44 protein-coding genes and 1 pseudogene (2 of these 45 running past the window's edge) are annotated in these 57,671 nt (G+C 71.6%); 30 read left to right on the plus strand and 15 right to left on the minus strand.

Annotated features, from left to right (window positions below):
• On the minus strand, nucleotides 1-651 hold the 5' portion of the coding sequence (locus ACIRU3_RS22365; protein ID WP_404058765.1) for an adenosine deaminase. Its footprint begins 471 nt before the window's first position; only the first 651 of its 1,122 coding nucleotides appear in the window; the start codon lies at nucleotides 649-651; its stop codon lies beyond the left edge, outside the window.
• Between the two features lie 74 nt (nucleotides 652-725).
• Here ACIRU3_RS22365 and ACIRU3_RS22370 point away from each other — a divergent pair, with 74 nt between their 5' ends.
• Nucleotides 726-1,709: a DUF4190 domain-containing protein gene (locus ACIRU3_RS22370; RefSeq protein WP_404058768.1), complete on the plus strand. Its 984-nt coding sequence runs from the start codon at nucleotides 726-728 to the stop codon at nucleotides 1,707-1,709.
• A 65-nt stretch (nucleotides 1,710-1,774) separates the two neighbouring features.
• Here ACIRU3_RS22370 and ACIRU3_RS22375 read toward each other — a convergent pair whose 3' ends face one another.
• On the minus strand, nucleotides 1,775-2,338 hold the full coding sequence (locus ACIRU3_RS22375; protein ID WP_404058770.1) for an NADAR family protein: 564 nt from the start codon (nucleotides 2,336-2,338) through the stop codon (nucleotides 1,775-1,777).
• A gap of 209 nt (nucleotides 2,339-2,547) precedes the next feature.
• On the opposite strand from ACIRU3_RS22375, the gene ACIRU3_RS22380 reads away from it, so the two are divergent.
• The 8 genes from ACIRU3_RS22380 (at nucleotide 2,548) to ACIRU3_RS22415 (ending at nucleotide 12,256) form a co-directional block, all read left to right on the plus strand.
• The gene (locus ACIRU3_RS22380) at nucleotides 2,548-4,083 is read left to right on the plus strand and encodes a gamma-aminobutyraldehyde dehydrogenase (RefSeq protein ID WP_404058773.1); all 1,536 of its coding nucleotides are present in this window, start codon (nucleotides 2,548-2,550) and stop codon (nucleotides 4,081-4,083) included.
• Nucleotides 4,084-4,135: 52 nt separating this feature from the next.
• A complete protein-coding gene (locus tag ACIRU3_RS22385; RefSeq protein ID WP_404058776.1) occupies nucleotides 4,136-5,383 on the plus strand; it encodes a PotD/PotF family extracellular solute-binding protein in 1,248 nt (415 codons plus the stop codon).
• Between the two features lies 1 nt (nucleotide 5,384).
• Nucleotides 5,385-6,542, plus strand: coding sequence for an ABC transporter ATP-binding protein (locus ACIRU3_RS22390; protein ID WP_404058779.1), 1,158 nt, complete (start codon nucleotides 5,385-5,387; stop codon nucleotides 6,540-6,542).
• A 2-nt stretch (nucleotides 6,543-6,544) separates the two neighbouring features.
• On the plus strand, nucleotides 6,545-7,474 hold the full coding sequence (locus tag ACIRU3_RS22395; RefSeq protein WP_404058781.1) for an ABC transporter permease: 930 nt from the start codon (nucleotides 6,545-6,547) through the stop codon (nucleotides 7,472-7,474).
• Entirely contained in the window at nucleotides 7,475-8,275 is an 801-nt protein-coding gene (locus ACIRU3_RS22400) for an ABC transporter permease (protein WP_404058783.1), read from the plus strand.
• 22 nt (nucleotides 8,276-8,297) lie between these two features.
• Nucleotides 8,298-9,728, plus strand: a complete 1,431-nt coding sequence (locus ACIRU3_RS22405) for an NAD(P)/FAD-dependent oxidoreductase (protein WP_404058786.1) — start codon at nucleotides 8,298-8,300, stop codon at nucleotides 9,726-9,728.
• A gap of 172 nt (nucleotides 9,729-9,900) precedes the next feature.
• Complete coding sequence (locus ACIRU3_RS22410; protein ID WP_404058789.1) at nucleotides 9,901-10,353, plus strand: hypothetical protein; 453 nt, start codon at nucleotides 9,901-9,903, stop codon at nucleotides 10,351-10,353.
• An 85-nt stretch (nucleotides 10,354-10,438) separates the two neighbouring features.
• Nucleotides 10,439-12,256 (plus strand): chitinase, encoded by a 1,818-nt coding sequence (locus tag ACIRU3_RS22415; protein WP_404058792.1) that lies wholly within the window; start codon nucleotides 10,439-10,441, stop codon nucleotides 12,254-12,256.
• Nucleotides 12,257-12,311: 55 nt separating this feature from the next.
• On the opposite strand, the pseudogene ACIRU3_RS22420 reads toward ACIRU3_RS22415, so the two are convergent.
• A pseudogene (locus tag ACIRU3_RS22420) lies at nucleotides 12,312-12,572 on the minus strand (phosphatase PAP2 family protein); the annotation flags it as partial.
• A gap of 677 nt (nucleotides 12,573-13,249) precedes the next feature.
• Nucleotides 13,250-14,584 (minus strand): 4-aminobutyrate--2-oxoglutarate transaminase, encoded by a 1,335-nt coding sequence (gabT, locus tag ACIRU3_RS22425; protein ID WP_404058794.1) that lies wholly within the window; start codon nucleotides 14,582-14,584, stop codon nucleotides 13,250-13,252.
• Nucleotides 14,585-14,872: 288 nt separating this feature from the next.
• Here gabT and ACIRU3_RS22430 point away from each other — a divergent pair, with 288 nt between their 5' ends.
• The 4 genes from ACIRU3_RS22430 to ACIRU3_RS22445 all read left to right on the plus strand — a co-directional run bounded on the left by ACIRU3_RS22430 (nucleotide 14,873) and on the right by ACIRU3_RS22445 (nucleotide 22,040).
• Complete coding sequence (locus ACIRU3_RS22430; RefSeq protein WP_404058796.1) at nucleotides 14,873-17,011, plus strand: ATP-binding protein; 2,139 nt, start codon at nucleotides 14,873-14,875, stop codon at nucleotides 17,009-17,011.
• Nucleotides 17,012-17,174: 163 nt separating this feature from the next.
• Complete coding sequence (locus ACIRU3_RS22435; protein WP_404058798.1) at nucleotides 17,175-18,776, plus strand: PucR family transcriptional regulator; 1,602 nt, start codon at nucleotides 17,175-17,177, stop codon at nucleotides 18,774-18,776.
• A gap of 241 nt (nucleotides 18,777-19,017) precedes the next feature.
• Nucleotides 19,018-20,463 carry an aldehyde dehydrogenase family protein gene (locus ACIRU3_RS22440; protein ID WP_404058801.1) on the plus strand — a complete coding sequence of 482 codons (1,446 nt, stop codon included), beginning with the start codon at nucleotides 19,018-19,020 and terminating at the stop codon, nucleotides 20,461-20,463.
• 203 nt (nucleotides 20,464-20,666) lie between these two features.
• Nucleotides 20,667-22,040 carry a S8 family serine peptidase gene (locus ACIRU3_RS22445; protein ID WP_404058804.1) on the plus strand — a complete coding sequence of 458 codons (1,374 nt, stop codon included), beginning with the start codon at nucleotides 20,667-20,669 and terminating at the stop codon, nucleotides 22,038-22,040.
• Between the two features lie 61 nt (nucleotides 22,041-22,101).
• Here the strand turns inward: ACIRU3_RS22445 and ACIRU3_RS22450 are convergent, their stop codons facing one another.
• Together ACIRU3_RS22450 and ACIRU3_RS22455 are read right to left on the minus strand one after the other, a co-directional pair.
• Nucleotides 22,102-23,373, minus strand: a complete 1,272-nt coding sequence (locus tag ACIRU3_RS22450) for a hypothetical protein (protein WP_404058807.1) — start codon at nucleotides 23,371-23,373, stop codon at nucleotides 22,102-22,104.
• A gap of 184 nt (nucleotides 23,374-23,557) precedes the next feature.
• Nucleotides 23,558-23,824, minus strand: coding sequence for a hypothetical protein (locus ACIRU3_RS22455; protein ID WP_404058809.1), 267 nt, complete (start codon nucleotides 23,822-23,824; stop codon nucleotides 23,558-23,560).
• A gap of 437 nt (nucleotides 23,825-24,261) precedes the next feature.
• Between ACIRU3_RS22455 and ACIRU3_RS22460 the strand changes: the two genes are divergently transcribed.
• On the plus strand, nucleotides 24,262-26,205 hold the full coding sequence (locus ACIRU3_RS22460) for an acyl-CoA dehydrogenase family protein (protein WP_404058812.1): 1,944 nt from the start codon (nucleotides 24,262-24,264) through the stop codon (nucleotides 26,203-26,205).
• 51 nt (nucleotides 26,206-26,256) lie between these two features.
• On the opposite strand, the gene ACIRU3_RS22465 is transcribed toward ACIRU3_RS22460, so the two are convergent.
• Both ACIRU3_RS22465 and ACIRU3_RS22470 read right to left on the minus strand, forming a co-directional pair.
• Nucleotides 26,257-26,733: a hypothetical protein gene (locus ACIRU3_RS22465; RefSeq protein WP_404058813.1), complete on the minus strand. Its 477-nt coding sequence runs from the start codon at nucleotides 26,731-26,733 to the stop codon at nucleotides 26,257-26,259.
• A 148-nt stretch (nucleotides 26,734-26,881) separates the two neighbouring features.
• The gene (locus tag ACIRU3_RS22470) at nucleotides 26,882-27,340 is read right to left on the minus strand and encodes a lamin tail domain-containing protein (RefSeq protein ID WP_404058816.1); all 459 of its coding nucleotides are present in this window, start codon (nucleotides 27,338-27,340) and stop codon (nucleotides 26,882-26,884) included.
• 198 nt (nucleotides 27,341-27,538) lie between these two features.
• Here ACIRU3_RS22470 and dxr point away from each other — a divergent pair, with 198 nt between their 5' ends.
• From dxr to ispG, 3 genes are all read left to right on the plus strand, one after another.
• Nucleotides 27,539-28,804, plus strand: coding sequence for a 1-deoxy-D-xylulose-5-phosphate reductoisomerase (dxr, locus tag ACIRU3_RS22475; RefSeq protein WP_404058820.1), 1,266 nt, complete (start codon nucleotides 27,539-27,541; stop codon nucleotides 28,802-28,804).
• Nucleotides 28,801-30,105, plus strand: a complete 1,305-nt coding sequence (locus tag ACIRU3_RS22480; protein ID WP_404058823.1) for a M50 family metallopeptidase — start codon at nucleotides 28,801-28,803, stop codon at nucleotides 30,103-30,105. The genes dxr and ACIRU3_RS22480 overlap by 4 nt, the downstream gene beginning before the upstream one ends.
• A 169-nt stretch (nucleotides 30,106-30,274) precedes the next feature.
• On the plus strand, nucleotides 30,275-31,432 hold the full coding sequence (gene ispG / locus ACIRU3_RS22485; protein ID WP_404058825.1) for a flavodoxin-dependent (E)-4-hydroxy-3-methylbut-2-enyl-diphosphate synthase: 1,158 nt from the start codon (nucleotides 30,275-30,277) through the stop codon (nucleotides 31,430-31,432).
• Between the two features lie 55 nt (nucleotides 31,433-31,487).
• On the opposite strand, the gene ACIRU3_RS22490 is transcribed toward ispG, so the two are convergent.
• Nucleotides 31,488-32,225, minus strand: a complete 738-nt coding sequence (locus ACIRU3_RS22490; protein WP_404058828.1) for a GNAT family N-acetyltransferase — start codon at nucleotides 32,223-32,225, stop codon at nucleotides 31,488-31,490.
• 167 nt (nucleotides 32,226-32,392) lie between these two features.
• Here ACIRU3_RS22490 and ACIRU3_RS22495 point away from each other — a divergent pair, with 167 nt between their 5' ends.
• The 3 genes from ACIRU3_RS22495 (at nucleotide 32,393) to ACIRU3_RS22505 (ending at nucleotide 35,607) form a co-directional block, all read left to right on the plus strand.
• Complete coding sequence (locus tag ACIRU3_RS22495) at nucleotides 32,393-33,241, plus strand: GNAT family N-acetyltransferase (protein WP_404058831.1); 849 nt, start codon at nucleotides 32,393-32,395, stop codon at nucleotides 33,239-33,241.
• Nucleotides 33,242-33,261: 20 nt separating this feature from the next.
• The gene (locus ACIRU3_RS22500; protein ID WP_404058833.1) at nucleotides 33,262-33,792 is read left to right on the plus strand and encodes a GNAT family N-acetyltransferase; all 531 of its coding nucleotides are present in this window, start codon (nucleotides 33,262-33,264) and stop codon (nucleotides 33,790-33,792) included.
• A 108-nt stretch (nucleotides 33,793-33,900) separates the two neighbouring features.
• On the plus strand, nucleotides 33,901-35,607 hold the full coding sequence (locus tag ACIRU3_RS22505) for a proline--tRNA ligase (RefSeq protein ID WP_404058836.1): 1,707 nt from the start codon (nucleotides 33,901-33,903) through the stop codon (nucleotides 35,605-35,607).
• Nucleotides 35,608-35,734: 127 nt separating this feature from the next.
• On the opposite strand, the gene ACIRU3_RS22510 is transcribed toward ACIRU3_RS22505, so the two are convergent.
• Genes ACIRU3_RS22510 through ACIRU3_RS22520 form a run of 3 tightly spaced genes read right to left on the minus strand, consistent with a single transcriptional unit; the run spans nucleotide 35,735 to nucleotide 37,733 of the window.
• Nucleotides 35,735-36,652 carry an aminoglycoside phosphotransferase family protein gene (locus ACIRU3_RS22510; protein ID WP_404058838.1) on the minus strand — a complete coding sequence of 306 codons (918 nt, stop codon included), beginning with the start codon at nucleotides 36,650-36,652 and terminating at the stop codon, nucleotides 35,735-35,737.
• A gap of 50 nt (nucleotides 36,653-36,702) precedes the next feature.
• Nucleotides 36,703-37,188 (minus strand): ferritin-like domain-containing protein, encoded by a 486-nt coding sequence (locus ACIRU3_RS22515; protein ID WP_404058841.1) that lies wholly within the window; start codon nucleotides 37,186-37,188, stop codon nucleotides 36,703-36,705.
• Nucleotides 37,185-37,733 carry a hypothetical protein gene (locus ACIRU3_RS22520; RefSeq protein ID WP_404058844.1) on the minus strand — a complete coding sequence of 183 codons (549 nt, stop codon included), beginning with the start codon at nucleotides 37,731-37,733 and terminating at the stop codon, nucleotides 37,185-37,187. Before ACIRU3_RS22520 ends, ACIRU3_RS22515 begins: the two co-directional genes overlap by 4 nt.
• A gap of 205 nt (nucleotides 37,734-37,938) precedes the next feature.
• Between ACIRU3_RS22520 and rimP the strand changes: the two genes are divergently transcribed.
• From rimP to ACIRU3_RS22565, 9 genes are all read left to right on the plus strand, one after another.
• A complete protein-coding gene (gene rimP, locus ACIRU3_RS22525; RefSeq protein ID WP_404058846.1) occupies nucleotides 37,939-38,448 on the plus strand; it encodes a ribosome maturation factor RimP in 510 nt (169 codons plus the stop codon).
• A gap of 2 nt (nucleotides 38,449-38,450) precedes the next feature.
• Complete coding sequence (gene nusA / locus ACIRU3_RS22530; RefSeq protein ID WP_404058849.1) at nucleotides 38,451-39,449, plus strand: transcription termination factor NusA; 999 nt, start codon at nucleotides 38,451-38,453, stop codon at nucleotides 39,447-39,449.
• Nucleotides 39,450-39,550: 101 nt separating this feature from the next.
• Nucleotides 39,551-39,832, plus strand: coding sequence for a YlxR family protein (locus ACIRU3_RS22535; protein ID WP_404058851.1), 282 nt, complete (start codon nucleotides 39,551-39,553; stop codon nucleotides 39,830-39,832).
• Between the two features lie 163 nt (nucleotides 39,833-39,995).
• Nucleotides 39,996-43,154 (plus strand): translation initiation factor IF-2, encoded by a 3,159-nt coding sequence (gene infB / locus ACIRU3_RS22540; RefSeq protein WP_404058855.1) that lies wholly within the window; start codon nucleotides 39,996-39,998, stop codon nucleotides 43,152-43,154.
• 202 nt (nucleotides 43,155-43,356) lie between these two features.
• Nucleotides 43,357-43,650 carry a DUF503 domain-containing protein gene (locus ACIRU3_RS22545; RefSeq protein WP_116146515.1) on the plus strand — a complete coding sequence of 98 codons (294 nt, stop codon included), beginning with the start codon at nucleotides 43,357-43,359 and terminating at the stop codon, nucleotides 43,648-43,650.
• Nucleotides 43,651-43,690: 40 nt separating this feature from the next.
• The gene (gene rbfA, locus ACIRU3_RS22550) at nucleotides 43,691-44,170 is read left to right on the plus strand and encodes a 30S ribosome-binding factor RbfA (protein ID WP_404058859.1); all 480 of its coding nucleotides are present in this window, start codon (nucleotides 43,691-43,693) and stop codon (nucleotides 44,168-44,170) included.
• On the plus strand, nucleotides 44,167-45,072 hold the full coding sequence (gene truB, locus ACIRU3_RS22555; protein WP_404058862.1) for a tRNA pseudouridine(55) synthase TruB: 906 nt from the start codon (nucleotides 44,167-44,169) through the stop codon (nucleotides 45,070-45,072). The genes rbfA and truB overlap by 4 nt, the downstream gene beginning before the upstream one ends.
• 266 nt (nucleotides 45,073-45,338) lie before the next feature.
• The gene (locus ACIRU3_RS22560; protein ID WP_404058864.1) at nucleotides 45,339-48,908 is read left to right on the plus strand and encodes a trypsin-like peptidase domain-containing protein; all 3,570 of its coding nucleotides are present in this window, start codon (nucleotides 45,339-45,341) and stop codon (nucleotides 48,906-48,908) included.
• A 131-nt stretch (nucleotides 48,909-49,039) separates the two neighbouring features.
• Nucleotides 49,040-49,987 (plus strand): bifunctional riboflavin kinase/FAD synthetase, encoded by a 948-nt coding sequence (locus tag ACIRU3_RS22565; RefSeq protein WP_404058866.1) that lies wholly within the window; start codon nucleotides 49,040-49,042, stop codon nucleotides 49,985-49,987.
• Nucleotides 49,988-50,139: 152 nt separating this feature from the next.
• Here ACIRU3_RS22565 and ACIRU3_RS22570 read toward each other — a convergent pair whose 3' ends face one another.
• From ACIRU3_RS22570 to eccE, 3 genes are all read right to left on the minus strand, one after another.
• Nucleotides 50,140-53,634 (minus strand): SCO5717 family growth-regulating ATPase, encoded by a 3,495-nt coding sequence (locus ACIRU3_RS22570; protein WP_404058868.1) that lies wholly within the window; start codon nucleotides 53,632-53,634, stop codon nucleotides 50,140-50,142.
• Nucleotides 53,635-53,934: 300 nt separating this feature from the next.
• Nucleotides 53,935-54,699: a hypothetical protein gene (locus ACIRU3_RS22575; RefSeq protein WP_404058871.1), complete on the minus strand. Its 765-nt coding sequence runs from the start codon at nucleotides 54,697-54,699 to the stop codon at nucleotides 53,935-53,937.
• On the minus strand, nucleotides 54,699-56,069 hold the full coding sequence (gene eccE / locus ACIRU3_RS22580) for a type VII secretion protein EccE (protein ID WP_404058874.1): 1,371 nt from the start codon (nucleotides 56,067-56,069) through the stop codon (nucleotides 54,699-54,701). Before eccE ends, ACIRU3_RS22575 begins: the two co-directional genes overlap by 1 nt.
• 206 nt (nucleotides 56,070-56,275) lie before the next feature.
• On the opposite strand from eccE, the gene eccB reads away from it, so the two are divergent.
• Nucleotides 56,276-57,671, plus strand: partial view of a type VII secretion protein EccB gene (eccB, locus tag ACIRU3_RS22585; protein WP_404058876.1) — the 5' portion only. The gene runs 128 nt beyond the window's last position; 1,396 of the gene's 1,524 nt are visible here — the first part of the coding sequence; its start codon is at nucleotides 56,276-56,278; its stop codon lies off the right edge, out of view.

Consider the following 57,671-nt stretch of genomic DNA (forward strand, 5'->3'; position numbering starts at 1 on the left):
GAAGTACGGCTTGAACTGCGGCCGGGGGACGCCGATCTCGGGCCCGCCGAGCCCGAACGACACCAGGCCCTCCGGACGGATCCGGTCGGCGGTGGCGAGGCGGGTGGTCTCCTCGGCGGCCTCCAGACCGGCCTCGCCGGGGATGTCGAAGCACCAGCGCAGTACGGTCCCGAACTCGGACTCGGCCTCCTTGCGCGCGTCCTCGATCGCGGCCATGAAGGCCGATTCGTCGATGCCGCGCCGGGTCGAGGAGAACGGGGTGATGGTCAGCTCGGCGTACCGCACCTGCTGCCGGGCCAGGTCGCGGGCCACCTCGTAGGTCAGCAGCCGGACGTCCTCGGGCGTGCGGATCAGGTCCACGACGGACAGGTACACCTCGATGAAGTGCGCGAAGTCCGTGAACGTGAAGTAGTCGACCAGGGCCTCGGGGTCGGTGGGGACCTTGGAGTCGGGGTGGCGGGCGGCCAGCTCCGAGACGATGCGCGGGGAGGCGGAGCCCACGTGGTGGACGTGCAGCTCGGCCTTGGGCAGTCCGGCGATGAAGGCGTGCAGATCGCGGTCGGTCAAGGGTTCCTCCCCGGGAACGGCGCCCGCGGAGCGAGGTCCGTGTTCCGGGCGCGGGTGATCGGCTGATCGGTGACTCGGGATCATCGTAGGCCCCGGCCTGCGGCGGCCGGACCCTCGCCGTAGCATGACAGGCAATCGATCACAGGGGGGCCTGAGCCATGTCCGACGAGGTGCCACAGCCGACGTCACCGGAGCACAGCGCCGGGGACCGGCCCACCTCACCTCGGGTCTCCCTGGACAAGGGGGCCGGGCAACAGCCTGTCGAGGACCGGCGGGCTGAGCAGCTGGAACAGGGGGAGCGGCAGCCGGTGCAGGACCGGCCGGGGGCGGCGCCGTCCGTGAGCACGGATCCCTGGGCGACTCCGGCGAGCCGGCAGGGCGCCGGCGACACCGTCTTCTCCGGCCCGGCCGGGACCGGGGCACCGCACCCTTCCGTCCACGACCAGCAGACGGTCACCTCCTTCCCCACCCCGGACGCGCCCGCCGACGCGGTGCCACCGGCCTGGGCCAAGCCGGCCGACCCGTTCGCGCCCCCGGCCTCCGCACCGTCCTCCGCCGCCCCGGCGAACCCGTTCGCACCCCCGGCGAACCCGTTCGCACCCCCGGCGAACCCCTTCGCCCCGCCGGGAACCCCGGCGACGCCCTACGCTCCTCCGGTCGCCCCGGGCAACCCGTACGGGCCGCCCTCGGCACCCGGGGCCCCGCCCCAGGGCGTGGCCCCCGTCCCCCCGCCGCCGATATCCCCCGACGGCCCGGGACAGGTGCCGTACGGCTACCCGGCTGCGGGGCCGGCGGCCTACGCCTACCCGGCCCCGCAGCCGGGCTACGGCGGACCCGGCATCCCCGCCTACCCAGCGGCCCACGGCTACGCCTGGCCCGGCCTGCCGCCGCAGCCGAACAATGGCATGGGCACGGCCTCCCTGGTGCTGGGCATCCTGGCGACGGTCGGCTTCTGCGCATGGCCGCTGGCTCTGGTGATGGGCGTCGTGGCCGTGATCCTCGGTGCCCTGGGCCGCGGCAAGGCCCGCCGCGGCGAGGCCACCAATCCGGGCGTGGCCCTGGCGGGAATCATCTGCGGTGCCACGGGCGTCGTGCTGGTCCTGGGACTGTTCGCGTTCCTCATCGCCAACTACAAATACTGACCCGCATCTACAACACCTGATCCGCCGCCCCCACCGGCCGGCAGGTCAGCCCCGGCCGGACCGGCTCACGACCCGGCTCCGGCCAACCTCTCCCGCGCCTCCATCAGGGCGAAGCCCAGCAGGTTCGGCCCCCGCCAGCGCTCGGGGTCCGAGGCCGCCGTGTCGTCCGCGGTCAGGCCGATGCCCCAGATGCGGTCCACGGGGCTCGCCTCCACCAGGACCCGGTTGCCGGTGCCCAGCAGGAACACCCGCAGGCCGTCGTCCGAGGCGAACTTGTGGACGCTGCCCTCGACCACGATCCGGAAGCGCTCCCGCTCCCATATCGCCTGGTCGAAGTCGCGGACCAGCCGCCCCTCCTTCTTGGCCTCGGCGGGATGCTCCGCGGCCAGCACCCGGCGCTCCGCCTCCGCGTCCCCGAACAGCCGCGCCTTGGCGGCCATCATCCAGTGCTCGGCCGTCGCGTATCCGACATCGTCGACCACGAAGGGTGACGGCCACCACTGGCTCAGACAGCTCGCGCCGATCCGGCCGTCCGGCTGCGGCCGGTGTCCCCAGAAGTGGAGGTACTTGATACGGGTGCCTGCCCGGACCTCCCTGATCAGGGCTTCCACCCCGTCGATCTTTCCCATGCACGCGAGTGTGGCACGCACCACTGACACTACGTCCGTCCTTTTCCGCGACGACTCGACACCTGGTCGACAGATTCCGTCGCGTAACCAAAAGGCAACAACGGAATCACTTGTTGGAGTCCTATTGCTCTGTCAGGATCGGCAGTCAATTCGAGCTGGAGCTACGCCACCCGCCCTCGGGACGGGGCGAACGGCACAGGAGAAGCGACATGCAGAACCCGGGCAGCGCCACCCCGGAACGATTCCCCGCGCAGGAGCGCCTCGCGGACGGTGCGCAGTTCATCGCCGGCCGGCTGACGAAGGGCACCTCCGGTCGCACCCATGCCGTGGTCGACCCCGCCACCGGTGCGGAGGTGTACACCTACGAGCTGGCCGGGACGGACGACGTCGAGGCGGCCGTCGCCGCCGCGCGCGAGGCCTTCCCGGGCTGGGCCGCCACCACCCCCGGCGAACGCTCCGACGCCCTGCACCGGTTCGCCGCCGTGCTCGCCGACCGTGCCGAGGAGTTCGCGCGCGCCGAGTCCCTGCAGTGCGGCAAGCCGCTGAAGCTGACCCGTGAGTTCGACGTACCGGGAACCATCGACAACATCGCCTTCTTCGCCGGTGCCGCACGGCATCTGCAGGGGCAGTCGGCCGGTGAGTACTCGGGCGACCACACGTCGTACGTCCGCCGCGAGCCGATCGGCGTCGTCGGGTCCATCGCCCCCTGGAACTACCCGCTGCAGATGGCCGCCTGGAAGATCCTTCCGGCGATCGCCGCGGGCAACACCATCGTGCTCAAGCCCGCCGAACTGACCCCGCTGACCTCGCTTCTGTTCGCCGAGGCCGCCACGGACGCGGGCATCCCGGACGGCGTGATCAACATCGTCACCGGCACCGGGAAGGAAGCCGGTGAGCACCTCGTCGGGCACCCCGACGTCGCCATGACCTCCTTCACCGGGTCCACCGCCGTCGGCAAGCGGGTCGCCGAGATCGCCACCGCCACGGTCAAGCGCCTCCATCTGGAGCTGGGCGGCAAGGCCCCCTTCGTCGTCTTCGACGACGCCGACCTGGAGGCCGCGGCGAACGGCGCGGTCGCGGGCGCGCTCATCAACACCGGGCAGGACTGCACGGCCGCCACGCGCGCGTACGTGCAGCGACCGCTGTACGAGGCGTTCGTGGAGCGGACGGCCGCCCTGATGGAGACCGTGCGGCTCGGCGATCCCTTCGTTCCCGGCACCGACCTCGGACCGCTCATCTCGCACGTCCAGCGCGACCGGGTCGCCGGCTTCGTGGACCGGGCGCGTGCCTACGCGCGCGTGGTGACCGGCGGCGAGGCTCCGCGGGGGGACCTCGAGGACGGCGCCTACTACCGGCCCACCCTGGTCGCCGACGCGGCCCAGGACAGCGAGATCGTCCAGTCCGAGATCTTCGGTCCTGTACTGGTCGTACTGCCGTTCGACGGTGATGATGAAGGCATCCGGCTGGCCAACGACACCCCGTACGGCCTCGCCGCCTCCGCCTGGAGCAGCAATGTCTACCGGGCCAACCGCGCCACCCGCGAGATCAAGGCGGGCTGTGTGTGGATCAACGACCACATTCCGATCATCAGCGAAATGCCGCACGGCGGCTACAAGGCCTCCGGCTTCGGCAAGGACATGTCGGCGTACTCATTCGAGGAGTACACGCAGGTCAAGCACGTAATGTTCGACAACACCGCGGTGGCGAGGAAGGACTGGCACCGCACGATCTTCGGGGACCGCTAGAGACGACCCGGCCCGTGACCGGGCCGATCCCTCCCGAAAGGGCACCACGCGCATGGAGCAGTACGAGCCCGACCGCCTGACCCCGGCCCAAGCGGCCGCCATGCGGCGCAGCCTGCGCAACGGCCGCGCCGCGATGACCCGCCGGTCGCTGCTGCGCGCCTCCGCGGGCGGCGCGCTCACGGTCGGCGGACTCGGGGCGCTGAGCGCCTGCGGGATCCCCGCGGCGGGCAAGACGCAGGGCGGCACGTCCGCCGAGGACCACTCGGTCCAGGAGAGGGCCGTGAACTTCTCCAACTGGACCGAGTACATCGACGTCGACGACAGCGGCAAGCACCACCCGACGCTCGACGCCTTCCACAGGCGGACCGGCATCTCGGTCAAGTACACCGAGGACATCAACGACAACAACGAGTTCTTCGGCAAGATCAAGCCGCAGCTCGGCGCGGGCCAGGACACCGGCCGCGACATCATCGTCCTCACCGACTGGTTGGCGGCCCGGCTGATCCGCCTCGGCTGGGTCCAGAAACTGGACCCGTCCAACCTGCCGCACGCCTACACCAACCTGTCGTCCCAGTTCCGTGACCCGGACTGGGACCCCGGCCGCGCCTACTCCTACCCGTGGCAGGGCATCTCGACGGTCATCGCCTACAACAAGAAGGCGCTGGACGGCATCGAGGTGAAGTCGGTCTCCGACCTGCTCGACAACCCCAGGCTCAAGGGCCGCGTCGGCTTCCTGTCGGAGATGCGCGACAGCATCGGCATGACCCTGCTGGACATGGGCAAGGACCCGGCGAACTTCACCGACGACGACTACGACGCGGTGATCGCACGGCTGCAGAAGGCCGTGGACAAGGGGCAGATCCGCCGCTTCACCGGCAACGACTACACCTCGGACCTCACCAAGGGCGACTTCGCGGCCTGCGTCGCCTGGGCCGGAGACGTGGTCCAGCTCAAGGCGGACAGCCCGGACGTCGACTTCGTCATCCCGGACAGCGGCTACATGACGTCGACCGACAACATGCTGATCCCCAACAAGGCGCGCCACAAGACGAATGCCGAACGGCTGATCGACTTCTACTACGAGCCGGAACAGGCCGCCGCGCTCGCCGCCTACATCAACTACGTCAGTCCGGTCGACGGTGTGAAGCCCTACCTTGCGAAGATCGACAAGGCTGCGGCGGACAATCCGCTGATCGTTCCCGACAAGGCCATGCAGGCAAAGTCCCACGCCTTCCGCTCCTTGAGCCAGAAGGAAGAGACGGCCTACGAAGAGAAGTTCGCGAAGCTCACAGGGGCGTGACATGAAGACGACGACAGACAGCAGCGGCGACGTCCGCCTCACCGGGATCGGCAAGACCTACGGCGCCTTCACCGCCGTACACCCGCTGGACCTGACCGTTCCGCAGGGCTCCTTCTTCGCCCTGCTCGGCGCCTCGGGCTGTGGCAAGACGACCACACTGCGCATGATCGCCGGGCTGGAGGAACCTTCCTGCGGAACGGTGTACCTCGGCGACCAGGACGTCACGCACCTGCCGCCGTACAAACGGCCGGTCAACACGGTCTTCCAGTCCTACGCCCTCTTCCCGCACCTCGACATCTTCGAGAACGTCGCCTTCGGTCTGCGCCGACGCGGCATCAAGAGCGTGAAGAAGCAGGTCGAGGAGATGCTGGAGCTGGTCCAGCTCGGCGAGCAGGCGCGCAAGAAGCCGCACCAGCTCTCCGGTGGCCAGCAGCAGCGTGTCGCGGTGGCCCGGGCGCTGATCAACCACCCGAAGGTGCTCCTGCTCGACGAGCCCCTCGGCGCCCTCGACCTGAAGCTGCGCCGCCAGATGCAGCTGGAGCTCAAGCGCATCCAGACCGAGGTCGGCATCACCTTCATCCATGTCACGCACGACCAGGAGGAGGCCATGACCATGGCCGACACGGTCGCCGTGATGAACGCCGGCCGCGTCGAGCAGCTCGGCGCGCCCACCGACCTGTACGAGAACCCTCAGACCACCTTCGTCGCGAACTTCCTCGGCACCTCGAACCTGATCGAGGCCGAGGTCGACTCCAAGAGCGGTGACGACATCGTGCTGAAGGCGGGCGGCGGCAAGCTGGTGCTGCCCGGGGCACGCTGTTCCGCCCCGACGACGACCGGCGGCAAGGTGCTGGTGGGCATCCGCCCGGAGAAGATCTCCCTCACCCACGCCGACGACGCGGGCGAGATCCCCGAGGGCCGCAACCGCATCACCGGCAAGATCGCCGACTCCAGCTTCATCGGGGTCTCCACGCAGTATGTGATCGACAGCCCGGTCTGCCCCGAGTTCGAGGTCTACGCCCAGAACATCGACCGCGACGCCCGTCTGGTGCCCGGCGCCGACGTGGTTCTGCACTGGAACCCGTCCCACACCTTCGGCCTGGACGCGGCCCAGGACATCGACGCCGGCGTGGAGACCGTCGAGGAAGAGGCCGCATAGACATGTCGACGCTCACCGAGGCGCCCCCGCCTCTCGCTCCCGCCGAGCCGGCGCAGAAGCCCCGGCGCAGGCGCGGCCGGTTCACGCCGTACTGGCTGCTGCTGCCCGGCATCCTCTGGCTGATCATCTTCTTCGCGCTGCCGATGATCTACCAGGCCTCCACGTCCGTGCAGACGGGCTCCCTGGAGGAGGGCTACAAGGTCACCTGGCACATCGCGACCTACTGGGACGCGCTGAGCGAGTACTGGCCGCAGTTCCTGCGCTCGGTCTTCTACGCGGCCGCCGCGACCGTGCTGTGCCTGGTGCTGGGTTACCCGCTGGCCTATCTGATCGCCTTCCGCGCGGGCCGCTGGCGCAACCTGATCATGATCCTGGTGATCGCGCCGTTCTTCACCAGCTTCCTGATCCGGACCCTGGCCTGGAAGACGATCCTCGCCGACAACGGTCCGGTCGTGCACACCCTGAACTCGCTGCACATCCTGGACCTCACCGACGTCCTCGGCTGGACGGCCGGCGACCGCGTCCTCGCCACCCCGCTCGCCGTGGTGTGCGGTCTGACGTACAACTTCCTGCCGTTCATGATCCTGCCGCTGTACACCTCGCTGGAGCGGATCGACGGACGGCTGCACGAGGCGGCCGGCGATCTGTACGCCAAGCCGTGGACCACCTTCCGCAAGGTGACCTTCCCGCTGTCGATGCCGGGCGTGGTCTCCGGCACGCTGCTGACCTTCATCCCCGCGGCCGGTGACTACGTCAACGCCGAACTCCTCGGCTCGACCGACACCCGCATGATCGGAAACGTCATCCAGACGCAGTTCCTGCGCATTCTGGACTATCCGACGGCGGCCGCCCTTTCCTTCATCCTCATGGCCGCGATCCTGTTCATGGTCACGGTCTACATCCGCCGCTCCGGGACGGAGGATCTGGTCTAAATGCCCTTCGTCACCTGGCTCAAGCGCCATCTCGTCGTCATCGCGGGACTGCTGACGCTGTCCTATCTGCTGCTGCCGAACATCATCGTGACGGTGTTCTCCTTCAACAAGCCGAAAGGGCGCTTCAACTACGAGTGGCAGCAGTTCTCCACGGACGCCTGGAAGGATCCGTGCGGCGTCGCCGACATGTGCGGCTCGCTGTCCATCAGCCTCCAGATCGCCGTCTGGGCGACGATCGGTGCCTCGATCCTCGGCACGATGATCGCCTTCGCGCTGGTCCGCTACCGCTTCCGGGCCCGCGGGGCCGTCAGCTCGCTGATCTTCCTGCCGATGGCGATGCCCGAGGTCGTCATGGCGGCCTCGCTGCTCACGCTGTTCCTCAACATGGGCGCTCAGCTGGGCTTCTACACGATCCTGATCGCGCACATCATGTTCTGCCTGAGCTTCGTCGTCACCGCGGTCAAGGCGCGCGTGATGTCGATGGACCCGCGTCTTGAGGAGGCCGCACGGGACCTGTACGCCGGCCCGGCGCAGACCTTCCTGCGGGTCACCCTGCCGATCGCGGCACCCGGAATCGCCGCGGGCGCGCTGTTGTCCTTCGCGCTCTCCTTCGACGATTTCATCATCACCAATTTCAACGCGGGCTCGACCGTCACCTTCCCCATGTTCGTGTGGGGTTCGGCGCAGCGCGGAACGCCCGTTCAGATCAATGTCATCGGTACGGCCATGTTCCTGGTCGCCGTACTGTTCGTCCTGGTCTCGATGCTCGTCACCAACCGCCGCAACAGTCAAAAGGCATAAAGCTCTGTAGGGAGTTGAAATCATGGCCCCAAGCGCCATGAGTCGTGGTAAAGACAACTGGATCGCCTCTCTTTCCGAAGCCCAGCCGGTCCCGTACTGGCTGGAAGACCCCGGCAAGCCCCACCCCGAGCCCGCCCTCACCGGCACCGAGACCTGCGACCTGCTGGTCGTCGGCGGCGGCTACAGCGGACTGTGGACCGCGCTCAACGCGAAGGAGCGCGACCCGCAGCGCGATGTGGTGCTGCTGGAAGGCCGCGAGGTGGGCTGGGCCGCCTCGGGCCGCAACGGCGGCTTCTGTGCCGCCTCCCTCACGCACGGCCTGCCCAACGGCCTCGCCCGCTGGCCGGACGAGATCCACCGGCTCCAGGAGATGGGGATGCGCAACCTCGACGAGATCGAGGCGGCGATCGCCCGTCACGGCATCGACTGCGACTTCGAGCGCACCGGCGAGATCGACGTGGCCACCGAGACCTACCAGGCCCGGGAGCTGCGTGACTGGCACCGGGAGCTGGAGGAGAAGGGCCTCGCGGACGGCATCGAGTTCCTCGACGCCGACGCCGTGCGCGAGCAGGTCGCCTCGCCCACCTTCGAGGCGGGGCTGTGGGACCGCCGGGGTGTGGCCATGCTGCACCCGGCCAAGCTGGCCTGGGGCCTGAAGCAGGCATGCGTCAGGCTCGGCGTGCGCGTGTACGAGCACACGCCAGCCCTCACCCTGAGGCCGTACGGCGCCGGCATGGGCGTCCGCACCCCGTACGGCTCCGTCCGGGCCCGCAGGGTCGCGCTCGGCACGAACATCTTCCCGAGCCTGCTTCGGCGGGTGCGCTCGTACATCGTCCCGGTCTACGACTACGCGCTGATGACCGAGCCGCTGAGCACCGACCAGCTGGCGTCGATCGGCTGGAAGAGCCGCCAGGGCCTCGGGGACTCGGCGAACCAGTTCCACTACTTCCGGCTGTCCGCCGACAACCGGATCCTGTGGGGCGGCTACGACGCGATCTATCCCTACGGCGGCCGGGTACGCGCGGAGTACGACGACCGCCCGGAGACGTACGCCAAGCTCGCGGGGCACTTCTTCACCTGCTTCCCGCAGCTGGAGGGCGTCCGCTTCAGCCACGCCTGGGGCGGCGCGATCGACACCTGCTCCCGCTTCTCGGCGTTCTTCGGCACGGCCCACCAGGGGAAGGTGGCGTACGCGGCGGGCTACACCGGCCTGGGCGTGGGCGCCACGCGCTTCGGCGCGGACGTGATGCTGGACCTGCTGGACGGGGAGCGCACGGAGCGGACCGAGCTGGAGATGGTGCGCAAGAAGCCGTTGCCGTTCCCGCCGGAGCCCTTCGCCTGGACCGGTATCGCCCTGACCAAGTGGTCCCTGGCCCGCGCGGACGCGCACGGCGGCCGGCGCAATCTGTGGCTGCGGACGATGGACCGGCTGGGCCTCGGCTTCGACAGCTGAGCCGGCTGAGCCCGCTTCCCGCGCCGCTGCCCCGCCCGAGGGGTGACTCCCCACCGGGGGGGTGTGATCCAGGTCACTTGATAGGGCGGCCGGAACTCGCGTAATGCCCACGCAAGGCCTCCCTCTCCCTCGTGGACGCGATCGCGTCCACGAGAGGAAGGGAGGCCTTCTCATGGCTGGGGCGAAGACGGCCGTCGAATGGCTGGCGTCCGTGGCACCGGACCCCGAGGCCTGCCGCTGGGCATGGGAGCGCAACCCCCTCGGGGTCGCGCTGCTCCCCGCCGGCAGGGCCTGGGACGTGTTGATCCTGCCGGGCGACCTCGGCTATCCCACGCTCGACGTCCTCACCCGGGTGCTCGACCAACCGGGCCCGGTACTGGCCGACTTCGGTGACAGCCGGGTCGGCTTCTTCGTGCCGCCGGGCACCGCGGCCCGTTGGCTCGGCACCGGTATCCGTACCGCCGGACCCGGCACCTGGATCGTCGTGCCGCACCCCGGGCGGGCGACGCGGGGCGTGCGCTGGCTGGTACCGCCGGACGGCTCCGGCACGCTGACCGACGCGGCGCTGCTGGAACTGGCGATGCACGAGGCGGTGGCGGGGCCGGCCGGGGAGGAGGGCGGGTAGCGCCCGCACACCTTGACAACAGGATTGGTCTGGACCAAGTTGAGTGCGCTCCGCCCCTCCAACTCCCCCGTCGCCGGAGGCCCTTGTGGACCGCACTCGACGCGCCAGACGCCCCAGATCAGTCCTTGCCCTCCTCACGGCCGCACTGCTGGCCCTGCCCGGCATCACCGCGCTCTCGTCGACCGCCCGTGCGGCCGACGCGGACCTTGCCCGCAACGGCGGCTTCGAGTCCGGGCTGGACGGCTGGACGTGCACGGCCGGAACGACAGTCAACTCGCCTGTGCACAGCGGAAGTTCCGCGCTGCAGGCCACCCCGGCCGGCAGCGACAACGCCCAGTGCGCGCAGACGGTGACCGTGCAGCCGAACGCGCAGTACACGCTGTCCGGTTACGTCCGCGGCTCCTACGTCTACCTCGGCGCGAACGGCACCGGCACCACCGACGTCTCCACCTGGACCCAGTCCGCCCCGGACTGGCAGAAGCTGACCACCACCTTCACCACCGGCGCCGCCACGACGAAGGTGACCCTCTACACGCACGGCTGGTACGGCACGGGCGCCTACCACGCCGACGACATCTCCCTGATCGGCCCGGGCACCGGCACCGGACAGCCACCCGCCGCACCCACCGGCCTCAGGACCGGCACGGTCACGTCCTCCTCCGTCGCCCTGTCCTGGTCGGCGGTGACCGGTGCCACGGGCTACGCGCTCTACCGCGACGGGGCCAAGGTCCAGACGGCGAGCGGCACCTCGGCCACCGTCACCGGTCTGAACCCCTCGACGGCGTACGGCTTCCAGGTCACCGCGAGCAACGACGCCGGCGAGTCCGCCCGGTCGGCCGCGGTGACCGCGACGACCACGGCCGGCACCGGCGGAGGCGGCTCCACCGACCTGCCCGCCCACGCCCTGGTCGGCTACCTCCACGCCACCTTCGCCAACGGCTCCGGCTACACCCGCCTGGCCGACGTACCCGACAGCTGGGACGTCATCGACCTCGCCTTCGGCGAGCCCACCTCGGCCACCTCCGGCGACATCCGCTTCGGTCGCTGCCCCGTGACCGAGTGCCCGAACGTCGAGACCGACGCCGACTTCAAGGCGGCGATCAAGGCCAAGCAGGCGGCCGGGAAGAAGGTCCTGATCTCGATCGGCGGCCAGAACGGCCAGGTCCAGCTGACGACCACCGCGGCCCGCGACACCTTCGTCGCCTCCGTCTCGAAGATCATCGACGACTACGGTCTGGACGGCCTGGACATCGACTTCGAGGGCCACTCGCTGTCCCTGAACGCGAACGACACGGACTTCAAGAACCCCACCACACCCGTGATCGTGAACCTCATCTCGGCGCTGAAGACCCTCAAGGCCAGGTACGGCGCGAAGTTCGTGCTGACGATGGCCCCGGAGACCTTCTTCGTGCAGAACGGCTACCAGTTCTACGGCACCGGCAAGTGGGGCGGCCAGGACCCGCGCTGCGGCGCCTACCTCCCGGTGATCTACGCCCTGCGCGACGACCTGACGCTCCTGCACGTCCAGGACTACAACTCGGGCCCGATCATGGGCCTCGACAACCAGTACCACTCCATGGGCGGCGCCGACTTCCACATCGCCATGACCGACATGCTGCTCACCGGCTTCCCGGTCGCGGGCGACGCGAACAACGTCTTCCCGCCGCTGCGTCCGGACCAGGTGGCGATCGGCATGCCGGCATCCACGAACGCGGGCAACGGGTACGTCTCCCCGTCCGAGGTCACCAAGACCCTGGACTGCCTGACGAAGAAGACGAACTGCGGCTCGTATCCGACCCATGGGACCTGGCCCGCTCTGCGCGGTCTGATGACGTGGTCGGTGAACTGGGACCGCTACTCGAACTGGGAGTTCCAGAAGAACTTCGACGCCTACTTCGGCTGAGCACGAGGGACAGGGTGGTCAGCAGCACCGTGCAAAGGCACCAGCTGGCCACCACGTCCAGCGGCCAGTGCCAGCCCCGGCGGACCAGGCCGTAGGACACCCCGAGCACCAGGGCCGCGCAGCAGCCGACCAGGATGCGGCGGGCGGCGGGCGAGCGCAACCAGGGGAGCAGGAGCAGGGTCGCGGAACCGTACGCGATCGCCGCCGTCGCCGTATGGCCGGAAGGGAAGTAGCCGACGGCCGGGGGCACCACGGGGGTTCCCGGCCGGGCGGTCCAGTCCTTCAGCGGTACGACGATCGCCGGGACCAGTGCCATCAGCACGGCCGCCGTGGCGGGCGGCAGCCACCACCGGTCCGTACGGATGGCACGGCCGCGCCGGGCGGCATCGGCCAGGGCGAGGACGAGCACCGGCACGGCGACCTGGATGTCGCCGAGATCGGCGAGGAGTTCGGAGAACCGGTCCGGATGGACGAGTGCCCGGCTCACCCGCGCGTCCAGGCCCAGGAGGGGGCCGTCGGTGACGACCTGCCAGGTGATCAGGGCGAGGAGTACGGCCGGGAGAAGGCCCAGCAGCGGGTACCTGAGGCGTGGATCCGGTGAGGTCGACACGGGCCCAGCTTCGCAGGTCCGGACCGGCGCGAGAGGAAGGAGGTCGGCCGCCCCGGAACAGGGGGGGTGGTTCCGAGGCGGCCGTCCGGATCGGGACGTCGCGCGCCCCGGGGGGTTTGGGGCGGCGACCGTCCGATCGGTGAGGAGATCCCGGAGCCGTCAGGCCCCGGTTGTGTGCGCGAGGGCACGACCAGGTCGAAGCTGGGGAGGCCACGGCCTGAGATCGCCCACAGTCCCCTGTGGGCGGGGTGTATCTCTCATCTGAGTAGAACCTACGGCAGCCCGGGGCGCTTGGGCAGACGGAATCGCGTCCCGTCATCCACCCCGCACACCTTCTTCACACCGCCTGCCGCAGGCGCCCGTCAGAGGTACGAACCATTCGCTCAGATGCGCGCGAAGGCCTGCTCGATGATGTCGAGACCCTCGTTCAGCAGGTCCTCGCCGATCACCAGCGGGGGCAGGAAACGCAGCACGTTGCCGTAGGTGCCGCAGGTGAGGACCAGCAGGCCCTCCTGGTGGCAGGCCTTGGCGAGAGCGCCGGTGGCCTCCGGGTTCGGCTCCTTGCTGGCGCGGTCCTTGACCAGCTCGATGGCGATCATGGCGCCACGGCCGCGGACCTCACCGATGATGTCGAACTTCTCGGCCATGGCGGTGAGGCGGGACTTCATGATCGCCTCGATGTTCTTCGCCTTGGCGTTGAGGTCCAGCTCCTTCATGGTCTCGATGGCACCGAGCGCACCGGCGCAGGCGACCGGGTTGCCGCCGTAGGTGCCGCCGAGGCCGCCCGCGTGCGCGGCGTCCATGATCTCGGCGCGACCGGTGACGGCGGCCAGCGGCAGACCGCCCGCGATGCCCTTGGCGGTGGTGATCAGGTCCGGGACGATGCCCTCGTCCTCGCAGGCGAACCACTGGCCGGTGCGGCAGAAGCCGGACTGGATCTCGTCCGCGACGAAGACGATGCCGTTGTCCTTGGCGAACTGGCTGATCGCCGGCAGGAAGCCCTTGGCCGGCTCGATGAAGCCGCCCTCACCGAGCACCGGCTCGATGATGATCGCGGCCACGTTGTCCGGGCCGACCTGCTTGGTGATCTGGTCGATGGCCATCTTGGCGGCCTCGGGGCCGGCGTTCTCCGCACCGGTCGGCCAGCGGTAGCCGTAGGCGACGGGCACCCGGTAGACCTCGGGCGCGAACGGACCGAAGCCGTGCTTGTACGGCATGTTCTTCGCGGTCAGCGCCATGGTCAGGTTGGTACGGCCGTGGTAGCCGTGGTCGAACACCACGACCGCCTGGCGCTTGGTGTACGCACGCGCGATCTTGACGGCGTTCTCGACGGCTTCGGCGCCGGAGTTGAACAGCGCGGACTTCTTCGCGTGGTCACCCGGGGTCAGCTCCGCGAGGGCCTCGGCGACCTCCACGTAGCCCTCGTACGGGGTGACCATGAAACAGGTGTGGGTGAAGTCGGCCAGCTGGGCGCTCGCGCGGCGTACGACGGCCTCGGCGGAGGCGCCGACGGAGGTCACGGCGATGCCGGAACCGAAGTCGATGAGGCGGTTGCCGTCGACGTCCTCGATGATCCCGCCGCCGGCGCGCGCGGTGAAGACGGGCAGCACCGAGCCCACGCCCTGCGCGACCGCGGCCAGGCGGCGGGACTGCAGCTCCTGCGACTTCGGTCCGGGGATGGCGGTGACGACGCGGCGCTCCTGCGGAAGTGCGGTCATGGGGGCTCCCTGAAGATCTTGCGTACCGGGTGTTCCCGGGCGGTTCCGGACGGTGCGTTTTTGGACGCTTGTCTCTTTCTTCGCAGGCTAGGTCCGGAAATGGAAGGTGGGCATGCTCCATGTGGGCGTTGTCGGGAAGATTGGTTGTCCGTGGTGGACATAGCAGTAGGGGAGGAGTGCGCCCGGTCGGGGCGTTCTCACGGCCGCGTAAACGGTGAACTCCCTTTGCCGGGGCGTTAGATTGGCTCGCTGATGGTGGACGGAACGGCTGGTCAGGGGGCAAGGGCGATGGACAGCGACGGGACGCGGGACGCGCGCGGTACGCATGCGAATCCGGTACCGCGCCCGGCGGTGCCACGGGAGGGGGGCGCCGAGGGGTTCGCCGTACCCCCCATGCCCTCGGCGCCACCCGGGGCACCGCCCAGGCCGGACGGCTCGGCCTTCCTGGCCTGGCTGCGGGCGCCCCGGCCGCAGGCGGCTCCCGGCGTGTGGCGGTTCGGGCACCGGCCCCGGCCCGACCAGGAGCCCGAGCGGATCCCGGCCCGGCAACTGCTGAGCGGCGCGCTGATCGCGTTCCTCGTGGGCTGGCTGGTCTGGTCCCTGCTGTGGAACGGCTATCTCGGGGGCTGGTGGGTGCTGCCCCTGGAGCTGTTCACTCCGGACTCCTGGCGCCAGGGCAACGACCGCGTCGGCAATGCCGTCCTCTGGTACTCGTACTACACACTCATCGCCGTCGGCATCATGCTCGTCGTCGGCCGCCTCGGCCGCTGGAGCGAGGTCTGGCGCCGCTACGGTCCGCCCGCCTGGCGGTCCGCCGTGCCCGTCGCCGAGCCGGCGCCCGCACCCGAGCAGGATCCCGCCGAGTGGCCCCAGCTGCGCCGGGCCGGCGCCCATGAGGCCGCCGAGCGGCTGGCCGGCGAGGCGAGGGCCGGGCTCATGCGCGACGTCGATCACGCGCGGATCAGCCGCGCCTGGCAGGGCGTGCGGTCCGGCACGCACACGCTCGGCACCTTCACGGGCGCCGTGCTGAAGGACGGCTCGGCCGCCTGTCCGCACCCCTCGGGCGAGCGCGACCTGCCCGCCCGGCACGCCCGGCACGACCTGTTCACCGGCCAGGTCCGGATCGGCACCACCGCCGACGACCCCCGCAACCCGTACCACTACCGCGGCGCCGGACTGGCTCTCGGCCCCGAGCTGCTCGGCACCTCGCTGCTCGCCGTCGGCCCGGCCGGCTCCGGCAAGACCGGCGCGGTCGTCCGGCCGCTCGCCGAGTCGCTGTGCCTGCACGCGCTCGCCGGACGGGCCGCCGTCGTGGTCGTCGGCGCGGCGGGCGCGGGGCTCGGTCCGGCCGAGTCCTACGACGTCGTCGTACGGATCGGGCACCCCGACTCCGTCTACGACCTCGACCTGTACGGCGGCACCACCGACCCGGACGAGGCCGCCGCCATACTCGCCGAGGCCCTCGTCGGCGACCTCGCCGACCCGCACCCCGGCGGCGACAGCCGCCGTTCCACCACCGTCCTCGCCCAGCTGCTCGGCCCCTTCCGTGCCGTCCACGACCGCTTCCCCTCCGTCCCCGAGCTGCGCCAGCTCCTCGACGGCACCCCCGGACCGCTGGCCGCACTCCGCAAGACGCTGACGGACACGGGGCAGGATTCGCTGCTCAGGGAACTGGACGCGCGGGAGCGGCAGATGGCCCACCCGGGTGATGTCGGTGCGGTCCTCGCCGACCGGATCGCGCTGCTCGACCGGCCCGCCTTCGCGACCTTCTTCGACACCTCGGGGCAGTCCCGGCCGTTCTCGCTCAAGGCCCTCGACCATCCGGTCCGCGTCCGCGTCGACCTGCCCCAGCGCGGGCACGCCGACGCCTCCCGGATCCTCGCGCGGCTGGTGCTCGCTCAGTTCACGGCCAGTGTGACGGTCCGGGAGGACCGGTCGCTGTTCGCCTGTCTGCTGCTGGACGACGCCTCCGGCGTGGTCACCCCGGAGGCCGTGCGCGGCATCCAGCGACTGCGGTCCGCCCACGCCGGTGCCGTGCTGACGCTGCGCACCCTGGACGACGTACCCAGGCCGCTGCGCGGGCCGCTGCTCGGCACCACCGGATGCCGGATGGCGCTGGCCGGGCTCACCCCCTGGGACGGGCAGGACTTCGCCGAGGTGTGGGGCAAGGAGTGGACCGAGACCCGGGACGTCACCGACCGGCAGATCATCGCCGAGACCCCGGCCGGCAAGGCCGTGCACATGCTGCGCCGGGTCATCACCGGCCAGGCGCCCACCGCCCGTGCCGTCACCGTCCGCCAGGTGGAGCGCGAACGCTGGTCCGCCTCCGAACTGGCGCACGGGGTGCCGTCCGGACATGCGGTGCTCTCGCTGACCAGTGTGGAAGGGGAGCACGCGCCGCCGCTGCTGGTGGATCTGCGGGACTGAGGTGCAGATATAGGGGCACCGGGCGACCGTACGGTGAGGCAGAATCGGCATAGGCCGTTCATACGCGGCGGCCAAAAGATCACAACGATCACGGGGATGTCCATGATCATCACGATCGCCGTGTTCGCCGACCCTTCTCGGTTCTCCCAGATCTGAAGGCCCGATGCCCCCGACTCTCGCCTCGCTCGTCCACCATTCCGCACTGAAGCTGACCGTGCGGGCGGGCGAGGACCGTCTCGACGTGCCCGTCCGCTGGGCGCACGTCAGCGAGCTGGCCGACCCCGTGCCCTACATGGAGGGTGGCGAGCTGCTGCTGATCACCGCGCTCAAGCTGGACGCGGAGGATCCGGAGGTCATGCGGCGGTATGTGAAGCGGCTGGTCGGGGCAGGAGTCGTCGGGCTCGGGTTCGCCGTCGGGGTCAACTACGAGGACATCCCCGACGCCCTCGTCGACGCCGCCGAGGCGGAGGGGCTGCCGCTGCTGGAGGTGCCCCGCCGCACCCCCTTCCTCGCCATCAGCAAGGCCGTCTCCGCCGCGATCGCCGCCGACCAGTACCGGGCCGTCACCGCGGGCTTCGCCGCCCAGCGCGAGCTGACCAGACAGGCCCTGAACGCCGGCCCCGAGGGACTGCTCTCCGCGCTCGCCGCGCAGGTCGACGGCTGGGCGGCGCTGTACGACGCCTCGGGCGCCGTCGTCGCCACCGCACCCGAGTGGGCCGGCCGCCGGGCCGCCCGGCTCACCGCCGAGGTCGAACGGCTGCGGGAGCGGCCCGCACCGGCCTCCTCCGTGGTCGGCGGACCGGACAACGAGGACCGGGTGGAACTGCACTCCCTGGGGACCGGCCGGCGCCCGCGCGCCGCACTCGCCGTCGGCACGGCCGCCGCCCTCGGCACCGCCGAGCGGTACGCCGTCCACTCCGCGATCGCCCTGCTCACCCTCACCACCGAACGCTCCCGTTCCCTGCAGGCGGCCGAGCAGCGGGTCGGCGCGGCCGTGCTGCGCATGCTGCTCGCCGGGGAGCCGGACCACGCCCGGGCCGTGGCCGGTGACCTGTACGGCGGGTTGCTGGACGCACCCTTCCGGGTGATCGTCGCCGAGTCGGTGTCCGGCCCGGCCGCGCGGGCGCACACCGAGGCGGACGCCGACGCGCTGAGCGGGATCGCGGAGGCCGTGGAGTCGGCGGCGGCCCGTTCCGGGGAGGCCGTGCTGGTCGTACCCGAGGGGGAGCGGCTGGTGGTGCTGGCCGGCGACGGGGGCGCGGCGGTGGCCGCGGCCACCGCGTACGCGGCGGCGCTGGAGGCCGGCCGGGCCCTGCCCGAGCAGGCGGCCGGGGACGAGGAGGAGCTGGTCGTCGGCCTGTCGGCACCGGCCGGGCCGATCGCCGCCGCGACGGCCTACAAACAGGCCGAGCAGGCGCTGTCCGTTGCCCGGCGGCGCGGGCGGGTGCTGGTGGAGCACGAGCAGGTGGCGGCGGGGTCGGTGCTGCCGCTGCTGGCCGACGACGCGGTGAAGGCGTTCGCCGACGGTCTGCTGCGGGCGCTGCACGAGCACGATGCGACGGGGCGGGGGGATCTGGTCGCCTCGCTGCGGGCGTGGCTCTCCCGGCACGGGCAGTGGGACGCGGCCGCCGCCGACCTCGGGGTGCATCGGCACACGCTGCGGTACCGGATGCGCAGGGTGGAGGAGATCCTGGGGCGTTCCCTGGACGACCCGGACGTCCGGATGGAGCTGTGGCTCGCTCTGAAGGCGACCTCGCCGGAGTAGCCCGGGGCTCGCCGGAGTGGCCCTGGGGCTCGCCGGAGCGGTCCTGCGGGCTCTCCGGAGCGGTCCGGTGAGCCGGGAGACAGGCCGTCGCCCGGCACCGCTCAGCCCTCACCACGCCAAAGCGGAGCATCGCCCATCGCCATCAGTACGACTCGGACAAGCGACCCCGGTCCGTCCCAGCCCTACCGTGGGAAACGAAAGAGCACGTACACCCCCAACGCGGAAGGGCCGGGACTCGCACATGACTTCCACCCACGCCTTCTGGCTCGCCGGCCGCCAGGTCACCGGCGAGGACACCTTCGACGTCACCTCCCCGTGGGACGGCCGTCTCGTCGGCAAGGTCAGCGTGCCGACCGACGCCCAGGTCGAGGAGGCCGTGGCCGCCGCGTACGCCGTACGGGACGAGTTCGCCGCCACCCCGGCGCACGTGCGCGCCGCCGCCCTCGATCACGTCAGCAAGCGCCTGGTCGAGCGGACCGAGGAGATCGCCCGGCTGATCTCCGCCGAGAACGGCAAGCCGATCAAGTGGGCACGCGGCGAGGTCGGCCGTGCCGTCTCCGTCTTCCGCTTCGCGGCCGAGGAGGCCCGCCGCTTCAACGGCGGCGAGGCCCAGCGCCTCGACACCGACCTCGGCGGCCAGGGCCGCCTGGCGCTGACCCGCCGCTTCCCGAAGGGCGTCGTCCTCGGTATCGCGCCGTTCAACTTCCCGCTGAACCTGTGCGCCCACAAGATCGCCCCGGCGATCGCGGCCGGTGCGCCGATCATCCTGAAGCCGGCCCCGGCCACCCCCCTCTCCGGCCTGATCATCGGTGACCTGCTGGCCGAGACCGAGCTGCCCGCCGGCTCCTGGTCGATCCTTCCGGTCTCCAACGACCGCATGCCCGCCCTGGTCCAGGACGAGCGTCTGCCGGTGATCTCCTTCACCGGTTCCGAGAAGGTCGGCTACGCGATCATGGACTCGGTGCCGCGCAAGCACTGCACCCTGGAGCTGGGCGGCAACGGCGCGGCCGTCGTCCTCGGCGACTTCGCGAGCGACGCGGACCTGGACTGGGCCGCGACCCGCATCGCGACCTTCTCCAACTACCAGGGCGGCCAGTCCTGCATCTCCGTGCAGCGCGTGATCGCCGACGCCTCCGTCTACGACCGTCTGCTGCCCCGCATCGTCGCAGCCGTCGAGGCCCAGGCCACCGGTGACCCGGGCGACGACAAGACCGACGTCGGCCCGCTGGTCAGCGAGGACGCCGCCAAGCGCGTCGAGTCGTGGGTGAAGGAGGCCGTCGAGGCCGGCGCCACCCTCCTCACGGGCGGTGACCGCGACGGCGCCTCCTACGCGCCGACCGTCCTCACCGAGGTGCCGGCCGACACGACGATCTCCTGCGAGGAGGTCTTCGGCCCGGTCCTGACCGTGCAGAAGGTCGACGGCGAGGCAGCGGCCTTCGCGGCCGTCAACAGCTCCAAGTACGGCCTCCAGGCGGGCGTGTTCACCCGCGACCTCCAGGTCGCCTTCCGCGCCCACCGCGCCCTTGAGGTCGGCGGTGTCGTCATCGGCGACGTCCCGTCCTACCGCGCCGACCAGATGCCGTACGGCGGCGCCAAGCAGTCCGGTGTGGGCCGCGAGGGCGTGAAGTTCGCGATGGACGACTACACATACGAGCGCGTGCTGGTCCTGACCGGCCTCGCGCTCTGACCTGCCACGGACAGGTCGGCAGAACGGCCGCAGCCCACTGTGCGGGGGCTGCGGCCGTTCGTGTTCCCAGCGGTACTGACCGGGTAAAGGATTCGACATCGGCAGTTCAATTGCCTTGTCCTGTGCATGACTTGCCCGGTGGGATGCGCGTAGACCACGTCGTCCGACTCAGGACGTCGCCTCAGGGCCACTCAGGGGAATTCATGTACATAGCCCGTACCGGGCGCGGCGTCGCGGCATCCGCGGCCGCCACCGCCGCCCTCGTCGCCGCCGCGCTGGCGACCACCTCACAGGCCGGCGTCACCACCGCCGCGCCCGCCGCCGTGCCGCACACCAAGGCGGTGCCGGCCATCTCCGGACACACCCTGGTCCACGGTGTGTCCAGCCCCCTCTCCAGCGAGCAGTGCCAGGCCAAGTGGCACATCGCCTGTTACAACCCGCTCCAGTACCGCACCGCGTACAACCTCGGTCCGCTGTACCGGAAGGGCATCACGGGCAAGGGGCGCACCATCGTCATCGTCGACTCGTTCGGCTCCCCGACCGTCCAGCACGACCTCGACGTCTACAGCAAGCAGTTCGGCCTGCCCAGCACCAAGGTCAAGGTGGTCAAGTGGGGTCACGTCCCCGCCTTCGACCCCAAGAACTCCGACATGACCGGCTGGGCCGGCGAGACCGCCCTGGACGTCGAGATGGCCCACGCCATGGCACCCGACGCAAAGATCGTCCTGGTGGAGACGGCGGTCTCCGAGACCGAGGGCACGACCGGTCTGCCGGAGATGATGTCCGCCGAGAAGTACCTGATCGACCACGGGGTCGGCGACGTCATCACCCAGAGCTTCGGCGCCACCGAGAACACCTTCCCGGGTTTCGGCAGGGGCGACTTCTCCAGCATCAAGAACCTGCGGTACGCCTTCCGGGCCGCGAACCGCAAGCACGTGACCGTCCTCGCCTCCTCCGGCGACGGCGGTGCCACCGACCTGGAGACGGACGGCAAGACCTACTACAAGAAGCGCGTCAACTCCTGGCCCTCCTCGGACCCGCTGGTCACCTCCATCGGCGGCACCCGGCTCCACCTGGACGACAAGGGGCAGCGCGTCGGGCCGGACAGCGTCTACAACGACTACGGCGCGGGCGGCGGCGGCCAGTCCCACGTCTTCTCCCGCCCGGCGTTCCAGAACGGCGTGAAGAACGTCGTCGGTGCCCGCCGCGGCACCCCGGACGTGTCGATGGCCGCCGCGGTCAACGGGGGTGCCTGGGTCTACTCCAGCTTCGACCCGACCGCCATCGGCTGGGACGTCTCCGGCGGCACCAGCGAGGCCAGCCCGCTCTTCTCGGGCATCGTCGCCCTCGCCGACCAGGCGGCCGGCCACCGGCTCGGCAACATCAACGAGGCGCTGTACAGACTGTCCAAGCACAGGAACACCGGCGTCGTCGACGTGAACGACGGCACCGACAACAGCTACGAAGGCGTCAAGGGCTACCAGGCCGTCAACGGTTACGACATGGCCACCGGCGTGGGCACGGTGGACGCTCTGCGCTTCGTACCGGCCCTCGTGAAGGCGAGCAGCCGGGGCTGACGCGGCGCTGCCGCGCCGGGGCTCCGTCCCCGACAGCCGTGGTGAAGACGGCCGGTGCCGCTCAGCCGGGGCAGGCGTCCGCTCCGCCCTTGGTGAAGGCCGCCTTGGTGCAGTAGGTGATGGTCGGGTAGTAGGCGGCCATCACCTCGGCCGGGTCCTCACCGGGCTTGACGTCCTGGACGGCGTTGCGGAAGCCCGCGGCCGGCAGCATGTTCCGGAAGAACAGCAGGCTGGTGACGTCGGTGGGTCCCCAGTCGATCCATGTCACGCCCTTGGCCGCGGTCGCGTTGGCGGGGCGGTCCTGCCGGGTGGAGACCACGTAGGTGTAGCGCCCGTCCTTGTCCAGGGCCGTCTGGAAGTCCGCGGCGCAGGAGCTCACAGGGTAGGGAAGTTGCCACTGGTTCTGGCACAGGGACCAGTACCTGACCTGGGACTTGGTGAGCACCGACTGGCCATTGACGGTGTCGGGGAACGTGGGCGCCCTGCCGCGGACCACCGCGATACGGCCGGGCTCGTAAGCGAGCGGCGAGCAAAGGTACTTGTTGAACGGGTTGGGGAACAGCCGGAGCACCTTGTCGGGCAGTGCGAAGCCCGGATCGCCCGGAGTGGACCTGCCGCAGCCCACGAACTTCCCGGGGGGCGCGTTGTCCTTCACGATTTTCCTGAGGTCGTCGGCGAGCGGGCCCGACGGTCCCTGCGCCGAATCGGCCCTCGGGCAGGCCTTCATGGAGCGGGGGCTGCTGCCCTGGCGCTGTACCGACAGCGTGGGCAGCGGGACTCCGCCTGCCGGGTTCGACTCGTTGTCGGGCACATAGACGCGAAGGACAAGGAAACCCGAACCGGATGCGGCGCTGTTCCCGGTGGCGGCGATCGTGTTGCCGCCGGAACCGGCCGCGACTCCGGCCTCCACGGTCACCTGGTAGCGATGGTGCGCCGGATCCGTGCCCGCGTCCGGGACGGCGAACGGGTTCTTGCTGCCGGGGCTCGGAGCGATCTGGAAGTCGGCGAGGGCGTCGACGTCCGCGCCCTGGCCGTCGTACGACGTGAGTGAAGTGAACCGGGCGGAAGGGTACGTCCCCTCCACCACGATGCGGTCGCCCTTGTCCAACCGGTAGGGCGTCAGCCAGTACGTCGCGTTGGTCTCGGGAAACGCGAGGTTCAGTCTGCCGGGCCTGACGACGGCCGGCCACGCGCAGGAGACCTCGGGTGCGGCCACGGTCCCCCCGCCGCGCGCGGGGGCGCCCGCGGCGGCGGAAGGGGTCGCCGGCACGGCCACGACCCCCAGCCAAGCCAGTGCGCAGACGGTCAGTTGTCGCCAAGGAGCACGCAGCATGATGCCCCTCCGTCCATGACTAGCGTGAGTGGCGAAGAGGAGACGTCCTGCGGGGCGAACGGCGCTTCCGGGGGCAGAGCCCCGGACGGGCCACCCATGGGCCCAGCCGGAGGACGTGACCGCCGACACCAGTCTCACTCCGCTCCGACCGCCCTGCAACGCGGCCTCTGTGCGGGCACCTGCTTCACAGCTCTACGGACAGGTGGCGGGGTCCGCGGAGCATGGCGTTGCTCCGGTAGGGCGGCGGGTCCTGCACCAGGGTCGCGGTGCCGAGGAGCGGGAGCAGCGCCGAGTGCGGTCCGGGCCCCGATTCGGGCGAGCGGTGTGCCGTAGCAGGGTGGTCACCGCTGCCGAAGCCGAGACGCTCGTTGTCCCCGCGGGCGGGGTCGAACCGGTCGGGGTCCTGGAACCGCTTGGGGGCGCGGCCGGCCGGTGCCGGCGCGAGCACCACGGAAGTGCCCTTGGGAAAGGACGCACTGCGCACAGTCCTGGCAACGGGCGAGGTCCACCAGGATCTGCATCGCTGGTCACTCCCTCCGGCACACCGGCTCGTCATTCCTTTCCGGTCCTGTGGGAGACCACGCGCGCGTCGGGCCAGGGGCGCCGCGCGGCCCGACCGCCGGGGCTCGTCGCGAAGGAACCCGGCACCGCTGCCTTCCGGTGCCGGGTCGGCCGCCGCCTCGCCTCGTCCGGAGCGGCCGGTTCACCTCGTCCGGAGCGGCTGGTTCGACGGTGGCGCAAGCCGCCCGGCGGCTGCAAGTCGTCCTCGCGTCGACCGATCGGACCGCGAGGGGTGGTGGGGTCGCCCGGTTTCGGGTACCAACGATCCAGTAGCACTGGTCGGTAACGAACGGTCCCCATCACCCTCTTCGTGGCGAGGTGAGCCTGATGTCCGCCCCCACCACCCAACGCACCACTGTCTCCGAGCGCGAGGCCCGCCGGGTGGCGGAGGCCGCCCGGGAACAGGACTGGCGCAAGCCCAGCTTCGCCAAGGAGCTGTTCCTCGGGCGCTTCCGGCTCGACCTCATCCATCCGCACCCGCTCCCGGAGGCCGAGAGCGTGCGCCGCGGCGAGGAGTTCCTCGCCAAGCTGCGCGACTTCTGCGAGACGACGATCGACTCCGCCCGCATCGAGCGTGAGGCACGCATCCCCGACGAGGTCGTCGCGGGCCTGAAGGAACTCGGCGCGCTCGGCATGAAGATCGACCCCAAGTACGACGGTCTCGGCCTCACCCAGCTGTACTACAACAAGGCTCTCGCCCTGGTCGGCTCCGCGAGCCCCGCGGTGGGCGCCCTGCTCTCCGCCCATCAGTCGATCGGCGTACCGCAGCCGCTGAAGCTCTTCGGCACCCAGGAGCAGAAGGACGCGTTCCTGCCCCGCTGCGCCCGCACCGACATCTCGGCCTTCCTGCTCACCGAGCCGGACGTCGGCTCCGACCCGGCCCGCCTCGCCACGACCGCCGTCCCGGACGGCGACGGCGACGAGTACGTCCTCGACGGAGTGAAGCTCTGGACCACCAACGGGGTGGTCGCCGACCTGCTCGTCGTCATGGCGCGTGTGCCGAAGTCCGAGGGGCACAAGGGCGGCATCACCGCCTTCGTGGTGGAGGCCACCGCCGAGGGCGTCACCGTGGAGAACCGCAACGCCTTCATGGGACTGCGCGGCATCGAGAACGGTGTCACCCGCTTCCACCAGGTGCGGGTCCCGGCCGCCAACCGCATCGGTCCCGAGGGCGCGGGCCTGAAGATCGCGCTCACCACGCTCAACACCGGCCGGCTCTCGCTGCCCGCGATGTGCGCCGGTGCCGGCAAGTGGTGTCTGAAGATCGCCCGTGAGTGGGCGGCGGAGCGGGAACAGTGGGGCAAGCCGGTCGCGCTGCACGAGGCCGTCGGCTCCAAGATCAGCTTCATCGCGGCCACCACCTTCGCCCTGGAGGCCGTCCTCGACCTGTCCTCGCAGATGGCCGACGAGGACCGCAACGACATCCGCATCGAGGCCGCCCTCGCCAAGCTCTACGGCTCCGAGATGGCCTGGCTGATGGCCGACGAACTGGTCCAGATCCGCGGCGGCCGGGGCTACGAGACGGCCGAGTCCCTCAAAGCGCGCGGCGAGCGGTCCGTGCCGGCCGAGCAGATCCTGCGCGATCTGCGCATCAACCGCATCTTCGAGGGCTCGACGGAGATCATGCACCTCCTCATCGCCCGCGAGGCCGTCGATGCCCACCTCTCGGTCGCCGGCGACCTCATCGACCCCGACAAGTCCCTGTCGGACAAGGCGAAGGCGGGCGCGAGCGCGGGCGTCTTCTACGCCAAATGGCTGCCGAAGCTGGTCGCCGGACCCGGCCAGCTCCCCTCCTCGTACGGCGAGTTCAAGCGCGACACGGACCTCTCCGGCCATCTGCGCTACGTGGAGCGGCACGCCCGCAAGCTGGCCCGCTCCACCTTCTACGCCATGTCCCGCTGGCAGGGCCGGATGGAGACCAAGCAGGGCTTCCTCGGCCGGATCGTGGACATCGGCGCGGAGCTGTTCGCGATGAGCGCGGCCTGTGTGCGCGCCGAGCGGCTGCGCAGCGAGGGCGAGCACGGCCGCGAGGCCTATCAGCTCGCCGACGCGTTCTGCCGCCAGTCCCGGATCCGCGTCGAGGAACTCTTCAACCGGCTGTGGGCCAACACCGACGACCTCGACCGCAAGGTGGTCAAGGGCGTGCTCGGTGGGGCCTACGAGTGGCTGGAGCAGGGGATCGTCGACCCGTCCGGGGACGGCCCGTGGATCGCCGACGCGACCCCCGGACCGTCCCAGCGGGAGAACGAACGGCGGCCCTACGGCGCCTAGTCCGACGACAGGACCCCGGGCCGCTCCCGCGGACCGCAGGGCAGCTGGGGCTCAGACGCCCCAGGTGCCCTGGTTCGAGGCGCAGTCCCAGCCCGTGCCCTTCAGGGTGAACTTCACCTTGTAGGAGCGGGTGTTGAGCAGGTGCGTGGGCACCTTCACCCCGAGGCTCGCCTTCTTCTTGAGCGTCGTCGTGTACACGGACACCGTCTTCGTCGTGTTCTTGGTGACCTTGCCGCCCTTGGCCTTGGCCGTGCCGAAGCGGATGTTCTTGACGTCGGTGACGGTGAACGTCACCTTCTTGAAGCTCTTGCTGGTGCTCTTGTTCTTGATGCCGAAGTAGAGGCCGCCGTTGGTCACCCAGCCGTGCGAGTCGACGTAGAAGCGGCTCGGATAGACGAGGTCGATCGGGCAGCCGTTGCTCTTCGGCGCCTGCGTCGCGGCCGACGCGGCGGTGCCGAGCCCGAGTTGGGCGGCGGTGACGAGCCCTGCCGTGGCCAGGACGGCGGCGGTCGTGCGTGTGCGGTTCATCGTGGTGACTCCTCCCCGTGGGGCCCTGCTTTCCAGGCCCGACGGGAAGGATGTCATCCCCGGCGGCCGAAGGTGCGCGATTTGCCCGTCCGTTGGGCTGTTGTTCCGGCATCCTGCGGCCGGACCGGGTGACGGGGCGCGCGGCCGCTCAGCAGTACTTGTCGCTCGGATCGCGCGTCGTCCAGGAGCAGGAGTCGACCTTGCTGCCGCTCGCCCTGGTCAGCGTGGCCGTGTCCTTGTCGTTGTTCCAGACGTAGGCACGGCGGTCCTGGTACTTGTCCGACGCGGTGTCCGAGCCGCTGCCGGTACGGATCTTCAGGTACTTCCCGGCGCCGATCTTGACGTTCGGGAAGACGTACTTGTGGTTGGAGGCGTCCTTCAGGACCCAGCCCTTGAGCGAGACGGCCGAGCCGCCGCTGTTCTTGATCTGCACCCACTCGGCGTTGAGGCTCTTGTTGGAGCGGTCGTCCTTGCCCGGGCTGTCGAACCAGACGTGATGGATGTGCACGCCCCCGGCCGCCTCGGCCGGGGTGCTGAGCAGGGTGCCGGCGAGCAGGGCAGCGCCCGCGAGAGCGGGCAGGGCAGTGCGTATACGCACAGTGCGCATGGAGATATCCCCCCAGGATGTCGTCCGCGAACTCGTTCACGGGCCGGCCGTCCACCAGCCCGACTGAAGTGTTATCACAGGATCTTCACTCGGACTTCACAAAGGGAGAATCGCTCCGTCCGGCGACGAAAGCTGTTAACGCGCCCGCCCGGGGGACGCCCTGTCCGCGCCGCCACGGCTTGCGGCCACAATGGGGGGATGACCGACAGTCCCGCCAGTCCCGCACCCCTCGCCGACCCGCACCTCGTGTACGACCCCCTCGCGGGAGACGGCCCGAAGGACGTGGTGATCCTCGGCTCCACCGGGTCCATCGGGACCCAGGCCATCGATCTCGTGCTGCGCAACCCCGGCCGGTTCCGGGTCACCGCCCTCTCCGCGAACGGCGCCCGGCCGGCCCTGCTCGCCGAGCAGGCGCACCGCCTGGGGGTGCGGACCGTCGCGGTCGCCCGCGAGGACGCCGTACCGGCCCTGCGCGAGGCACTGGCCGGGCGGTACGGAGCCGGGGAGCGGCTCCCTGAGATCCTCGCCGGACCGGACGCGGCCACCCATGTCGCCGCCTCCGACTGCCACACCGTGCTGAACGGCATCACCGGGTCCATCGGCCTCGCGCCCACCCTGGCCGCCCTGGAGGCGGGCCGCACCCTCGCGCTCGCCAACAAGGAGTCGCTGATCGTCGGCGGTCCGCTGGTCAAGGCGCTCGCCAAGCCCGGGCAGATCATCCCGGTCGACTCCGAGCACGCCGCGCTCTTCCAGGCACTCGCCGCCGGCACCCGCGCCGACGTGCGCAAGCTGGTCGTCACCGCCTCCGGCGGCCCCTTCCGCGGGCGCAGCAGGGCCGAGCTGGCGAACGTCACCGTCGAGGACGCCCTCGCCCACCCCACCTGGGCGATGGGCCCGGTGATCACGATCAACTCGGCGACCCTGGTGAACAAGGGCCTGGAAGTCATCGAGGCGCACCTGCTCTACGACATTCCCTTCGACCGCATTGAGGTCGTCGTGCATCCGCAGTCGTATGTCCACTCGATGGTCGAGTTCACCGACGGATCCACGATCGCCCAGGCGACGCCCCCCGACATGCGCGGGCCGATCGCCATCGGTCTGGGCTGGCCCGAACGGGTCCCGGACGCGGCGCCCGCCTTCGACTGGAGCAAGGCCTCCACCTGGGAGTTCTTCCCCCTGGACAACGAGGCCTTCCCCTCGGTGAACCTCGCCCGGCACGTGGGGCAGCTCGCGGGCACCGCCCCGGCGGTGTTCAATGCGGCCAACGAGGAGTGCGTCGAGGCCTTCCGTACCGGCGCGCTGCCCTTCAACGGCATCATGGATACCGTCACCAGGGTGGTGGAGGAGCACGGCACCCCGGTGGCGGGAACCTCACTCACCGTGTCGGACGTCCTCGAAGCGGAGACCTGGGCGAGGGCCCGGGCGCGCGAACTGACAGACCGGACCGCGGAGGCGCGTGCATGACGACCTTGATGTTCATCCTCGGCATAGTGGTCTTCGCGGTGGGCCTGCTCGTCTCGATCGCGTGGCACGAGCTGGGGCACCTGTCCACGGCCAAGCTCTTCGGCATCCGCGTCCCGCAGTACATGGTCGGCTTCGGCCCGACCGTCTGGTCGCGCAAGAAGGGCGACACCGAGTACGGCATCAAGGCGATCCCGCTCGGCGGCTACATCCGCATGATCGGCATGTTCCCGCCCGACGACGCCGGCCGGGTCTCCGCCCGCTCCACCTCTCCGTGGCGCGGCATGATCGAGGACGCCCGCTCGGCGGCCTTCGAGGAACTCAAGCCGGGTGACGAGACGCGCATGTTCTACACGCGCAAGCCGTGGAAGCGGGTCATCGTCATGTTCGCGGGCCCGTTCATGAACCTGGTGCTCGCGATCGGTCTGTTCCTCACCGTGCTGATGGGCTTCGGCATCCAGCAGGAGACCACCGCCGTCGAGTCGGTCTCGCCCTGTGTGATCGCGCAGAGCCAGCACCGCGACAGCTGCAAGAAGTCCGACCCGGCATCCCCGGCCGCGGACGCCGGCATGAAGGCGGGCGACAAGATCGTCTCCTTCGGCGGCGTACCGACCCAGGAGTGGAACACGCTCTCGGACCTGATCCGCGAGAGCGCCGGCAAGGACGTCGCGATCGTCGTCGACCGCAAGGGCCAGGAGCTGACCCTGCACGCGAAGATCGCCACCAACCAGGTCGCCAAGAAGGACTCCAGCGGCACCTACGTCCAGGGCGAGTACGTCAAGGCCGGCTTCCTCGGCTTCAGCGCGGCCCACGGCGTCGTCAAGCAGGACTTCGGCCAGTCCGTGACCTGGATGACCGACCGGGTCGGCGACGCCGTCGACTCCCTCGTCGCCCTGCCCGGCAAGATCCCCGCCCTGTGGGACGCGGCCTTCGGCGACGGCCCGCGCGAACCGGACTCCCCGATGGGCATCGTCGGCGCGGCCCGGGTCACCGGCGAGATCGCCACGCTGGACATCCCGGCCTCGCAGCAGCTGGCCATGGCCGTGTTCGTGGTCGCCGGGTTCAACCTCTCCCTGTTCCTGTTCAACATGCTCCCGCTGCTCCCGCTCGACGGCGGGCACATCGCGGGCGCCCTGTGGGAGTCGCTGCGGCGCAACGTGGCACGGGTGCTGCGCCGGCCGGACCCTGGTCCGTTCGACGTGGCCAAGCTGATGCCGGTGGCCTACGTGGTGGCCGGGATCTTCGTCTGCTTCACCGTGCTGGTGCTGATCGCGGACGTGGTCAACCCGGTGAAAATCTCCTAGCCACCGGACGTTCACGGCGGCCCGGGATGCTGTGTTCCGGGCCGCCTTCCATTGAGTGGGTTTGCCGGGTGGGATGTGCCGGGGCCGGGGCCGGTGTCGTAATCTCGAAGCCTGGAGCCCGCCGTTCACGGGGCCGGACCTTGATCCACGACTTGGGGTTGCACAGCAGATGACTGCGATTTCTCTCGGCATGCCGTCCGTTCCGACCAAGCTCGCCGAGCGCCGGAAGAGCCGGCAGATCCAGGTCGGATCCGTGGCGGTCGGCGGAGACGCGCCCGTCTCGGTCCAGTCGATGACCACGACCCGTACGTCCGACATCGGCGCCACCCTCCAGCAGATCGCCGAGCTGACCGCGTCCGGCTGCCAGATCGTCCGGGTCGCCTGCCCCACCCAGGACGACGCCGACGCCCTCGCGACCATCGCCCGCAAGTCGCAGATCCCGGTCATCGCGGACATCCACTTCCAGCCGAAGTACGTCTTCGCCGCCATCGAGGCCGGCTGCGCCGCCGTCCGCGTCAACCCGGGCAACATCAAGCAGTTCGACGACAAGGTCAAGGAGATCGCCAAGGCCGCCAACGAGCACGGCACGCCGATCCGTATCGGTGTCAACGCCGGCTCCCTGGACCGCCGCCTGCTCCAGAAGTACGGCAAGGCGACCCCCGAGGCCCTGGTCGAGAGCGCCCTGTGGGAAGCCAGCCTCTTCGAGGAGCACGACTTCCGCGACATCAAGATCTCGGTCAAGCACAACGACCCGGTCGTGATGATCGAGGCCTACCGCCAGCTCGCCGCCCAGTGCGAATACCCCCTGCACCTCGGTGTCACCGAGGCGGGTCCGGCCTTCCAGGGCACCATCAAGTCCGCGGTCGCCTTCGGCGCCCTGCTCTCCCAGGGCATCGGCGACACCATCCGCGTCTCCCTGTCGGCGCCGCCCGCCGAGGAGGTCAAGGTCGGCCTCCAGATCCTGGAGTCGCTGAACCTCAAGCAGCGCGGCCTGGAGATCGTCTCCTGCCCGTCCTGCGGCCGCGCCCAGGTCGACGTCTACAAGCTCGCCGAGGAAGTCACCGCCGGCCTCACCGGCATGGAGGTCCCGCTCCGCGTCGCGGTCATGGGCTGCGTCGTCAACGGCCCCGGCGAGGCCCGCGAGGCCGACCTGGGTGTGGCCTCCGGCAACGGCAAGGGCCAGATCTTCGTCAAGGGCGAGGTCATCAAGACCGTCCCCGAGTCCAAGATCGTGGAGACCCTCATCGAGGAGGCCATGAAGCTCGCCGAGCAGATGGAGGCCGAGGGCGTCGCCTCCGGCGAGCCCTCCATCTCGGTCGCGGGCTGACGCCGGGCCCCAGGCGTCGCGAGGTCCGGGAACTCCTCCCGGACCTCCCCACCCTTCAGCGGTGGCGCATCCAGATGTTGGGCTCCTGGTAGACGCCCTCGTCCGCGTCCCGGTCGATGCGCAGCGGACTCAGCCCGTCCGGGATCACGTAGTCGCCGGACTCGGGGAAGACCAGCCCGGTCCAGCCCTCCCACTCGGCGACCGTGCCGGTCATCGTCTGCGACGCCGGAGCCGGCGCCAGGATGCTCGCCCCGAGCCGCTCGTGCGTACGGATCCAGGGATCGAGGGCGGACCCGTCCTCGCGCCGCCAGGTCAGGAACGACTCGATCGGCGTCAGCGGATACCGCGCCTTGGTCGTCGGCCGCACCGGCGCGAGCACCCGCTCCAGCCCGGCGTCCCGTGCCGCCTCCCGCAGTGCGGTCAGCGTCCGCCCCGCCAGCCCGCGCCCCTGCAGTGCGGGCGCCACCACCGCCCCGCAGATCACCAGGGTGTCCGGCGCGATGCCCTGCTCCCGGCCCTCGACCGCCCGGACCAGGGCCTGCGTGTACCCCGGGGGCAGCCCCTCGACCGTCCCGTCCCAGCGGATCGGCACCCCCCAGCCCCCGGCGACCGGCACCCCGTCCTCGTCCACCAGGAACAGATCCAGATCGGCGAACCACTCCCTGACCCGGCCCAGGTACTCCGGCACCAGCCGGTCGGCCGTGATGAACGCCGGGAACCCCTCACTGAACAGCTCGGAGAGCTGCTCGCGCGGCCACTCCCGCGCGTCGGAACGCATCGGTGTCAACAGCATCCGCCGTTTGTAACATAGTTCGTAGCAGGTGGTCACCCGGTCCACCGCCGGGGGAGTTTGCGCGGAGTGCACGGGCCCGAAGCCCATGGCAGCGCATGGGGCGGCACCGGACAATTTCGGCAGGTACAGTGCGGAGATCAGCAGAACCCCAGGGTGAGGCCCCGCACGTGTTGACCCAGACCACCTCACGGGTGCTCGATCCGAGCGACCTGGATGCCGCGCTCGCCGTCCTCGACCGCGAGCCGGTCGCGAACGCCTTCGTGACCTCCCGGGTGCAGATCGCCGGACTCGACCCCTGGCGCCTCGGCGGCGAGATGTGGGGCTGGTACGAGGACGGCATGCTCACGTCCCTGTGTTACGCGGGCGCCAACCTCGTCCCGATCTGCGCCACCCCGCGCGCCGTCCGCGCCTTCGCCGACCGCGCCCGCAGGGCCGGCCGCCGCTGCTCCTCCATCGTCGGGCCCGCCGAATCCACCGCCGCGCTGTGGCGCCTGCTGGAATCACAGTGGGGCCCGGCCCGTGAGGTCCGCGCCCGCCAGCCCCTGATGATCACCGACCGCATGCCCGCCGACATCGCCCCGGATCCCTACGTCCGTCGCATCCGCAAGGACGAGATGGAGACGATCATGCCGGCGTGCGTGGCGATGTTCACCGAGGAGGTCGGCGTCTCGCCCATGGCCGGTGACGGCGGCCTGCTCTACCAGGCCCGAGTCGCCGAACTGGTCGGCTCCGGCCGCTCGTTCGCCCGTCTCGACGAACACGGCAAGGTCGTCTTCAAGGCGGAGATCGGCGCGGCGACGTCCCACGCCTGCCAGATCCAGGGCGTGTGGGTGGCGCCGGAGTACCGGGGGAGGGGGCTCGCGGCACCCGGCATGGCAGCGGTGCTGCGCTACGCGCTGGCGGACGTGGCCCCGGTGGTCAGCCTCTACGTCAACGACTTCAACACGGCGGCGAGGCGGACGTACCGCAGGGTCGGCTTCCAAGAGGTGGGCGCCTTCATGAGCGTTCTCTTTTGACTCCCCTGTACGCTCCCGGCATGGACCTCGTGATCGGCCCTTTGGACCTCGCAGCCCACGTAGACGAGGCCTTGGCAGTCCAGGCCCTGGCCTTCGGCCTGGGACCCGACGAGGTAGCCGTACGCCGCCAGATCGTCCAGCGCCACATGCAGTACCCCGGCGCCCGAGCCCTCGGCGCCACCAGCCGGGGGCAGCTGATCGGCTTCGTCTACGGCATGCCCAACTCCCGCACCCACTGGTGGTCCACGGTCGTGGAGCCCTACCTCCGCGCCCGGCACAACGACTTCTGGCTCGACGACTCCTTCGTCATCACCGAGCTGCACGTCCACCCCGGCCACCAGAACCGCGGCATCGGCCGCCGGCTGATCACCACCCTCACCGACGCCGCCGGCGAACCCCGCTCGATCCTCTCCGCGATCGACACCGACAGCCCGGCCCGCGGTCTTTACCACTCCCTCGGCTACGCCGACCTGGCCCGCCAGGTCCACTTCCCCAGCGCCCCCAAGCCGTACGCCGTGATGGGCGCCCCCCTGCCGCTGCGTCGGCGATAACCGATTTCCACCGGAACAGCCAGCCCGGCTAACCTCCTATGCCATCACCATCCCCACTCTCGGCCGCGCTCGAGCGGGGGGACCCCCATCGGCAGGAGTACGAGAACCATGGCGAACGCACCGGTCCAGCGCATGTCCCAGTTGATGGCGAAGACGCTGCGCGACGACCCGGCGGACGCCGAGGTCCTCAGCCACAAGCTCCTCGTCCGCGCCGGCTACGTCCGCCGCACCGCCGCCGGCATCTGGAGCTGGCTGCCCCTCGGCAAGAAGGTCTTCGCCAACGTCGAGCGGATCGTCCGCGAGGAGATGGACGCCATCGGCGCCCAGGAGGTGCTGCTCCCCGCCCTGCTGCCCCGCGAGCCCTACGAGGCGACCGGCCGCTGGGACGAGTACGGCCAGGAACTGTTCCGGCTGAAGGACCGCAGGGGCGGTGACTACCTCCTCGGCCCCACCCACGAGGAGATCTTCACCCTCCTGGTCAAGGACCAGTGCACGTCCTACAAGGACCTGCCCGTGATCCTCTACCAGATCCAGACCAAGTTCCGCGACGAGGCCCGCCCCCGCGCCGGCATCCTGCGCGGCCGTGAGTTCCAGATGAAGGACTCCTACTCCTTCGACCTGGACGACGAGGGCCTCGGCAAGTCCTACGCCCTGCACCGCGAGGCCTACCGGCGCACCTTCGAGCGCCTCGGCCTCGACTACCGCATCGTCGCCGCCACCGCCGGCGCCATGGGCGGCTCCAAGTCAGAGGAGTTCCTCGCCCCGGCCGAGGCCGGCGAGGACACCTTCGCGGACTGCCCGAACTGCGACTTCGCCGCCAACACCGAGGCGATCAACTACGAGCTCAAGCCGGTGGACGGCTCGGCCGTGCCCGCGCTCGAGGAGATCCCCACCCCCGACACCCCGACCATCGAGACCCTGGCCGCCTCCCTCGGCGTCCCGGCCTCCGCCACGCTGAAGAACCTGCTGGTCAAGGTGGACGGCGAGATCGTCGCCGTGGGTGTGCCCGGCGACCGCGAGGTCGACCTGGGCAAGGTCGAGGAGCACTTCGCCCCGGCGGTCGTCGAGATGGTCACCGAGGCGGACTTCGCGGGCCGCCCCGACCTGGTCCGCGGCTATGTCGGCCCGCAGGGCCTGGGCGAGAAGGTCACATACATCGCCGACCCGCGGGTGGCCCCCGGCACCGCCTGGATCACCGGCGCCAACAAGCAGCACACGCACGCCAAGAACGTCGTCGCCGGCCGTGACTTCGAGGTCGACGCGTACGTGGACGTCGTCGTGGTGCAGGAGGGCGACCCCTGCCCGAAGTGCGGCACCGGCCTGAAGCTGGACCGCGCCATCGAGATCGGCCACATCTTCCAGCTGGGCCGCAAGTACGCCGACGCGCTCAAGCTCGACGTCCTCGGCCAGAACGGCAAGCCGGTCCGCGTCACCATGGGCTCCTACGGCATCGGCGTCTCCCGCGCCGTCGCGGCGCTCGCCGAGCAGACCGCCGACGAGCAGGGCCTGTGCTGGCCCAAGGAGGTCGCCCCGGCCGACGTGCACGTCGTCGCCGCCGGCAAGGCCCTGCAGACCGAGCTGGCGCTCGACGTCGCCGAGAAGCTCGCCGCCGCCGGCGTCCGCGTCCTGGTGGACGACCGGGCCGGGGTCTCCCCGGGCGTGAAGTTCACCGACGCCGAGCTGATCGGCGTACCGCAGATCCTGGTGGCCGGCCGCCGCTCCGGCGAGGGCGTGCTGGAACTGAAGGACCGCAAGACCGGCGAGCGCGAGGAACTGTCCGTGGAGGACGCGATCGCCCGCCTCACGGCGCAGTAGGGCCGGAGGCCGCGGACGGCGCGGCAAGGGAGTCCCGCACAGAGTTGTCGGCCGTTCCCCGACCGTAGGACGTGACACAACGTCATGGTCACTACGGAGGGGAGCGGTCAGGGGCACCGGGCAGCGCCTACAGCCACCCCGCGAACTCCAACAGCAGCTCCCCGTCCTTGGGCCGCCCCACTCGCCGCGCCCGTACCCCGGACTCCACCGCCCGGAACAGGGTCCACCCCCGCAGCCGCTCCAGGTCCACATCCAGTGAATCCGCGAGCCGCTTGATCCGGCGCCGCGTGATGGCCGCCCCGGACGGCGCCGCGATCAGGTCCTCGACCCGGTCCCGCACCAGCCGCGCCAGATCGAACGCGCACTCGCCGACCACCGGATCCGGACCCACCGCCAGCCATGGCGTCCGCTCCCCGGCAAGCACCTTGCTCTGCCGGAAGGTGCCGTGCAGCAACCGATGCTCGGGCGGGGCACCCAACAGCTCCTCACGGGCCGCGAGCGCCGCGTCCACCAGCGGTGCCGTCTCGCGATCGGCCTCCGCGCCCGCCCGCATCGCCTCCGCCTGCCGCCCGGTCCGGTCGGCCACCGTCTCGAAGGTGTGGGCGGTGTCGCCGGCGGGTGGCTCCACCCACAGCCGGCGCAGCGTCCCCGCAGCCTCAAGCAGTGCCTTCGCCTCCGGCAACGAGCGCACCGACACATCCGGATGCAGACGCTCCAGCAGCAGCACCCCCTCGGCGGCATCCGCCGGTTCCGCCTCCAGCAGCTGGACGGCACCCAGGCCGGCCCAGTGCTCCAGCGCCGCCCGCTCGCTCTCCGGGCGGGCCCGGGCCGGGGCCAGCTTCAGTACCGCCGGGGTGCCGTCCGCCCGCCGGACCAGCACCACCAGGCTGCTGCGCCCGCCCGGTACCTGGACCCGCTCCACGGTCAACTCACGCCGGGCGACCGTCCGTTCGGCCGCCCCGGGCAGCCGGGCCAGCCAGTCGTCCCCGGCCGGCGCCGTCTCACCGAGCGCTCGCACCAGCCGCTGGGGCGGTTCGAAAGCCATGCGCGAGTTGTTCCCTTCCTCCTGGGCCTGCCGTACGGGTGGCTGCGCGGTCACGTCGTGGGGGACGCCGAAGTACGGGGTCCGGCCGCACCTGCTTCGTCACCGGCCCGCTCGGCGAGCCCAGGGAAGGCTACGCTCTCCCCGCTCCAGCGCACCGCCCGCACCGCCGCCTCGCGCAGTGCCCCGGCAGCCGTGCCCCGCCGCTCGCCGGTCGCCGCCCGCACCAGGTCCGAGTAGACCCCGGCCAGCCGCTCCTCCAACTGCGCGGCCAGCCGCACCGCGGAGGCCGCGTCCGGCACCGGGAAGGGCAGCGCGTACGCGGCGCTCGCGGCCACCGGCTCGCCGCCCCGGTCGCGGACCTCGCGCACCAGCGCGTCCCGGCGGGCCCGGTGTGCGTCGTACGCCGCCCGCGCCTCGGTCCGCCGCCGCTCGTCGAGCCGCCCGCCGACGATGCCGTACCCGTACACCGCCGCATGCTCGGCCGCCAACGCCGCCTGCAGCGCCGTCAGCTCGGCGGCCTTCGCCTCGTCGCTCACTTGGCCCCCTCGGTCAGCAGGTACGCGTGCGCCGCGCCGGCCGCCGCCACCGACGCCATCAGCCGGGCCAGCTCGCCCGGCACGTCCAGCAGGGCTTTCGCCCGCCGGTCCGCGAGGCCCCGCTCGGCCGCGGCGAGATCGGCGAGGGCGGCCTTCTCCGTGGCGGGCACGGCCGGCCGAGACGGTGCCGAGGGGGACTTGGACGCCGCAGCCGAAGGGGACTTGGACGCCGTTGCGGAGGGGGCTTTGGCGCCCGTGGCTCCGCCGAACGCCTCCGTGTGCGCCGCCACCGCGGCCCGCAGCGGCCGCAGCCGCTCGGCCAGCACCGGATGCACGGCGAGCACGGCGTCGTACCGCTCCAGCAGCCCCGCGCCGTCCTCGGCCGCACGCGCGCGGGCCCGTTCGGTCGCCGAAGGCGTGTCGCCGCCTTCTCCGGAATCCGGATCGGCGGAGCAGCCCATCAGCAGGGCGGCCCCGGCGGCCGAGGCGAGCAGGGATCTTCTGCGCGGACCCGAGGGGGTGCGCGGCGGCGGGGGGTACGGCACTGCAGACGTCCTCGGGGCACTCGTACGAAAGGAAGACCGGCGACGGGCGGCACGCCCGCGATCACCGTACCTGCGCTCCCGGCGCACACCACTCACCGGCACCGCGCGTACACAGGTGGACGGCAACACTCCCCGCGACCGGATACCCTTTGACCAGACACGCGACCCATCCCACAACAGCACACGCGGCCGAGGAGTCACCCGGATGAGCACCACCCAGAGCGAGAGGCTGCGAGAGCTGCTGGAACCGCTCGTCACCTCTCAGGGGTTGGATCTCGAAGAGATCGCAGTGGACTCCGTCGGACGCAAGCGGGTGCTGCGCGTGACCGTCGACTCCGACACCGGAGCGGACCTGGACCAGATCGCCGATGTGAGCCGCACGCTCTCGGCGAAGCTCGACGAGACCGACGCGATGGGCGACGACGCCTACGACCTGGAGGTCGGGACCCCCGGCGCGGAGCGTCTCCTCACCGAGCACCGGCACTATGTGCGCGCCACCGACCGGCTCGTGAAGTTCCAGCTGGCCGAGGGCGGCGAGCTGGTCGCGAGAATCCTGACGGTCGACGACGAGGGCGTCGACGTGGAGGTGCCCGGGGTGAAGGGCCGCAAGGCGACCGCCCGCCGGCTCGGCTTCCCGGAGATCGCCAAGGCGCGCGTCCAGGTCGAGTTCAACCGCAAGGACAAGAAGGACATGAAGGAAGAGGAGGAGGCGTAGCCGTGGACATCGACATGAGCGCCCTGCGGGGCTTGGTTCGGGAGAAGGAGATCTCCTTCGACCTGCTGGTCGAGGCGATCGAGTCGGCCCTCCTCATCGCGTACCACCGCACCGAGGGAAGCCGCCGGCACGCGCGCGTGGAGCTCAACCGGGAGACCGGACACGTGACCGTGTGGGCGAAGGAGGACCCGGAGGACCTCGAGGAGGGCCAGGAGCCCCGCGAGTTCGACGACACCCCGTCCGGCTTCGGCCGTATCGCCGCCACCACCGCCAAGCAGGTGATCCTGCAGCGGCTGCGCGACGCCGAGGACGACGCGACGCTCGGCGAGTACGCCGGCCGTGAGGGCGACATCGTCACCGGCGTGGTCCAGCAGGGCCGCGACCCGAAGAACGTGCTCGTGGACATCGGCAAGCTGGAGGCCATCCTGCCGGTGCAGGAGCAGGTGCCCGGCGAGTCGTACCCGCACGGCATGCGGCTGCGGTCGTACGTCGTCCGGGTGGCCAAGGGCGTCCGGGGACCCTCCGTGACCCTCTCCCGCACGCACCCCAACCTGGTGAAGAAGCTCTTCGCCCTGGAGGTGCCGGAGATCGCCGACGGATCGGTCGAGATCGCGGCCATCGCCCGCGAGGCCGGCCACCGCACCAAGATCGCCGTACGGTCCACCCGTTCGGGCCTGAACGCCAAGGGTGCCTGCATCGGCCCCATGGGCGGCCGGGTGCGCAACGTGATGGGCGAGCTGAGCGGCGAGAAGATCGACATCGTCGACTGGTCGGACGACCCGGCCGAGATGGTGGCGAACGCGCTGTCACCCGCCCGGGTGAGCAAGGTGGAGGTCGTGGACATGGCCGCCCGGTCCGCCCGGGTGACCGTGCCGGACTACCAGCTGTCGCTGGCCATCGGCAAGGAAGGGCAGAACGCCCGGCTCGCGGCCCGGCTCACCGGCTGGCGGATCGACATCCGTCCGGACACTGAGCCGGCCGGTGAGCACGCCGGGGAATAGATCTCGGCCGTGCGCCGCTGAGATCACGTCAGCCTGCAGCGAGCAACTGTTCGACTTTTCCCCCAAAGGGGTGAGGTCGGTGCGGGGAGGTAGACTTAGAAGTGTCTGGCCGGACGCGTGCCCGCGCATGCCCTGAGCGCACCTGTGTGGGGTGCAGGCAGCGAGCGGCCAAGGACGATCTGCTGCGGACCGTGGCGGACCAGGAACAGTGCGTTCCCGATCCTCGCGGTACGCTGCCCGGCCGGGGTGCGTATGTACACCCCGACCTGGTCTGTCTCGACCAGGCTGTACGCCGCCGGGCGTTCCCTCGGGCGCTACGCGTCCCCGGGCCGCTCGACATAAAGGCGTTGCGCTGGTACGTCGAGCAGACAGACAGTTGCTGAGCAGGCAACACGGTAAGAAAGCATGTCGTGCGGAACCCCCGTACGGCCTGGTACCTCGCGAGTCGAAAGCAGGTCGAGATTGCGATGAGCACTCGATGAGTACGCGATGAGTACGCCCATGAACTAGCGACGGTCCGGCTTCCCCGGACCTCAGAGGAGCGAAGTGGCTAAGGTCCGGGTCTACGAACTCGCCAAGGAGTTCGGTGTCGAGAGCAAGGTCGTCATGGCCAAGCTCCAGGAACTCGGTGAATTCGTCCGTTCGGCGTCTTCGACGATCGAAGCGCCCGTAGTACGTAAGCTGACCGACGCCTTCCAGGGTGGCTCCGGCAAGTCCGCCGGCAAGCCCGCCCCGCGCAAGGCCGCCCCCAAGCCCGCCGCGCCTTCTCCGGCGCAGGCTGGGGGTACCTCCCACGCCCTCAAGGCGGCGGGGGACCGTCCGGCTGCCCCGAGGCCGGCGGCTCCCAAGCCTCCGACGGCTCAGCAGCCCGCCGCTCCGGCGGCGCCTTCCACGCCGTCGGCGCCCCTGACCCCCCCGTCGGGCCCGCGCCCGGTTCCGGGTCCGAAGCCCGCGCCGCGTCCGGCCCCGGCAGCCCCGGAGTTCACCGCTCCGCCGGCCGCTCCGGCCGCTCCGGCCGCCCAGACCCCCCAGGCTCCGGCCGCGCAGGGTCCGGCCGGTCAGGGTCCGCGTCCCGGTGGCGCCCGTCCCGGTGCGCCGCGTCCCGGTGGTCGTCCGGCCGGTCCCGGTCAGGGCCAGGGTCAGGCCCGTCCGGGCCAGGGTGCTCCGCGCCCCGGTGGCCAGGGTCAGCGTCCCGGTGCCCGTCCGGCCGGTCCGCGTCCGGGTAACAACCCCTTCACCTCCGGTGGCTCCACCGGCATGGCGCGCCCGCAGGCGCCCCGTCCGCAGGGCGGTCCCCGTCCCGGCGGCGGCCATGGCGGTCCCGGTGCTCCCGGCGGCGGTCCGCGTCCGCAGGCGCCCGGCGCCCAGGGCGGCGGTCCGCGTCCGCAGGCTCCGGGCGGTTCGCGTCCGTCGCCGTCCGGCATGCCCCGTCCGCAGGGCGGTCCGCGTCCCGGCCCGGCCGGTCCGCGTCCCAACCCCGGCATGATGCCGCAGCGTCCCGCTGCGGGCCCGCGTCCCGGTGGCGGTGGCCCCGGTGGCCGTGGTCCCGGTGGTGGCGGCGGTCGCCCCGGTGGCGGCGGCGGCGGTCGTCCGGGTGGCGGCGGCTTCGCCGGTCGTCCGGGTGGCGGTGGCGGCGGTGGCTTCGCCGGTCGTCCCGGTGGTCCCGGTGCCGGTGGCGGCGGTGGCTTCGCCGGTCGTCCCGGTGGTCCCGGTGGCGGTGGCGGCGGTGGCCGTCCCGGCTTCGGTGGCCGTCCCGGTGGTCCCGGTGGCCGCGGTGGCACGCAGGGCGCCTTCGGTCGTCCCGGTGGTCCCGCGCGTCGCGGTCGCAAGTCGAAGCGGCAGCGTCGCCAGGAGTACGAGGCCATGCAGGCCCCGAGCGTCGGCGGCGTGATGCTGCCGCGCGGCAACGGCGAGACCATCCGTCTCTCCCGCGGCGCGTCGCTCACCGACTTCGCGGAGAAGATCAACGCCAACCCGGCGTCGCTCGTCGCGGTCATGATGAACCTCGGCGAGATGGTCACGGCCACGCAGTCCGTCTCCGACGAGACGCTGCAGCTCCTCGCGGGCGAGATGAACTACGCGGTTCAGATCGTCAGCCCCGAGGAGGAGGACCGCGAGCTGCTCGAGTCCTTCGACATCGAGTTCGGCGAGGACGAGGGCGACGAGGAGGACCTGGTGGTCCGTCCGCCGGTCGTCACCGTCATGGGTCACGTCGACCACGGTAAGACCCGACTGCTCGACGCCATCCGCAAGACGAACGTCATCGCGGGCGAGGCCGGCGGCATCACCCAGCACATCGGTGCCTACCAGGTCTCGACCGAGGTCAACGACGAAGAGCGCAGGATCACCTTCATCGACACCCCGGGTCACGAGGCGTTCACCGCCATGCGTGCCCGTGGTGCGAAGTCGACCGACATTGCGATCCTGGTCGTCGCGGCCAACGACGGCGTCATGCCGCAGACGGTCGAGGCGCTCAACCACGCCAAGGCGGCCGACGTCCCGATCGTCGTCGCGGTCAACAAGATCGACGTCGAGGGTGCCGACCCGACCAAGGTGCGCGGTCAGCTGACCGAGTACGGTCTGGTGGCCGAGGAGTACGGCGGCGACACGATGTTCGTCGACATCTCCGCCAAGCAGGGGCTGCACATCGACTCGCTGCTGGAGGCCGTGGTCCTCACCGCGGACGCCTCGCTCGACCTGCGGGCCAACCCGGCCCAGGACGCGCAGGGCATCTCGATCGAGTCCCGTCTCGACCGCGGCCGTGGTGCCGTGGCGACGGTCCTCGTCCAGCGAGGCACGCTGCGGGTCGGCGACACGATGGTCGTGGGCGACGCCTACGGCCGAGTGCGCGCCATGCTCGACGACAACGGCAACAACGTCGCCGAGGCCGGCCCGTCGACGCCGGTCCAGGTCCTGGGCCTGACCAACGTCCCGGGTGCGGGCGACAACTTCCTGGTGGTCGACGAGGACCGTACGGCCCGTCAGATCGCCGAGAAGCGCGCCGCCCGTGAGCGCAACGCCGCGTTCGCCAAGCGCACGCGTCGTGTGTCGCTGGAGGACCTGGACAAGGTGCTCAAGGCCGGCGAGGTCCAGCAGCTGAACCTGATCATCAAGGGTGACGCTTCCGGTTCCGTCGAGGCCCTCGAGTCCTCCCTGCTCCAGCTGGACGTCGGCGAAGAGGTCGACATCCGCGTCCTGCACCGCGGTGTCGGTGCGGTCACGGAGTCCGACATCGACCTGGCGATGGGCTCGGACGCCATCGTGATCGGCTTCAACGTCCGCGCGGCCGGCCGCGCGGCGCAGATGGCCGAGCGCGAGGGTGTGGACGTCCGGTACTACTCGGTCATCTACCAGGCGATCGAGGAGATCGAGGCGGCCCTCAAGGGCATGCTCAAGCCGGAGTACGAAGAGGTCGAGCTCGGTACGGCGGAGATCCGCGAGGTCTTCAAGTCGTCCAAGCTGGGCAACATCGCCGGTGTCCTCATCCGCTCGGGCGAGGTCAAGCGCAACACCAAGGCTCGCCTGGTCCGCGACGGCAAGGTCATCGCGGAGAACCTCAACATCGAGGGTCTGCGTCGCTTCAAGGACGACGTCACCGAGATCCGCGAAGGGTTCGAGGGCGGTATCAACCTCGGCAACTTCAACGACATCAAGGTCGACGACGTCATCGCGACGTACGAGATGCGGGAGAAGCCGCGGGTCTGATGCAGGCCACGGTTTGCCGCTGGCCGACGGAACTCCGGTTCCGTCGGCCGGCGCGCCGTTGTTTCGGCTCCCCGAACGGGGGCCCAGAGTGCGGTAAAACCCCGTCGAGCCTCCGGCAGGAACGGGGTACCGTTCTTGATGTCCCCGGCCGCACGGACCCGGGGCCATCGATCCCGTACCGGCGGGTGAACCGGATACACACATGTACGTGGGGACTCTGTCCTTCGACCTCCTCCTCGGCGATGTCCACTCGCTGAAGGAGAAGCGCTCCGTCGTCCGCCCGATCGTCGCCGAGCTCCAGCGGAAGTACGCGGTGAGCGCGGCAGAGGTGGACCACATGGACCTCCATCGGCGGGCGATCATCGGCCTCGCCGTGGTATCCGGCGACGCGGCGCACCTCACCGACGTACTGGACCGGTGCGAACGGCTGGTCGCCGGCCGCCCCGAAGTGGAACTGCTGTCCGTGCGACGGCGTTTCCACGGCGACGACGACTGACCACAGAACGCAAGAAGAAGAAAGAACGGGAGACGGACCAGTGGCCGACAACGCGCGGGCGAAAAGGCTGGCGGACCTCATCCGGGAGGTGGTGGCCCAGAAGCTGCAGCGCGGGATCAAGGACCCGCGGCTCGGCTCGCACGTCACCATCACGGACACCCGGGTCACGGGTGACCTGCGGGAGGCGACCGTCTTCTACACGGTCTACGGGGACGACGAGGAGAGGGAGGCCGCGGCCGCCGGTCTGGAGAGCGCCAAGGGCATCCTGCGCTCCGAGGTCGGCCGCGCGGCGGGCGTGAAGTTCACGCCGACCCTCACCTTCGTCGCGGACGCCCTGCCCGACACCGCCCGGACCATCGAGGACCTCCTCGACAAGGCACGGCAGTCCGACGCGAAGGTCCGTGAGGCCTCCGCGGGTGCGGCGTACGCGGGCGGCGCGGACCCGTACCGCAAGCCGTCCGAGGACGAGGTGGCCGAGGCGGCCGAGGCGGCCGAGACGGACGGCGACGCCGCCGAATGACCCAGAAGCACACCACGCCCGACGGCCTTGTCATCGTCGACAAGCCGTCGGGCTTCACTTCGCACGACGTGGTCGCCAAGATGCGCGGCATCGCGCGCACGCGCCGCGTCGGCCACGCCGGCACCCTCGACCCGATGGCGACCGGCGTCCTCGTCCTCGGTGTGGAGCGCGCCACCAAGCTCCTCGGGCACCTCGCCCTCACCGAGAAGGAGTACCTGGGCACCATCCGGCTCGGCCAGAACAGCGTCACCGACGACGCCGAGGGAGACATCACCTCCTCCACCGACGCGTCCAAGGTGACCCGCGATGCCATCGACGCCGGCATCGCCAAGCTGACCGGGCGCATCATGCAGGTGCCGTCCAAGGTCAGCGCCATCAAGATCGACGGAGTGCGGTCGTACAAGCGGGCCCGCGAGGGCGAGGACTTCGAGATCCCGGCCCGGCCGGTGACCGTCTCCTCCTTCGCGGTGTACGACGTCCGGGACGCCGTCGCCGAGGACGGCACCGCCGTGCTCGACCTGGTGGTCTCGGTGGTCTGCTCCTCCGGCACCTACATCCGTGCCCTCGCCCGCGACCTTGGCGCCGACCTGGGCGTCGGCGGCCACCTCACCGCGCTGCGCCGCACCCGCGTCGGGCCGTACAAGATCGACTCGGCCAGGACGCTGGACCAGCTCCAGGCGGAGCTGACCGTGCTGCCCGTCGCCGAGGCCGCCGCAGCCGCGTTCCCCCGCTGGGACGTGGACGCCAGGCGCGCCCGGCTGCTGCTCAACGGTGTCCGGCTGGACATGCCCGAGGAGTACGCGGGCACCGGTCCCGTCGCCGTGTTCGACCCCGAGGGCCGCTTCCTCGCGCTGGTCGAGGAGCACAAGGGCAAAGCGAAGAGCCTGGCCGTCTTCGGCTGACCGGGCCCGGACCGCTCCACGGGCGCCTGCCCGTGGAGCGGCGGCCACGGGGTACTGCCCTCGCCGCCGCTCCACGGTCCCCCCTCGGTTCCCCCACCCCTAGGGTGTATCCAGCCGCCCCCGCCTATTCACCCGACCGGGCAGGCGCTCGGAGTGAAGCGGGGGAGCGGATGGGGGCGCTTTCGCCCCGCGAGCTGTTCCGCTGATCACCACGCGCCTACCGTCGACCGTGAGAGCACGTGTGTACGGGCGGGGAGGGTACGGCCATGGCGGGACGGAGCGGTGACGCGAACCGTACCGGCGTCTTCTGCCGGGCCCGGGACGAGACCCGTACGGGGAGCACGAACGGTACGGGCGGCACGAGCGGTACGCAGGACACGAGCGGCGCGTCGGACACGAACCGTACCGGCGACCCGACTCGCTCGGACGTCCTCGTCCGGATCCGCGACCTGGCCGGCCGCCCCCGCGGAGTCGGTTTCCTGGCCGACCACGAGGGCACCTTGCTCACCAGCCACGAGGCCGTCGACGGACTCGCCCGGCTGGTCCTGCAGGCTGCTGCCGGGGACCGTACCTGTGTGGTCGGCGCCGACGCCGTCACCCCGCTGCCCGCGCTCGACCTGGCCCTGGTCCGCACCGACGGTCTGGGCGTGGACCCCCTTCCGCTGACCGTCCGGGACCGTGTCGAGGCCGGCGCCTACGTCCGGATCGCCGCGGGCTGCTGGCGCGAGGCGCGGGTACTTGCCGCGACCCAGGTGACGTACACCGCCACCGACGGTTTCCACCTCCTGGAGGACGCCCTGGAGCTGGCCATCGGCACGGCGGGCCGGGACGCCCTCCGGCTCGGCGGTGGCGCCTGCGGGGGACCGGTGCTCGACGCACGGACCGGTGCGGTGCTCGGCGTACTCGGCAGCGCCCTGCAGGCCGACGGGCGCGACGCCGGCTTCGCGGTGCCGCTGCGGCAGGCCGAGGGTCCGCTGGCCGAGCTGCTCGCCCGCAACGCGGCCACTGTGCCCGCGTACGGCGCCGACCTCAACCTGGCCGGCGTCCTGGAGCTGACCGCCACCTCGGTGGGCCAGGACGGTCCGCCGGGCACCCTCGCCGGACACCTCGGCGTCGCCGGTCCCGGCGTTGTGCAGCCAGCCGAACGCGCCGACGTCGTGCGGGAGTTGAGCGCCTTCACCGACGGCGGCGACGACCGCGCCGTGCTCGGGCTCGTCGGTGCCCCGGGCAGCGGTCGCACGACGGAACTCGCGGCCCTCGCCGCCCGCCGGAGCCGGGCCGAGCGGTCCGCGCCCACGCTGTGGCTGCGCGGCGCCGATCTGAAGGGCACCGACGACTGCGTGGCCGACGCCGCCCGCCGCGCCCTCAGGCGTGCCGCCCGGATCGTCGCCGCCTCCCGCTCCGTGCACCCCGCGGACCTCGGCGACCTCACGGCCGAGCGCGTGGCCCGCCTTGCCGGGCAGGCCGGCCGCCCGCTGCTGCTCCTGCTCGACGGCCCCGAGGAGATGCCGCCCGTCCTCGCCGACCGGCTGCCCGAGTGGGCCAGGGGGACGGCCGAATGGCTGCGGGCGACCGGGGCGCGGCTGGTGGTGGCCTGCCGGGAGGAGTACTGGGAACGCGCCGGGGCCGAGTTCCCCGCGGACCTGCTCCGTGCGTCGGCCTGTGTGCGGCTCGCCGACCTCACCGACGACGAGGCACGCCGGGCCCGCACCCGCTACGGCATCCCCGACGGTGCCCTCACCGACCGCGACGCCCGGCACCCGCTCACCCTGCGCCTCCTCTCCGAGGTCCGCGCCGTCCTCCCGGACGCCCCGCCCGCCGGGCCCGTCGACCGGCACGAGGTCTTCGCCGCCCATCTCGACCTGATGTGCCTGCGCATCGCGGTCCGCCTGGCCGCCGAGAACGGGCTGCGCGGTACGGCCGTACGGCGACTCGCGGTCCGGGTGGCCGGGCAGGTGCACGAGGCTGCCCGGCGCAGCCTCGGCCCCGGGCAGGGCGAGCTGGACCAGGCTTCCTTCGAGGTGGTGTTCCCCTGGGGGACCGCCCCCGCCCGGCTCGACGGCGGCTCCGGCTGGGCCTCCGCCGTCCTCGCCGAGGGCCTGCTGGTCCCGGCCGGAGGCGGCTACCGCTTCGCCGACGAGGAGCTGGCCGACTGGATCCAGGGCATGCACCTCGACCTCGACGAGGCCCTGCACGCCCTGGTCCACCGCCCCCTCACCGACCAGGGAGCCGACCCGCTCCCCGTCCCGCACCACCGCGTCGGCCCGGTCGTCCAGGCCCTCCTCCTCCTCGGCCGTCAGCAAGGCTCCCATCAACTCGCCCTCCATTTGAGAGAGTTGACGGAAGCCCTGGATCTGGACCCCACCTCCTGGTGGGCCGCCCGACTGCTCGCCCGCACCCTCCTCCAGGTCCCGGACGCGACGCCGTACACCGAAGTGCTCGGCCTCCTCGCCGAACGGATCGTCGCCTGGCGCCTCGGCAGGCGGCCCGTACCGCCCGAGTTCGGCCCCGCCTTCTGGACCGCGCTGCCCCTCCCGGCCACCGAACGCTTCGCACTGCTCAGGGAGCTGGTCCTGGCGGACGGTGCGCCTTCGGAGCCGGGCGGCGAGGGGGAGAGGGCGGCCGGCGGCGGGCGCTGTCTGGACGCCGTGGCCCGGTTGCTCGCCGCCGATCCAGGTGCCGTACAGCCACACCTCACCCGCTGGTTCGACGACGAGCGGCCGCTGCCCGCGACCCCGCACGCCACCGTGGCGACCGCCGCCCAGGCGCTGCTGCACACGCACCGGCACGGCGCCCTGGACGACCTCACCGAGGCGCTCGTACAGAGCGCGCACCCCAGGGCCGACGAGCTGCTCACCGTCCTCGCCGAGGACGAGCCCTCGGCGGTCTGCCGGGCCGTCGACCGCTGGGCGCACGACGAGCGCCCCGCCCGCCGGGTGGCGGCGGTGGCCTCAGGACTGCGCGCGGCCCCCCACGTCCGCTCGGCGGCCGACCGCGAGCTGCTGCGCTACTCCGCCCTCGCCCTGCTCGCCCGCCCCGCCGACTGCACCCTGCACGGCGGCGCGCTCGCCGTCCTGGTCCGCGACCCGCACACCCGCGACCGTCATCTCACCGAGGCCCTGCGGCACTTCGCCGACGGCGACCCGCAGTTCCCGCCCGACGCCCTGGTCCCGGCGCTGACCACCCACACCGAACCCGTTCTCAAGGCCTTCCGCGCCCGGCTGCGCGGAGGCCCGGACACCGGCGAGACGCTCCGCACGCTCGCCGACGTCACCACCCATGCCCTCGCCCGCCGGGTCGCCGCCCTCGTGCGGGAGGCGGTGGGGAAGCGACCGGAGACCGCCGGGCACATGGCCGCGTACGTCGACCGTCGCCTCGACCAGGGCCCCGCCGTCCGTTCGGTCCTGCAGCCCCTGGTCACCGGCCTTCTGGACGGCGGGCCCGTACAGGTCCGGGCGGCCCTCGCCACCGTGCTCGCCGCCCCCGGCGCACCGGCCTCCCGCCCCCTGCGCCGTGAGCTGCTGGACTTCCTGCTCGCCCGCGAGCACGACCCGGACGTCCTGGACGCCGTCCTGCACGCGGCGGCCCCGCTCGACGACTGCCGGGACGCGGAGCTTCGTGCCCTGGTCCACCGCACCGGCCTCCTGCTCGTCCGTACCCCCGACGGCGCGACCCGGTTCGACTGGAGCCTGGTCCTCCTGGCCCGGCACGTGCCCGGCTTCGCGGTACGGATGGCCCGCTGGCTGGACGAGACCCCGCAGGACTGGGCCGCGGTGGTGGGCCCCAGCGCCCGACGCATGGTCGAGAACATGGCAGGGGTGCGCGTACCGGCCTGAGTGTGCCCCGGGAACGTGCGCCCGGTCACAGCCCCCATGCCGATGCGGGTCCGGGGCACCCGGCATGGCACCCTTAGACCTGCACAAGAGGTCAACGGTAGACACGGACACGGGTTCGAGGAGCGGTCACAGTGCAGCGCTGGCGTGGCTTGGAGGACATCCCCCAGGACTGGGGGCGCAGCGTCGTCACCATCGGTTCCTACGACGGCGTTCACCGCGGCCACCAGCTGATCATCAAGCATGCCGTGGACCGCGCCCGCGAGCTGGGCGTCCCGGCCGTCGTCGTCACCTTCGACCCGCACCCCAGCGAGGTCGTCCGCCCCGGCAGTCACCCGCCGCTGCTCGCCGCGCACCACCGGCGCGCCGAGCTGATGACGGATCTGGGTGTCGACGCGGTCCTCATCCTCCCCTTCACCACCGAGTTCTCGAAGCTGTCGCCGGCCGACTTCGTCGTCAAGGTCCTGGTCGACAAGCTGCACGCCAAGGCGGTCGTCGAGGGTCCGAACTTCCGCTTCGGCCACAAGGCGGCCGGCAGCGTGGAGTTCCTCGTCGAGCAGGGCAAGATCTACGACTTCGAGGTCGAGGTCGTGGACCTGTACGTCACCGGTGACGCGGGCAACGGCGAGCCGTTCTCCTCGACCCTGACCCGGCGCCTGGTCGCCGAGGGCGACGTGGCCGGTGCCCGCGAGATCCTGGGCCGTCCGCACCGGGTGGAGGGCGTGGTCGTCCGCGGCGCCCAGCGCGGCCGCGAGATGGGCTTCCCGACGGCCAACGTCGAGACGCTCCCGCACACCGCGATCCCCGCCGACGGCGTCTACGCCGGTTACCTGCACGCCCAGGGCGAGGTCATGCCGGCCGCGATCTCCGTCGGCACGAACCCGCAGTTCGACGGCACCGAGCGCACGGTGGAGGCGTACGCCATCGACCGCGTCGGCCTCGACCTGTACGGCCTGCACGTCGGCGTCGACTTCCTGGCCTATGTGCGCGGCCAGGCGAAGTTCGAGTCCCTGGAGGCCCTGCTGGAGCAGATTGCCGAGGACGTGAAGCGGTGCCGGGAGATCGTGGCCGCGGAGGCGTAGGCGAAGGCCTTCGGCGGACTTCCCGGGGCTTTCGCGGCCTTTCCGCCCGCGCAGCCCCTCTGCCGGCGGAGCCTCTCTGTCTCCCACAGCTTTTCCACGACACGAAAGGGCGGCCGGTGCGGTGAGCACCGGCCGCCCTTCGTCGTGCCGTCCTACTGCTGGGGCGGAGCCTGCGGAGGCTGAGCCTGGGGCTGTCCAGGCTGCGGATAGCCGGGCTGCTGCGGGTACGGCTGGCCGGGAGCGGCGGGCGGGTAGGGCTGGCCCGGCTGCTGCGGATACGGCTGCTGCTGTGGCTGCTGTGGCGGGTACGGCTGTCCCTGCTGAGGCGGGTACGGCTGCTGCCCCGGGGCATACGGCTGGCCCGGGACCTGCGGGTAGGGCTGGCCCGGCTGCTGCGGATACGGCTGTCCCGGCTGCTGCTGATACTGCTGCCCCGGCATGGGCGGTGCGGCCACCGGCGGCGGGTTGCCGTCGCTGGTCCACAGTCCGTGCGACTGCTGGTGCCGTACGAGGTCCTCGGCGACCATGGCGGCGAGGTTGAAGTAGGCCTCGCGCACCTTGGGCCGCATCATGTCGAGGTCGACCTCGGCACCGGCGGCCAGGTGCTCGTCGAACGGCACCACGACCACCCCGCGGCAGCGGGTCTCGAAGTGCGTCACGATGTCCTCGACCTTGATCATCTTGCCGGTCTCGCGGACCCCGGAAATGACGGTGATCGACCGGGAGACGAGGTCGGCGTAACCGTGCGCGGACAGCCAGTCCAGGGTCGTGCTGGCGCTGCTCGCGCCGTCGACGGACGGCGTGGAGATGATGATGAGCTGGTCCGCCAGGTCGAGCACCCCGCGCATCGCGCTGTACAGCAGACCCGTGCCCGAGTCGGTGAGGATCACCGGGTACTGCCTGCCGAGCACGTCGATGGCGCGGCGGTAGTCCTCGTCGTTGAACGTGGTCGAGACGGCCGGGTCGACGTCGTTGGCGATGATCTCCAGACCCGAGGGCGCCTGGGACGTGAACCGGCGGATGTCCATGTACGAGTTCAGGTACGGGATCGCCTGGACCAGGTCGCGGATGGTCGCACCGGTCTCACGGCGCACCCGGCGGCCCAGCGTGCCGGCGTCCGGGTTCGCGTCGATGGCGAGGATCTTGTCCTGGCGCTCGGAGGCGAGAGTGGAGCCGAGGGCGGTGGTGGTGGTCGTCTTGCCGACGCCGCCCTTGAGGCTGATGACCGCGATCCGGTAGCAGGACAGCACCGGCGTGCGGATCAGCTCCAGCTTGCGCTGCCGCTCCGCCTCCTCCTTCTTTCCGCCCAGCTTGAAACGGGACGCGGCAGCGGCGGCGGGCCGGCCGCTCTTCGCCTTCTGCCTCTTGTTGTTGAGCAGCCGGTCCGAGGACAGCTCCACGGCCGCGGTGTAACCCAGCGGTGCGGCCCCCGGGTTGGTCGGCTGCCGCTGGTCGTGCTGGATTGGCTGCGGCCAGGCGGCACCGGCGCGGGGGTCGGTGGCCGGCTGCGGCGCCTGCGCTGCCTGGGCGCCCTCGGGGTTCTGCGGGGCCGGCTGCTGTCCCGGCTGTCCCGGTTGGGGGAAGCCGTAGCCGCCTTGCGGGGCCGGGGGGTTGGGGGTGCCGGGCTGCGGGAAGCCGTAGCCGCTTGGCGGGGTGGGGCCGGTCGGGGCCGGCTGCTGTCCCGGCTGTCCCGGTTGGGGGAAGCCGTAGCCGCCTTGCGGGGCCGGGGGGTTGGGGGTGCCGGGCTGCGGGAAGCCGTAGCCGCTTGGCGGGGTGGGGCCGGTCGGGGCCGGCTGCTGTCCCGGCTGTCCCGGCTGCGGGAAGCCGTAGCCGGACTGCGGGTGCGGGCCGGCGGGGTTCGGCTGGGATGCCGGAGGCTGCGGGAAGCCCGGCGGGGTGGGGGCGGGCTGCGGCGCCGGCACCGGTGCCGCCGGCGGTTCGGCCGCGGGGGCGCCGGGCTGGTTCCAGGCTGCGGGCGCGGGCTGCGGTGCCTGCGGCTGGAACGGCGGCTGCTGTCCGGGCACGCCCGCAGGACCCTGCGCGGCGGCCGGCTGCGGCTGAGCGGGCGGCGGGCCCGGCTGCTGCGGCGCGGCCTGTGCGGGCCACTGGGCCGCCGGGGCGGGGGCGGCGGGCTGGTACGACGGCGGCAGCGGGGGCAGCCCGCTCTGCGGCGCAGGCGGGGGAGCCCAGGCGGGCGGCGCGTCCTGGGGGTTGGCGGGAGCGGCCGGGGCCGTGATCTGAGCGGCGCCGTCGCCGGGCACGCCCTCCTCGGGTGACGCGCCGGTGGACTTGAGTGCGTCGGACCCGGCGGCGGAGCCCGAACCATCCGGTGCCGGGGCGGCCTCGGGTGCATCGTCGCCCTCGGCCTTGCTTCCGTCGCCGGGATCGGCCGGGTGAGCCACGGCCTCGCCCTCGGCGGACACGGAGGTCACCGCCGTACCGGCGTCAGTTTCCCCGGCGTCCGCGGCCGGGGCGGCCCCGGAGTCCTCGTTGCCGGCGCTCTGCCCGGGTCCGTCCACACCGGAGTCGTTCCCACCGGAGTCGTTCGCGGCGGCGTTGTCCACGCCGGCGCTGTCCACGCCGGCGTTCTCCGCACCGGCGTGGCCCGGACCGGAGTCGTTCGGCGAGGCGTTCTCCGCCTCGGCCTCGTCAGTCCGGGCGCCCTCGGCGCCGGTGGCGTCCCCGCCGGTCGATCCGGCACCCTCGGCGGAGCCCGCCGCGGCACTCTCGCCAGCGGCCGTGGCGGCCTTCTGCTCGGCCGCCGCGCGCTCCGCGATCTCGGCCATCTCACGCTTCAGGGCCACGGCGGAGAACTTCATGGTCGCCCCGCTCTCCAGGTCCCCGTTGTCCGGCTCGGACTCCGGCAGGGCCGCAGCGGCCGGTGCCGGGGTCTCCTGCTGGGACGGCCCGGTCTGCCGCGGCTGCTGCGGCTGCTGCGGCTCGAACCCCTCGGGAAGCTGCGGCACCGGAACCTGGCCGGCGACAGGCGGTGCGGGCGGAGCGTACGGCGCCCCGGGACCGGCGGCCGGAGCGGGTGCGGTGTGCGGCGCCCCCACGGCGGGAGCGGGAGGAGCGTACGGCGCCCCCGCGGCCGGAGCGGGCGGAGCATACGGCGCCCCCGTGGCGGGAGCGGCCGGAGCGAAGGGCGTGCCCGTGGCAGGAGTGGGTGGAGCCGACGGCGCGCCCGTGGCAGGAGCGGACGGCGGAGCGAAGGGTGCGCCCGGCACGGGCGCGGGAGGAGCGGGCGGGGCCGCCGGGGTGAACGGGGCACCCGGCGCCGCCGTACCGGCCGCCGGCGTCGCGTGCGGCGGCGCAGGAGGCCCCGGAGTCGGCCCCGGAACAGGCGCCCCCGGAGGGAACGGCGGAAGCGGCGCGGCACCGGAACCACCCGGACCACCCGGCATGCCGGAACCGCTCGTGTCACCGCTGCCACCCGCACCACCGGGCCCCGGTCCGGCCGGATCCGCACCGCCCGCGCTGCCGGTGCCGGGTCCGCCCGACGTCCCCGACGCGTTCTGCGTGTACCAGGCGGGCGGGGCGTAGTCGATGGTGAACTCGCCGGTGGTCTCGATGGCCGACTCCGCGTCGGGCTGGTCATCGTCGGGTGTGGCCCAGCCCCCGCGGATCCCGTCCCGATCGCTGCTCACAGTTCCTCCTGGTGTGGTCGAGCACCCTCATGCCGTGCCGGGGCGACCATGTTGTGTCGTTCACGTCGTCCGTGGTCGTTCGAGGCAGTCCGGTCCACCGGCCCTCCCCCTGGGGCGACGACGCCTGGTCCACGGGCAGTGGCATCGCGCCCGCTCCCAGCCTAATCACCACGAGGCACACCTCGGCAGGCCCGCCCACCTCTCGGCTCCCGTTCATGGGCACAAGCTGCCGACAAACCACGAACAAATCGCGTACGAGCAACGAGCAAGCGTTGAACAAATGGGGCGAGAAAGGTCAGTTCAGTCCATCCGGCGCGGTGTACCCAACAATCCGATCTCGGCGTCGGTGGGTTGGGTCATCACATACTGCCGGTCACGGTCGGTGCACCACAGCGTCACACCGTCGGGCAGCGCGGGCAGCGACTCCACCTCGGTCCGGGTCAGTCCCATGGTGCGCCCCAGCTCCCCGGCCTCGTCCGGCGAGACCCGCTGGATACCGGTCAGCCGCGCCTGCCGCAGCAGCCGCGGGGCGACCGGGCTCAGATACGGCAGCAGGGTCAGCACGGACTGCCAGGGCCCCGACACCGTGCGCCCGCGCGGCGGCCGCATACCGCAGTCCCGCACCACCAGTACGGGTGTACCGGCCGAGGCGCCCTGCGGAGGCACCCGCCCCACCTCGTACACGGCGAGCCCGTTCTGCCCGCCGCCCATGGCGTGCACCATCTGTATCCAGGCCTGCGGCCGGCCCGTCTCCACGGCGACCCGCGCCCCCGTGGCCGCCGTACGCAGCGCCAGCACCTGAGCCGTCCACAGCCCGCCGATCAGCACGACGTCGTACGGCGTGGGCCGGTTGATGCCCAGCACGGCCGGCTGCCCCTCGGCATCGACCCCGGCCACGACACCGTCGTCCCCGATGGGCAGGGACAGTGCTTCGGCCTGCTCCACGGGCAGCGCGTGCCGCGGGTGGCGTGGGCCCAGCAGGCCGAAGCCGGTGCGCAGCCGCGCACCGAGGCCAGGCGCCGACGGGGTCGTGCCCGACGGTGCGGGCGATGTCGTCACGGCCATCAGCGGGCACCTCCGAGCGGCAGGGTGGCCAGAACGCCGGGGAGTTGTTCGCGGTCCAGACGCGCGAGCCCGGTCCGGGCCTGACGCGCCGCACGCTCCAGATCGCGCCGCGCGTCGGTCAGCTCCTGTTTGCTGCGGCCGGTGATCCGCAGATGACCGGTGACGGCCACCTCCTTCTGCGCACCCTTGGCCAGCGTCAGGCTGAAGGTCGTCGCGAGCGCGGGCACCGTGGTCAGCTGTGCCACCAACTGCGCCAGCGAGGCGTTGGATCCGCCCAGTTGGGGCCAGCGTCGCACCCAGTAGGTGGTGTGCCGGCGGTTGTCGCAGCGCCAACTGCGGCTGGACTCCTCGGTACGGCGCTGGGGCGCCTCGCCCCGCCCGGCCTGGGCCGCCTGGGCCGTCACCATCGGGTTGGCGCACGCGGAGGTGGCGATGGCGGCCGTCAGCTCCTCCTCGGTCAGCACGCTCGCCCGGAACCCGGCGCCGGTCAGCCGGCTCGACAGGTGCTCGGACGAGCGCGCCAGGCACTTCTGCGCCCCCAGCAGGCCGCCGCCGCGCGCGGCCACCGCCTCCGGGCACAGCTCGGGATCGAGCTTCAGCGCTATCCATGTGATGCGCACCGCGGGGGAACCGGTCTGGGCCTGCAGCGGCGCGTAGTTGCTGACCACGACCGACTGCTGGGGCAGGTGCAGCGCGGGCGCGGGCTGCGTGTGCACCACGATCTGGGCCGACTCCAGCTGGATCCCGTCGACTTCGAGGACGTCCCGTACGAGGGACACCGGCAGCGGCCTGCGGCTGCGCTCCGCGCGCAGCGCGTCGGCGTCCGACTCGACCTGGAGCAGTGCGGTCAGGAAGCCGCCGTCGCCGACCATGCCGATCGGCCGCTGGTCGCGGTCGTCGCCCCGGCTGTAGCTGTAGGTGCGCAGGGCCGGGTCGCACTCCACGGCCGGCGCGAGACCGGAGTCGGTTCCCGGCGGCACCGGCGTGCTCGCGGCCCGCCGTCTGCGGGCCCGCAGCGCCAGCAGGGTGCCGAGCCATTCGGGCAGGGAGCGCCCCCGGCGTCGTACGACAGCCAGCACCACGAGCACCGCAGCGAGCGCGGCGGACGCGATCAGCGCGACCATGCCCAGGAGCCACCCGCACACCACGAGTGCGCCCGCGATCTCCAGCAGCACCAGCCGCTGCATCGCGAACGAACCGCCGCGCCCCGAGCGGGACACCAGATGCGGTGCGAAAGTGCCCAGGTAGGGCGCGGATGCCTGGCCGGCGCCGGACCGGGATGAAGCAGAGCCGCGGGCACCCGACCGGCCCGCGCCACCCGACCGTGACCCCGATTGCGATCGCGACCGGGCCCGCGTTGCGGAAGCCATCACTCCAAAACCCCCGAACTCTCCCGAAAACCCTTGCGCTCCGGTCCCTTCAAGCCCTGAGCACCCTACCCGTGCCACCAGCACGTCCACGCAACAGGCATAGTAGGGGCCGGGTCTGACAGTCGAGGCACCAGAGGCAACCGAGGGCGGGGGACGGATCTTCACAGGTCCCCCACGGCTCCGCAACGGGGAGAGAGCGGACACAGATGGCATCACGGCGGGACGAACTCAACGCCTATACCTTCGCGAAGCGCCGCACGCTCGCGTCATTCCTGCAGCCTGCCCCTTCCGGCTCGGAGGAGGGCGCGCCCAAACCGCTGAAGGCACTGGTGCCCGGCCTCGTCGTCGGCGTCGTGATCCTCGCGGTGTTCGGCGCGATCGGCATGTTCAGCCCGACGGCGCCCAAGGGCTGGGACGCGGCGGAAGAACACGTCATCGTCGCAAGCGAGTCGACCACTCGGTACGTCGTCCTGAAGACGGGCAAGCAGAAGCAGCTGCACCCGGTCCTCAACATGGCCTCGGCCAAGCTCCTCCTGGACCCCAGCAAGGCCAGTGTCATCACCGTCGACGAGAAGATCCTGGACAGCGGCAAGCCGCCGCACGGCGCCACGATCGGTATCCCCTACGCCCCCGACCGCCTGCCCTCCTCCGACGAGGCCTCGGCCACCAAGCACTGGGCGGTGTGCGAACGCCCCGGCGACGGCGGCCGGGCGATCCAGAAGGCGGCGTTCGTCTTCGGCAAGAACGAGTGGTCCAAGGCGGAGGGGCCCAACAGGCTCACCCAGGGCGACCTGATGTACGTCGTCGGTCCCGACGGCAAGACACAGTTCGTCGTCGACGCCCAGGGCAAGGCGTACGAGATCGCCGACCCGAGCGACAAGGAACTGCTCAAGGCCCTCGACACCCAGAGCCGCGCCCCGCAGCGTGTCTCTCAGGCGTGGCTCGACACCCTCCAGAAGGGCGACCCGATCTCCATCCCGACGATCCAGGGCACGGCCGGCGCCAAGGCCAACGCCTCCGGCCCGCTGGGGCAGTACGACAAGGTCGGCGAGGTCATCAAGGCGTACGACGGCCAGATGATGCAGTACTACGTCGTGCTGCGCGGGAAGGTGGCCCGCATCTCCGAGTTCACGGCCACGCTCCTGCTCAACAGCGGGGACCTCGTCGGCGTGGGCCAGGCCGGTGAGGCGCAGCAGGTCAGCCCGGGCGCGGTCGTCGACAGCACGACGTTCGACGGGGACAAGAACTGGCCGGCGTACAAGCCGAAGACGGTGAACGACGGCTCCAGCACCACCAGCGGCCGCAACACGGTCTGCAACGTGCTGCGCTCGGTCGGGGCCAAGGGCCGGACCACCCTGTCGACCTGGGTGGGCAAGGACTTCCCCGCCCAGCTGCCCACCGGCTCCTCCAGCGCGTACGTCACCGCCGGTTCCGGCCTGCTCTACCGCCAGTTCCAGGGCACGGAGACCACGGCCGGTGGTGTCTTCCTGGTCACCGACACCGGTCTGCGCTACGCCCTGCAGTCCAACAGCGACAGCGCCACCGACGACAAGGGCATCGGTACCTCCGACAAGAAGCGCAAGGAGGAGCTGACCGAGGCGA

The organism is Streptomyces sp. NPDC101151 (genome assembly GCF_044768335.1).
Lineage (GTDB): Bacteria > Actinomycetota > Actinomycetes > Streptomycetales > Streptomycetaceae > Streptomyces.

Bases quoted from the DNA above. Each gene is read 5' to 3' on its own strand.
- ACIRU3_RS22370 (WP_404058768.1), top strand. From the start codon at position 726: ATGTCCGACGAGGTGCCACAGCCGACGTCACCGGAGCACAGCGCCGGG.
- ACIRU3_RS22375 (WP_404058770.1), bottom strand. From the start codon at position 2,338: ATGGGAAAGATCGACGGGGTGGAAGCCCTGATCAGGGAGGTCCGGGCA.
- ACIRU3_RS22380 (WP_404058773.1), top strand. From the start codon at position 2,548: ATGCAGAACCCGGGCAGCGCCACCCCGGAACGATTCCCCGCGCAGGAG.
- ACIRU3_RS22385 (WP_404058776.1), top strand. From the start codon at position 4,136: ATGGAGCAGTACGAGCCCGACCGCCTGACCCCGGCCCAAGCGGCCGCC.
- ACIRU3_RS22390 (WP_404058779.1), top strand. From the start codon at position 5,385: ATGAAGACGACGACAGACAGCAGCGGCGACGTCCGCCTCACCGGGATC.
- ACIRU3_RS22395 (WP_404058781.1), top strand. From the start codon at position 6,545: ATGTCGACGCTCACCGAGGCGCCCCCGCCTCTCGCTCCCGCCGAGCCG.
- ACIRU3_RS22400 (WP_404058783.1), top strand. From the start codon at position 7,475: ATGCCCTTCGTCACCTGGCTCAAGCGCCATCTCGTCGTCATCGCGGGA.
- ACIRU3_RS22405 (WP_404058786.1), top strand. From the start codon at position 8,298: ATGGCCCCAAGCGCCATGAGTCGTGGTAAAGACAACTGGATCGCCTCT.
- ACIRU3_RS22410 (WP_404058789.1), top strand. From the start codon at position 9,901: ATGGCTGGGGCGAAGACGGCCGTCGAATGGCTGGCGTCCGTGGCACCG.
- gabT (WP_404058794.1), bottom strand. From the start codon at position 14,584: ATGACCGCACTTCCGCAGGAGCGCCGCGTCGTCACCGCCATCCCCGGA.
- ACIRU3_RS22430 (WP_404058796.1), top strand. From the start codon at position 14,873: ATGGACAGCGACGGGACGCGGGACGCGCGCGGTACGCATGCGAATCCG.
- ACIRU3_RS22435 (WP_404058798.1), top strand. From the start codon at position 17,175: ATGCCCCCGACTCTCGCCTCGCTCGTCCACCATTCCGCACTGAAGCTG.
- ACIRU3_RS22440 (WP_404058801.1), top strand. From the start codon at position 19,018: ATGACTTCCACCCACGCCTTCTGGCTCGCCGGCCGCCAGGTCACCGGC.
- ACIRU3_RS22445 (WP_404058804.1), top strand. From the start codon at position 20,667: ATGTACATAGCCCGTACCGGGCGCGGCGTCGCGGCATCCGCGGCCGCC.
- ACIRU3_RS22450 (WP_404058807.1), bottom strand. From the start codon at position 23,373: ATGCTGCGTGCTCCTTGGCGACAACTGACCGTCTGCGCACTGGCTTGG.
- ACIRU3_RS22460 (WP_404058812.1), top strand. From the start codon at position 24,262: ATGTCCGCCCCCACCACCCAACGCACCACTGTCTCCGAGCGCGAGGCC.
- ACIRU3_RS22465 (WP_404058813.1), bottom strand. From the start codon at position 26,733: ATGAACCGCACACGCACGACCGCCGCCGTCCTGGCCACGGCAGGGCTC.
- ACIRU3_RS22470 (WP_404058816.1), bottom strand. From the start codon at position 27,340: ATGCGCACTGTGCGTATACGCACTGCCCTGCCCGCTCTCGCGGGCGCT.
- dxr (WP_404058820.1), top strand. From the start codon at position 27,539: ATGACCGACAGTCCCGCCAGTCCCGCACCCCTCGCCGACCCGCACCTC.
- ACIRU3_RS22480 (WP_404058823.1), top strand. From the start codon at position 28,801: ATGACGACCTTGATGTTCATCCTCGGCATAGTGGTCTTCGCGGTGGGC.
- ispG (WP_404058825.1), top strand. From the start codon at position 30,275: ATGACTGCGATTTCTCTCGGCATGCCGTCCGTTCCGACCAAGCTCGCC.
- ACIRU3_RS22490 (WP_404058828.1), bottom strand. From the start codon at position 32,225: ATGCTGTTGACACCGATGCGTTCCGACGCGCGGGAGTGGCCGCGCGAG.
- ACIRU3_RS22500 (WP_404058833.1), top strand. From the start codon at position 33,262: ATGGACCTCGTGATCGGCCCTTTGGACCTCGCAGCCCACGTAGACGAG.
- ACIRU3_RS22505 (WP_404058836.1), top strand. From the start codon at position 33,901: ATGGCGAACGCACCGGTCCAGCGCATGTCCCAGTTGATGGCGAAGACG.
- ACIRU3_RS22510 (WP_404058838.1), bottom strand. From the start codon at position 36,652: ATGGCTTTCGAACCGCCCCAGCGGCTGGTGCGAGCGCTCGGTGAGACG.
- rimP (WP_404058846.1), top strand. From the start codon at position 37,939: ATGAGCACCACCCAGAGCGAGAGGCTGCGAGAGCTGCTGGAACCGCTC.
- ACIRU3_RS22545 (WP_116146515.1), top strand. From the start codon at position 43,357: ATGTACGTGGGGACTCTGTCCTTCGACCTCCTCCTCGGCGATGTCCAC.
- truB (WP_404058862.1), top strand. From the start codon at position 44,167: ATGACCCAGAAGCACACCACGCCCGACGGCCTTGTCATCGTCGACAAG.
- ACIRU3_RS22560 (WP_404058864.1), top strand. From the start codon at position 45,339: ATGGCGGGACGGAGCGGTGACGCGAACCGTACCGGCGTCTTCTGCCGG.
- ACIRU3_RS22575 (WP_404058871.1), bottom strand. From the start codon at position 54,699: ATGGCCGTGACGACATCGCCCGCACCGTCGGGCACGACCCCGTCGGCG.
- eccE (WP_404058874.1), bottom strand. From the start codon at position 56,069: ATGGCTTCCGCAACGCGGGCCCGGTCGCGATCGCAATCGGGGTCACGG.